This is a genomic window from Nocardia sp. 852002-20019_SCH5090214 (genome assembly GCF_001665865.1).
GTDB lineage: Bacteria > Actinomycetota > Actinomycetes > Mycobacteriales > Mycobacteriaceae > Nocardia > Nocardia nova.
On sequence record NZ_LZMK01000232.1, the window covers coordinates 1 to 45,818 of the forward strand.

The 45,818-nt window shown below is 65.1% G+C and carries 38 protein-coding genes; 24 read left to right on the plus strand and 14 right to left on the minus strand.

What is annotated here, in order from left to right; genetic code table 11:
• The 8 genes from A5780_RS18555 to A5780_RS18590 form a co-directional block, all read right to left on the minus strand.
• The coding region (locus tag A5780_RS18555; protein WP_156769553.1) for an AMP-binding protein at positions 1-974 on the minus strand (974 nt) is incomplete at its 3' end.
• Between the two features lie 10 nt (positions 975-984).
• Positions 985-2,136 carry an acyl-CoA dehydrogenase family protein gene (locus tag A5780_RS18560; protein ID WP_064909091.1) on the minus strand — a complete coding sequence of 384 codons (1,152 nt, stop codon included), beginning with the start codon at positions 2,134-2,136 and terminating at the stop codon, positions 985-987.
• Entirely contained in the window at positions 2,136-3,923 is a 1,788-nt protein-coding gene (locus A5780_RS18565) for an acyclic terpene utilization AtuA family protein (RefSeq protein ID WP_064909092.1), read from the minus strand. Before A5780_RS18565 ends, A5780_RS18560 begins: the two co-directional genes overlap by 1 nt.
• A gap of 14 nt (positions 3,924-3,937) precedes the next feature.
• Positions 3,938-4,738 (minus strand): TIGR03084 family metal-binding protein, encoded by an 801-nt coding sequence (locus tag A5780_RS18570; protein WP_064909093.1) that lies wholly within the window; start codon positions 4,736-4,738, stop codon positions 3,938-3,940.
• Positions 4,738-5,502: an enoyl-CoA hydratase/isomerase family protein gene (locus A5780_RS18575; protein WP_082976551.1), complete on the minus strand. Its 765-nt coding sequence runs from the start codon at positions 5,500-5,502 to the stop codon at positions 4,738-4,740. The genes A5780_RS18570 and A5780_RS18575 overlap by 1 nt, the downstream gene beginning before the upstream one ends.
• Positions 5,502-7,526: a biotin carboxylase N-terminal domain-containing protein gene (locus A5780_RS18580; RefSeq protein ID WP_064909095.1), complete on the minus strand. Its 2,025-nt coding sequence runs from the start codon at positions 7,524-7,526 to the stop codon at positions 5,502-5,504. The genes A5780_RS18575 and A5780_RS18580 overlap by 1 nt, the downstream gene beginning before the upstream one ends.
• Before the next feature lie 8 nt (positions 7,527-7,534).
• The gene (locus A5780_RS18585) at positions 7,535-9,133 is read right to left on the minus strand and encodes an acyl-CoA carboxylase subunit beta (protein WP_063018925.1); all 1,599 of its coding nucleotides are present in this window, start codon (positions 9,131-9,133) and stop codon (positions 7,535-7,537) included.
• Positions 9,134-9,343: 210 nt separating this feature from the next.
• Positions 9,344-10,330, minus strand: a complete 987-nt coding sequence (locus A5780_RS18590; protein WP_082976552.1) for a nitronate monooxygenase family protein — start codon at positions 10,328-10,330, stop codon at positions 9,344-9,346.
• Between the two features lie 286 nt (positions 10,331-10,616).
• Between A5780_RS18590 and A5780_RS18595 the strand changes: the two genes are divergently transcribed.
• Both A5780_RS18595 and A5780_RS18600 read left to right on the plus strand, forming a co-directional pair.
• Positions 10,617-11,795 carry a LuxR C-terminal-related transcriptional regulator gene (locus A5780_RS18595; RefSeq protein ID WP_082976553.1) on the plus strand — a complete coding sequence of 393 codons (1,179 nt, stop codon included), beginning with the start codon at positions 10,617-10,619 and terminating at the stop codon, positions 11,793-11,795.
• A 347-nt stretch (positions 11,796-12,142) separates the two neighbouring features.
• Positions 12,143-12,985 (plus strand): LuxR C-terminal-related transcriptional regulator, encoded by an 843-nt coding sequence (locus tag A5780_RS18600; protein ID WP_231983007.1) that lies wholly within the window; start codon positions 12,143-12,145, stop codon positions 12,983-12,985.
• A gap of 99 nt (positions 12,986-13,084) precedes the next feature.
• On the opposite strand, the gene A5780_RS18605 is transcribed toward A5780_RS18600, so the two are convergent.
• Positions 13,085-14,416: an NlpC/P60 family protein gene (locus A5780_RS18605; RefSeq protein WP_369829531.1), complete on the minus strand. Its 1,332-nt coding sequence runs from the start codon at positions 14,414-14,416 to the stop codon at positions 13,085-13,087.
• A gap of 558 nt (positions 14,417-14,974) precedes the next feature.
• On the opposite strand from A5780_RS18605, the gene A5780_RS18610 reads away from it, so the two are divergent.
• From A5780_RS18610 to A5780_RS18670, 13 genes are read left to right on the plus strand one after another with little or no spacing between them, the layout of a single operon-like run.
• Positions 14,975-15,763, plus strand: coding sequence for an ABC transporter permease (locus A5780_RS18610; protein ID WP_064909099.1), 789 nt, complete (start codon positions 14,975-14,977; stop codon positions 15,761-15,763).
• Between the two features lie 2 nt (positions 15,764-15,765).
• Positions 15,766-16,593, plus strand: coding sequence for an ABC transporter permease (locus tag A5780_RS18615; RefSeq protein WP_063018913.1), 828 nt, complete (start codon positions 15,766-15,768; stop codon positions 16,591-16,593).
• A gap of 7 nt (positions 16,594-16,600) precedes the next feature.
• A complete protein-coding gene (locus A5780_RS18620; protein WP_064909100.1) occupies positions 16,601-17,800 on the plus strand; it encodes an MCE family protein in 1,200 nt (399 codons plus the stop codon).
• Positions 17,797-18,816: an MCE family protein gene (locus tag A5780_RS18625; RefSeq protein WP_064909101.1), complete on the plus strand. Its 1,020-nt coding sequence runs from the start codon at positions 17,797-17,799 to the stop codon at positions 18,814-18,816. Before A5780_RS18620 ends, A5780_RS18625 begins: the two co-directional genes overlap by 4 nt.
• Positions 18,816-19,997 (plus strand): MCE family protein, encoded by a 1,182-nt coding sequence (locus tag A5780_RS18630; RefSeq protein WP_064909114.1) that lies wholly within the window; start codon positions 18,816-18,818, stop codon positions 19,995-19,997. The genes A5780_RS18625 and A5780_RS18630 overlap by 1 nt, the downstream gene beginning before the upstream one ends.
• Before the next feature lie 2 nt (positions 19,998-19,999).
• Complete coding sequence (locus A5780_RS18635) at positions 20,000-21,283, plus strand: MCE family protein (protein WP_231983008.1); 1,284 nt, start codon at positions 20,000-20,002, stop codon at positions 21,281-21,283.
• Positions 21,283-22,422: an MCE family protein gene (locus tag A5780_RS18640; protein ID WP_082976555.1), complete on the plus strand. Its 1,140-nt coding sequence runs from the start codon at positions 21,283-21,285 to the stop codon at positions 22,420-22,422. The genes A5780_RS18635 and A5780_RS18640 overlap by 1 nt, the downstream gene beginning before the upstream one ends.
• Positions 22,419-23,828, plus strand: coding sequence for an MCE family protein (locus A5780_RS18645; protein ID WP_063009834.1), 1,410 nt, complete (start codon positions 22,419-22,421; stop codon positions 23,826-23,828). Before A5780_RS18640 ends, A5780_RS18645 begins: the two co-directional genes overlap by 4 nt.
• Positions 23,828-24,538 (plus strand): hypothetical protein, encoded by a 711-nt coding sequence (locus A5780_RS18650; RefSeq protein ID WP_063009832.1) that lies wholly within the window; start codon positions 23,828-23,830, stop codon positions 24,536-24,538. Before A5780_RS18645 ends, A5780_RS18650 begins: the two co-directional genes overlap by 1 nt.
• A complete protein-coding gene (locus A5780_RS18655) occupies positions 24,535-25,068 on the plus strand; it encodes a hypothetical protein (protein ID WP_064909103.1) in 534 nt (177 codons plus the stop codon). The genes A5780_RS18650 and A5780_RS18655 overlap by 4 nt, the downstream gene beginning before the upstream one ends.
• Positions 25,065-25,727, plus strand: a complete 663-nt coding sequence (locus A5780_RS18660) for a hypothetical protein (RefSeq protein WP_064909104.1) — start codon at positions 25,065-25,067, stop codon at positions 25,725-25,727. Before A5780_RS18655 ends, A5780_RS18660 begins: the two co-directional genes overlap by 4 nt.
• A 32-nt stretch (positions 25,728-25,759) precedes the next feature.
• Complete coding sequence (locus A5780_RS18665; RefSeq protein WP_146098822.1) at positions 25,760-26,413, plus strand: hypothetical protein; 654 nt, start codon at positions 25,760-25,762, stop codon at positions 26,411-26,413.
• Between the two features lie 34 nt (positions 26,414-26,447).
• Positions 26,448-27,443 carry an ABC transporter ATP-binding protein gene (locus A5780_RS18670; RefSeq protein ID WP_063009824.1) on the plus strand — a complete coding sequence of 332 codons (996 nt, stop codon included), beginning with the start codon at positions 26,448-26,450 and terminating at the stop codon, positions 27,441-27,443.
• 177 nt (positions 27,444-27,620) lie between these two features.
• On the opposite strand, the gene A5780_RS18675 is transcribed toward A5780_RS18670, so the two are convergent.
• Positions 27,621-28,859, minus strand: a complete 1,239-nt coding sequence (locus A5780_RS18675; protein WP_063009822.1) for an acyl-CoA dehydrogenase family protein — start codon at positions 28,857-28,859, stop codon at positions 27,621-27,623.
• Positions 28,860-28,905: 46 nt separating this feature from the next.
• A complete protein-coding gene (locus tag A5780_RS18680) occupies positions 28,906-29,319 on the minus strand; it encodes an SCP2 sterol-binding domain-containing protein (RefSeq protein WP_063009820.1) in 414 nt (137 codons plus the stop codon).
• 381 nt (positions 29,320-29,700) lie between these two features.
• On the opposite strand from A5780_RS18680, the gene A5780_RS18685 reads away from it, so the two are divergent.
• The 7 genes from A5780_RS18685 (at position 29,701) to A5780_RS18715 (ending at position 38,815) form a co-directional block, all read left to right on the plus strand.
• Complete coding sequence (locus A5780_RS18685; protein WP_063009818.1) at positions 29,701-30,153, plus strand: ketosteroid isomerase-related protein; 453 nt, start codon at positions 29,701-29,703, stop codon at positions 30,151-30,153.
• A gap of 30 nt (positions 30,154-30,183) precedes the next feature.
• The gene (locus A5780_RS18690) at positions 30,184-30,687 is read left to right on the plus strand and encodes a ketosteroid isomerase-related protein (protein ID WP_064909105.1); all 504 of its coding nucleotides are present in this window, start codon (positions 30,184-30,186) and stop codon (positions 30,685-30,687) included.
• Positions 30,688-30,689: 2 nt separating this feature from the next.
• Positions 30,690-32,255 carry a long-chain fatty acid--CoA ligase gene (locus tag A5780_RS18695; RefSeq protein WP_064909106.1) on the plus strand — a complete coding sequence of 522 codons (1,566 nt, stop codon included), beginning with the start codon at positions 30,690-30,692 and terminating at the stop codon, positions 32,253-32,255.
• A gap of 47 nt (positions 32,256-32,302) precedes the next feature.
• Entirely contained in the window at positions 32,303-33,808 is a 1,506-nt protein-coding gene (locus tag A5780_RS18700; protein WP_064909107.1) for an aldehyde dehydrogenase, read from the plus strand.
• A gap of 140 nt (positions 33,809-33,948) precedes the next feature.
• Positions 33,949-34,566, plus strand: coding sequence for a hypothetical protein (locus tag A5780_RS18705; protein WP_064909116.1), 618 nt, complete (start codon positions 33,949-33,951; stop codon positions 34,564-34,566).
• A gap of 54 nt (positions 34,567-34,620) precedes the next feature.
• Positions 34,621-35,175, plus strand: coding sequence for a flavin reductase family protein (locus A5780_RS18710; protein ID WP_064909108.1), 555 nt, complete (start codon positions 34,621-34,623; stop codon positions 35,173-35,175).
• A 184-nt stretch (positions 35,176-35,359) separates the two neighbouring features.
• Positions 35,360-38,815: a serine/threonine-protein kinase gene (locus A5780_RS18715; RefSeq protein WP_064909109.1), complete on the plus strand. Its 3,456-nt coding sequence runs from the start codon at positions 35,360-35,362 to the stop codon at positions 38,813-38,815.
• Positions 38,816-38,935: 120 nt separating this feature from the next.
• Here A5780_RS18715 and A5780_RS18720 read toward each other — a convergent pair whose 3' ends face one another.
• From A5780_RS18720 to A5780_RS18730, 3 genes are all read right to left on the minus strand, one after another.
• Complete coding sequence (locus A5780_RS18720) at positions 38,936-41,101, minus strand: 3-hydroxyacyl-CoA dehydrogenase NAD-binding domain-containing protein (protein ID WP_064909110.1); 2,166 nt, start codon at positions 41,099-41,101, stop codon at positions 38,936-38,938.
• Between the two features lie 20 nt (positions 41,102-41,121).
• Positions 41,122-42,330: an acetyl-CoA C-acetyltransferase gene (locus A5780_RS18725; protein WP_064909111.1), complete on the minus strand. Its 1,209-nt coding sequence runs from the start codon at positions 42,328-42,330 to the stop codon at positions 41,122-41,124.
• A gap of 158 nt (positions 42,331-42,488) precedes the next feature.
• Complete coding sequence (locus A5780_RS18730; protein WP_082976557.1) at positions 42,489-43,586, minus strand: LLM class F420-dependent oxidoreductase; 1,098 nt, start codon at positions 43,584-43,586, stop codon at positions 42,489-42,491.
• Between the two features lie 72 nt (positions 43,587-43,658).
• Between A5780_RS18730 and A5780_RS18735 the strand changes: the two genes are divergently transcribed.
• Positions 43,659-44,288: a TetR/AcrR family transcriptional regulator gene (locus A5780_RS18735; RefSeq protein WP_063009800.1), complete on the plus strand. Its 630-nt coding sequence runs from the start codon at positions 43,659-43,661 to the stop codon at positions 44,286-44,288.
• A gap of 135 nt (positions 44,289-44,423) precedes the next feature.
• On the plus strand, positions 44,424-45,818 hold a 1,395-nt coding region (locus tag A5780_RS18740), incomplete at its 3' end, for an acyl-CoA synthetase (protein WP_064909112.1).

Sequence of the window (45,818 nt, forward strand, 5' to 3'; positions counted from 1 at the left end):
CGGTTGGCCAGCGGGCCGTAGACGATGTAGGAGTGTCCGGTGACCCAGCCGATGTCGGCGGTGCACCAGTACACGTCGGCGCCGGGTTTGTGGTCGAAGACGTAGTGGTGGGTGTAGGCGACCTGGGTGAGGTAGCCGCCCGAGGTGTGCAGGATGCCCTTGGGTTTTCCGGTGGTGCCGGAGGTGTAGAGGATGTAGAGCGGGTGCTCGGCATCGAACGGCTGGGCCTCGTGCTCGGGACTTGCCTGCGCGACGGTTTCGTGCCACCACAGGTCGCGGCCCTCGGTCCACGGGATCTCGATATTCGTGCGGCGCACCACCAGCACGTGTTCCACGCTGTGCGGCACGTCGCCGTGGGCGTAGAGCGCCTCGTCGACGGCTTCCTTCAGCGGTGCGGACTTGCCGCGGCGCCACTGGCCGTCGGTGGTGATCACCAGGCGGGCCTCGGCGTCGTCGACGCGCTGGCGCAGGGCGCTGGGGGAGAAGCCGGCGAAGACCACCGAATGGGTCAGGCCCAGCCGCGCGCAGGCCAGCATCGACACGATGGCCTCGGGGACCATCGGCATGTAGATCGCGACCCGGTCGCCGGCGACCAGGCCGAGTTCGGTGAAGTAGTTCGCGGCCCGGCTCACCTCGGCCTGCAGTTGGGCGTAGGTGATCGAGCGGGAATCGCCGGGCTCGCCCTCCCAGTGGATGGCGACCTGGTCGCCGTAGCCGTCGGCGACGTGGCGGTCCACGCAGTTGTAGGCGACGTTGAGCTTGCCGCCGGTGAACCAGCGCGCGAACGGGGCGTCGTCCCAGTCCAGCACCCGATCCCACGGTTGATGCCAGTGCAGCCGCTGCGCCTGCTCGGCCCAGAACCCGTCGCGATCCGCCGCCGCCCGCTCGTAGATGGACCCGTCGGCATTGGCTGCCGCGGCGAATTCGGCGGTAGGCGGGTACACGTCTCGGTGCTCAGCGGTGGTGTCGGTCATCTCGCCTCGTTCAGTAGGACTTCGGTAGCCGAAGGCTGTGCTGGGCAACGTAATTGAGGATCATCTCACGGCTTACCGGCGCGATCTGCAGCAACCGCGCCAGTCCCCACTGTGGCAGCAGGCCGTACTCGGCGCTGATGCCATTTCCGCCGTGAAGCTGGATCGTCTGATCGACGGCGGCGACGGCAGCCTCGGCCGCGGCGTATTTCGCGATATTGGCTGCCTCGCCGGCGGGCAACCCCTTCTCGTACAGCCACGCCGCTTTGGCGGTCGTCATCGCCGCGAGATCGACCTCGATCTTGGCTTTCGCCAGGGGATGCGCGATCCCCTGGTAGCGCCCGATGGGCGCGCCCCACACCGACCGGGTACGGGCATAGGCCGCGCCGCGCTCGATGGCGAAACGGCCGATCCCGACACATACCGCGGCTCCGGTGATTCGCTCGGGATTGAGCCCGTCGAAGACGTGCCGGAATCCTTCACCCTCGATGCCGATGAGACTGGCGGCGGGCAGCCGCACATTGTCGAAGTGCAGCGTGAACTGCTTTTCCGGAACGCTGATCCCGACCGGTAGCCGGTGCTTGATCAGACCGGGAGCGTCGGTCGGGACGAGAAACAGCGACATGCGCGCCGCGCCGGTGGATTCGTCACGTCCGGTCCGGGCGACGACGATCAGCGCGGCGGCCTCGTCGACGCCGGAAATGTAGTACTTGGTTCCGGTCAGCAGATAGTCGCCGCCCGACCGCCGGGCGGTGGTGGATATCCGATGACTGTTGGACCCGGCATCGGGTTCGGTAATGGCGAAGACGACCTTCGTGCCGGATGCCATGCGCGGCAGCCACTCTCGTTGCTGTGCGTCGGTGCCGTATTTCGACAGCAACTCACCGGAGATCGCGCTGGACACCAGTAGGAGCAGCTGCGGGCAGCCGTGCGCGGCGGTTTCCTCACACACCATGGCCAGTTCGGTCATTCCGGCGCCACCACCGCCGTATCGCTCGGGCAGATTGATGCCGATGAAGCCGTGCGCGGCGAGGTCCTGCCAGAGCTCGGTAGTCGGCTCGTGCGCCACGGCGCGTTCGGCGTAATAGGCGGGGCCGTATTTGTCGGTGATCGCGCCGATCGCGCGGCGTAGTTCTTGCTGCTCGTTCGATTCGGCGAAGTCCATCAGGAATCTCCCGCGAGTTTGTCGGGAATATCGGTATAGGTCGCCCTCAGGAATTCGCCGAACCCCTTGGCCTGGGGGTCGGTCCGGGTGCAGGACGCGACGCCGTCCCCCAGGAAGCCGACGACGACGAAGTTCAACGCGCGCAGATTGGGAAATTCGTACCGCCTGACCTCGAAGCCCGCTGCATCCGGCACCAATTCGACAAATCTCTCGACGGTCAGGTGCGAGCGCAGCCAATCCCACCGCTCGTCGGTGTCGGTCCACACCCCGACATTCGCCTTGCCGCCTTTGTCACCCGAGCGTGCGGCCACCACCGAACCGAGCGGCCGCCGGCTCGCCGGCCCGAAATCAGCCGTGCGGGAGACGATATCGCCGCTGGGGATCACCCCGGCGTATCGATCGTCGGTCTGCGAGGTGTGCCCGATCGTCTCGCGCGAGCCGTCGGCATGCACCACGATCTGTTCGATCTCGGAGGCCGGAATCACGGTCGGCCAGTAGACGCCGAATTCGGAGGCGGACGTCGGCGGTGTGGTGGTGTGGAATCCGGCGTAGCCGCCGACCGCGAGCTCGAGCACGGCGTTGGAGAAGGCTCGGTCCACCTTTGCCCGCTCGCGGTCCTTGACGGTGACCCGCAAATGCGCCGTCGCCTCGCTCATCCGGGTCGGTTCGGCCCGGTCGTAGCGCAGCAACTGGACATCGACGTCGTCGAATCGCTCGCGCCCGCCGAGAATTTCGAACAGCTGCTCGGTAGCCCATCGGGCCTTCTCCTCGATATCGAGGCCGGTCAGCACCAGAGTCATCGTGTTGCGGTATCCCCCGATGAAATTCATCGCGACCTTGAGGGTCGACGGTGGGGGCGAGCCGGTGGCACCGCTCACCCGGACTCGGTCCGTACCGTCCTGACTCAATCGCAGGGTGTCGAAATGTGCCACGACGTCCGGATTGAGATACACCGGCGAGTCGACCTCGTAGAGCAACTGCGCGGTGACGGTTCCGGGCGATATCAGGCCGCCGGTGTCGTCGTGCTTGGTGATGACGAAGCTGCCGTCGTGCGCGAGTTCCGCGATCGGCGAACCGGGATATCGGCGGTCGGCGATCTCGTCGATCTGTGAGTAGTTGCCGCCCGTGGCCTGCGGCCCGCATTCGATGATGTGGCCCGCGGCCACCGCCCCCGCGAGGGCGTCGAAATCGGTGCGTTTCCAGTTGTGCCACCACGCGCCGACACCCAGGACGAGTGCCGCATCGGTGACCCGCGGCGTGATCACCACGTCGGCACCACCGGCAAGCGCCGCCGCGATACCCCAGCCGCCCAGGTAGACGTTGGCCGAAATCGGTTGTGCGCCGGACTCTTCCAGGGTGATGCCCTTGTCGAGGTGGCGCAGGGGGTGCCCCGCGGCCTGCAGCTGCGGCAGCCGCTCGATGATATCGTCGCCCTCGATATGGGCTACCGAAAGCTCGAGCCCCGCCTCCCGTACGACGGACCGGATCCGCTCCGCCAGGTTCCCAGGGGAGAGTCCGCCGGCATTGACCACGACCTTGATCCCGCGCGCGGCGCAGGTCGTGGCAACCTGTTCGAACTGGGCCAGAAATGTTTTGGCATAACCGGTTTCGGGATCCTTCTGCTTGGCTTTCCAGAGGATCAGCATCGTCAGCTCCGCGAGGTAGTCGCCGGTGACGACGTCGACCGGCCCACCCTCGACCATCGCCCGGAACGCGGCGAAGCGGTCGCCGTAGAAGCCCGACGCATTGCCGATACGCACCGGTCGGCGCGGTGTTGTTCGATTCATCGGTCGAATTCCCTTCAGCGAGCGCCGGTTCGGCTGGGGCGGCCGGTTCCCGGAGCACCGGCATAGGCTTGTGCGATCGTCATCCACCGCGATGCGATGCCGCCCTCGACGACCAGCTTCGTGTCCTCGCGATGGCGGCGCTGGGTGACCACCAGGACGAAGTCCTCGGCGGGGCCGGTCACCCGGTCGGTGGCGTCGGCCGGTCCCCAGGTCCACACCTCGTCGGAGTCGGGTGCGTACAGCTCAACGCGCACGGGCTCGGCCGGCACCTCCAGGTTGTTGAGGCGATGCGCGAACGCGAACGTGCTGACGCCGAGGTGGGCGATGCTGCGCAAACCGGAACTCAGCGGATGATCGACCCCCAGTGCGTCGTAGATGTCCTGACCGTGTGCCCAGGTTTCCATCAGTCGCGCGGTGGCCGAGGAGGCCACGCTCATATCCGGCCCGAACCAGGGCAGGCGGCGACGCGGATCATCAATGGTGAGTGCGGTGAGCAGCCGGCTGCGGGACTCCTCGAACCAGCTGCGCAACTCGCCCGCGGAGAGGTGGCGATGCGCCTCGGCGATCCGGTCGGGAAAATCCGGTCCCAGCGATGTCAGCCGGTCCGCCTCGATACGGAAGCGGTCCGCGTCGGTGAGCGCCAGATGCGCACAGTCGTCGAAGTAGGCAAGATGCGATACCTGATCACGGATCGCCCAGCCCTCCGCCGGAGTGGCCGATTCCCAGGCGAGTTCGGATGTGCTCGACAGGCAATCGATCAGCCGGTCGGTCTCCTGCCCGAGGTCGCGCAGCAGCGCGGAATAGTCGAGAGCCATTATTTCCCCTGCCATCTGGGGGCACGCTTTTCGGTGAACGACAGCATGCCCTCCTGGGCGTCCGCGCTCGAATACACCGGCGCCCAAATTGTCTCGGCACGGTCGAAGGCCTCACGCAAGGGGTATTGCGCGGTCAGTGTCATGGTTTGCTTGCCGGCCAGCACCGACAGCGGTGCGTTCGCCACGATCTGCTGTGCGAACGCCTGCGCGCGCTCGCGCAGTTGATCGGGCTCTGCCAGCTGATTCACGAAGCCGATCTCGTAGGCGCGCCGGGCCGTCATCGGCGCTCCGGTCAGCACGATCTCCATGGCCACTCGCCGTGGGATCATGAGGGGAAGTGGTGCCGCCCAAGGGGATCCGCGGCCCACCTTCACCTCCGATATGGCGAACGTCGCGGTGGTGGATGCTATGCACAGATCGCACGTTTGCGCGAGCAGGAAACCACCGGCGAAGGCCGCCCCGTTGACAGCGGCGATGGTCGGTTTGACGACGTCGATATTCCGACCGAACTGCGGAACATAGTCCACCGGGGGGATCGTCAGTTTCTCCTCGGACATCTCCTTGAGATCACCCCCGGCGCAGAATGCCTTGTCGCCGGCGCCGGTGAGCACGAGAACCTTCGCGCTGTCGTCGTCGTTGAAACGGCGCACACCCTCGAACAATCCGTGGCGTACGGCCTTGCTCAGGCTGTTGCGGGCATGCGGCCGATCGATCGTCAGCCAGGCGACGCCGCGGTCGACCTCGTAACGGACCACCTCGTCCATCAGTTTTCACCGTCCTGCACGACAGCCAGCACCTGGCCGGAATCGACCTGAGCCGCCACCGCGACGGGGATCTTCACGACGATGCCGTCCGAGGGGGTCCGGATGGTGTGCTGCATCTTCATGGCCTCCAGCACCACGACCGCGTCCCCGGCGGAAACCGATTGTCCTTCGGTTACTTCGACTCGCACGACGGTTCCGGGCATGGGGGCCAGCAGCGATCCGGCCTCCTGAATATCGCTCGGGTCGGGGAAGCGCTCGACCTCGTGCAGTTCGGTGGCGCCGAGGGCGCTGTCGACGAAATACGCGGCACCACTGCGGGTGATGCGGTATCGCCGCCTGACGCCGTCGACGGCGATGTCGACGAGTTCGGCGCTCGCGGTGTTGAGTTCGAGGCTTTCCGGCCGCCAGTCACCCACCCGCACGCGCAGCTGGGTCCGGTCGAAAAGGTATTCCACGTCGATCACTTGTTCGCCTGCCCGGAAGGACACCGATTGGGGTGCGCTGGGCAGAGTGCGGAAGCCGGACGGCAGCCCCGGCAGTACGGACGAGTTCGCGCGGCGATCGGCTTGAGCGGCGAGCGCGGCGACCAAGGCGTGTGTCTGCTCCGCCGCATCGTTTCCGTTGCGGCGAATCATCAGATCGGCCGGGTCGTGGCGTTCGAGATAGCCGGTATCGATGGCACCGGAGCGGAACTCGGGCTCGCGCAGGATACCGATCAGCAGATCCCGGTTCGTGGTCACTCCGTGGATCAGGGTCTCCTCGAGTGCCCGCGCTACTCGATCGCAGGCCGCGTCGCGATCGGGACCGTAGCCGATCACCTTGGCCAGCATCGGATCGTAGTAGGTGCTGACCTGGGAGCCAGAGGTGAATCCGGCGTCGACGCGGACACCGGGCAGGTCCGCGAATTCCAGGGTCGTCAGTGTGCCCGATACCGGAATGAACCCTGCCGCAACGTCTTCGGCGTACAGGCGGACTTCCATCGCATGGCCCTGCGGCGTGACGTCGAGCATCTCCTCGGGCAGCGGGGCGCCCGCGGCGACCAGCAGTTGGCCACGGACCAGGTCGATCCCGGTGACGAGTTCGGTCACGGGATGTTCGACCTGCAGGCGGGTATTGACCTCCAGGAAGTAGAACGAGCCGTCCTGCGCCATCACGAATTCCACCGTGCCCGCACCCTCGTACGACAGCGCTTTGCCCGCGGCCACCGCCGCGCGTCCAAGTTCGTCGCGTAGTGTGTCGTCGACGGCCGTGGACGGGGACTCCTCGATGATCTTCTGGTAGCGCCGCTGGATCGAGCATTCGCGTTCGCCGAGATGGACGACCGTGCCGTAGCTGTCGCCGAAGATCTGTACCTCGATATGCCGCGGGGATCGCACGAACTTCTCCAGGAACACCGTGCCGTTCCCGAATGCCGACGCGGCCTCGCGCCGTGCGCTACCGACGGCCTCGATCAACTCACTCTGGTCGGACACGATGCGCATACCGCGGCCGCCGCCGCCGAAAGCGGCCTTCACGAGGATGGGAAAGCCGATCTCCTCGGCGGCCGCGCGCAACCGTTCCGGGTCCTCATCGGACTCGTTCTCGACGGTGGCGCCGGGCAACACCGGCACCCCCGCGGCGGCCATCATGCGCTTTGCTTCGATTTTCGAACCCATCGCGGCGATCGCTTCGGGGCTGGGGCCGACGAAGATCACGCCTGCCGCGGCGCAGTCGCGGGCGAATTGTTCGTTCTCGGAGAGAAATCCGTATCCCGGGTGTACCGCGGTAGCGCCGGTGCGGCGGGCCGCATCGAGAACGAGGTCGGCGCGTAGGTAGGTGTCGGCGGGCGTGGTGCCGGGCAAATGCACCGACTCGTCGGCCTGTAGCACGTAGGGCGCGTCGATGTCGGCGTCGGAATACAACGCGACGGTCGCGATATCCATCTCCCGTGCGGTGCGGATGATTCGAGACGCGATCTCACCGCGATTGGCGATGAGGAGCTTGGTGATCGCGGTGCGTCGCGTTGTGGGGGTTGTCGAAGGCATCGGATTTCTCACATCCTGAAGACGCCGAAGCCGCGCCTACCGGCGACTTCGGCGGAGTGGGCTGCAGACAGGGACATCCCGAGCACGGCACGGGTGTCGCGCGGGTCGATCACACCGTCGTCGTAGAGACGCGCGGAGATGAAGAACGGATGGGATTCGTCTTCGATCTGTTTTTCGATTGCCGCCGTGCGTTTCGCGTCCGCTTCTGTGTCGAACTCCCGACCCGCCGATTCGGCCGCGGCCTTTCCGACGATGGACATCACACCGGCGAGTTGCTGGGCTCCCATGACGGCCAGCCGGGCATTGGCCCAGGTGAACATGAAACGGGGATCGTATGCGCGCCCGGACATTCCGTAATTCCCGGCACCGAACGAGCCACCCATGTTGATACTGATATGCGGCACGTCGCTGTTGGTGACTGCGTTGATCATCTTGGCGCCGTCCTTGATGATCCCGCCCTGCTCGTATTCGGTGCCGACCATGAATCCGGTGACGTTGTGCAGGAAGATGAGCGGGGTATCGGTCTGGTTTGCCAGCAGAATGAACTCCGTGGCCTTCTTGGCCTCGTCGCTGAACAGCACCCCGCGCGTGTTGGCGAGAATGCCGACCGGGAAGCCGTGGATGGAGGCCCAGCCGGTGGCGATGCTGGTGCCCCATCGGGGTTTGTACTCCGAGAAGCGCGATCCGTCCACGATGCGTGCGATGACCTCGCGTGGGTCGAATGGGATGCGAGGGTTGCCGGAGGCGATGCCGAGGAGTTCCTCAGCGTCGTACAGGGGTTCGTCCGGGGGCTGGCTTGGTCCAGGGCCCAGCTTGCGCCAGTTCAGGTGTGCGACGATATCGCGCCCGATGCGGATGGCGTCGGTCTCGTCGACCGCAAAGTAGTCGGCCAGACCCGATACCCGCGAATGCATATCCGCCCCGCCGAGTTCTTCGTCGTCGGCGTCTTCGCCGGTGGCCATCTTCACCAGGGGCGGACCGCCCAGGAAGACCTTCGCGGCGTTGTCGACCAGTACCGCGTAATCGCACATGCCCGGCACGTAGGCGCCGCCGGCGGTGGAATTTCCGAATACCAGCGCCACAGTGGGGATGCCCATCGAAGACATCTCGGTCAGCTCGTGGAAGATCCTGCCCGCGTGAACGAACAGCTCTGCCTGGGTGGGCAGATCGGCGCCGCCGGATTCCACCAGGTACACCACAGGGAGCCGATTGACGCGCGCAATTTCCAACGCGCGCAAGTTCTTTCGCAGCGTGTACGGATTCATCGTGCCGCCGCGCACGGTGGGATCGTGCGCGATGATCATGCACTCGATGCCTGAGACGACGCCGACGCCGGTGACGATCGCGGCGCCGACGTTGAACTCGGTGCCCCACGCGGCCAAGGCGGACAGCTCCATGAACGGGGCGTCGCGGTCGATCAGCAGTTCGATGCGTTCTCGTACGAGGAGCTTGCCGCGGTCGTGATGGCGTTTGGCGTAGCGATCCCCGCCTCCGGCGGCGACCAATGCCAGCTGTTCGTTCAGGGCAGCCACGGCTGCCGCCTGGGTGTCGTAATTCTCGAGATACGTCGACGACGCGGGGTCGACCTCGGATTTGAGTACGGGCATCCGTACGCCTTTCGATTCGAATGTCGCTGCCACAGTCGGGCGGGAGTCACCACAGCCCGGATTAGTGAATGACGATACACTAACTTACAATCAGCGATCAGGGAAGTTCTCTGCAGTTGTGCTATCTACCTGCTGTTTCTTCCGAACCCCCCTTGCACGGCCAGATTGTTAGTGATTGGGAAGTGGCTAGCCAGCGACCGGAACGCCGATTCAGGCGGAGGGCCAGCGGGGATGTGGTCGCGTGTGGGAGTGCGAGCGCGGGGCGGTGAGGGTCGACAGCAGCGTCGTTCGTGCTCGGTCGTATTGCTCGGCGATTGTTCCGATCAGTTCGGCAGCCGAGGTGATGGCATCGACCCCGGCTACGCTGTGCCCCGCACTCCAGGCGGTGCGATTGCGCAGTAGCCGGTCCTGCTCGAAGCCGTTCGAGTCGTGCGATTCCAACTCGGATGCGCCCTCGCGAGCGAGCCAGCTCGCGAGCAGACTGGCTGGTATACCTCCGACGTAGGTGGACAGCGTGACGTCATCGAGCGTCGATTCGACCAACGCGGCTCGGTATCCGTCCTCGGCGAGGCTTTCGGTCGTGGCGATGAATCGCGTCCCCAGATAGACCAGATCGACTCCCAGGGCTTGCGCGGCGAGGATGGAAGTTCCGTCGGTGATGCCGCCGGCGAGCACGATCGGCCCGTCGAAATGTGCGCGAACCGCTCGCGTGAACGCGAACGGATTGGCCCACCCCGTCTGTCCGCCGGCGCCGGCGGTGAGCAGCACAAGACCGTCGGCGCCGGCCTCCAGCGCGCGCTCCACGTGCGCCATGCTCGAGACGTCCGCCAACACCTGGCAGCCGATGTCGTGTAAGGGTGCGATGACCGGCTTCGGTGATCCCACGCTGGTGATTACGAGTTCGACTCCGTGGCGTACCAGGCAATCGAGGTCGGCTTGCAGTCGCGCATTCGTCCGATGCACGACCAGGTTCGGAGCTATGGGGGCGGCCGTTCCGCTGTGGTCGCCAACCGCGGAGGTGATTTGCTCGAGCCAGCCATCGAGTTCCTCGGTGGTTGCGGCATTGTGGGTGGGGAAGGAGCCGACCACGCCGTGACGGCAGGCGGCGATGACCAGATCCGGCCCCGAGACGCTTGTCATGGGCGCGGCGATGGCGGGAATCGTCAGTCGATTCGTGAGAGAGTCGGGCAATGCCATGGCGCTAGTAAATCATGAATCACTTAGGTGGCGGTGCGGAGTGCCTCCGGCTGCTGGTTGCAAGTCCTCGGCGGCAACTGATACGGCCTTTTTCGAGTGGGGGTCAGTAGCCGCCGCTTGACACGGTGACCTGGATCACGGACTATGTAGCCGTAAGTAAATCGCGCAACACATCGTTAACGTGGCGCGAGGTGTGGAACCCGGGAGTTGGGCCAAGGGCGCGACGAGGCACCCGGAACGCTGGCTGCGTGGATTCCGGTCGGCGTCAGTAGAAGCTCGAGGGACGATGAGGGCACCGGCAGCAGTACCGCAGCAGCATACCTTCGCCGGGCTGGTGTCCCGGATTTCGGAACTGAACTCGCGGGTCGGTGAGCTGGCCGAACATGCCGCCGGCGACGGTACGAACCGCGCCTACCTCCAATTGCTGGGCGTGACTCTGGAACGCACGAATCGCCGATTGGGCTCCATACAGGGCGGTTCGGCCGACGTAACAGATCTAGCCGAGTTGCTGACCGATGTCAGCGCGATGCAGTCCACACTGCGCAAGCACACCCTGACGCAGCCCAGTTTCGCGCCCGGGCGGATCTTCGAGGCTTTGGCACGGTTGCGCAGGAAGACCACGGCCGCCGAAGTATTCGAAGCCGCAGCGGCCGAATTGTGTGCGGCGGCGAGCTTCGACAGAGCGATGGTTTCCATGGTGCGCGGCTCTACCTGGGCGCCGTCGCTGCTGTTTCTCTCCGATGGCAACGACAGCGGCTTCAACCGCGAACTGACCGACTATATTGCCGAGCTCGAGATCCAGTTGGCTTCACCGATGGTCGAGGCTGAGGTCGTGCGGCGACGGCTGCCGGCCCTCGTCACCGACGCGCAGGATGAGCCCCGGACATTCCGTCCATTGATGAACGCCTCGAATACTCGCGAATACGTCGTCGCGCCCTTGATTGCGGGTGGTTCGGTGTTCGGACTGCTCCATGCCGACACTTATCTCTCGGGGCGCCCGCTCACCGCCGCCGACCGTGACAGTTTGCGCACGTTTGCCGAGGGGATCGGCGTGATCTACGAGCGCATGGTGCTCGAGTCACGACTGGCTCGGCAGCGTGAACGCCTGTCCGATGTGTTCCGGTCAGCCGAGCGGATCCTCGAAGCCCCCCAGAAGGTGTCGGTGCGACTCCCTGGTCCAGCTGTACGCACGGCAGTCGCGGTCACACCCGAGGTACTCGCCGCTAGAGAGGAGCCCGGACGAATCGAGCCCGGTGGTCTGGCGAGGCTCACCGCACGCGAAAGGGAGGTGTTGAGATTGCTGGCCGGTGGTCTGACCAACGTTCAGGTGGCCGACCGGCTCACGGTGGCCGAGAGCACGGTGAAATCGCACGTCAAGCACATCTTGCACAAGCTTGGTGCACCCAATCGTGCTGGTGCCATCGCGCAGTTCATTCGTGCCGCGAACAACGAACGGCGGGTATGACAATGGCAGTTGCAATGGCGAGTGATCACAGTGCCGTCAGTCCGGCCGGCCGTATACGGCACGGATGGCGTCGGCGCGAAGGGGAAATCGCGGCCCGGATGGCGGTGCTGCGGGACGCAGTATTCGAAGCGGTCGGGTCCGCTACTCCGCTGCCTCGCGTGGGGTGGGACGGTCCATGGCGTTCGGCGGAAGTAGTGTCCAATCTGATTCATTTCTGCATCGCGCGACTGCGCAGCGTTCGCAGTGCCGATACGGCGACCGCTGAGACGCTGTGCGCTCTGATACTGGAGCTGCAGCAACTCGCGTTGGACCTCTACCTTCACGACACGGGTGAACGCAGTCAGCGGATGGCGGACTGCGCGGCCGGGTTGAGCCGCCTGCGTTCCATTCGCGATACCACGGCGCTTCTGGACGTGGCATGTGAGGAGATTGTGCTGCGCTGCGGATTTCAGCGGGTGGTGCTGTCACGGGTCGAAGGACGTTCGTGGCGTCCGGCGATGGCGCATTTTGCCGCCGAACGCGAATCGGAATCGTGGTTCGCGGACTGGGTCGATCAGGCCATTCCGCTCGATTCGCGGGCACCCGAGGCGCAGTTGTTGGCCAAGCGGCGTCCGTCGCTGGTGTACGACACCTCGAACGCGCCCGTGTACCGGCCGATTATCGTCGATGCCGGGCGGTCGCGCTCGTATGTGGTGGCTCCGATCGTCCATGGCGAGGACGTTGTCGGATTCGTTCATGCCGACCACCATCCGCTGACTCGCCGTGCCGACGAAGGTGACCGGGATGTGTTGTGGGCCTTCACCGATGGCTTCAGTCACATCTACGAACGCACTGTCTTGCTGGAACAGCTGCGCGACCAGCGCGACCAGGTACGCGACTTGATCGTTTCCGCGGTGAATCGCATGGACGAGCTGTGCGAAGCCGACCTTTCGATGGCCGGTGCCAACGATGCCGAAGACCATGAGTGCGCCGCGATAGTCCCGGGGCCCGCGTACGGGAGCATGGGTGATCTCACCGAGCGTGAAGCCGACGTCTTCCGACTTATGGTTGCCGGCGCCACGAACCGCGCCATTGCCGAGCGCCTGATCATCACCGAAGGCACCGTGAAATCGCATGTCAAACATATTCTGCGAAAGTTCGGGGCGGCCAACCGGGCACAGGCCATCGCGTGGTCTCTGCAGGCCGAATAGGTGCTTTGAGCTGACCCTCGGCAAATGTGGTCGCTGATCTTGCTTCTCGAATACGGGTGGCGCCCCCGGAACTTCCTGGGGGCGCCACCCAGCTTCTGCTCAGTTGATCCGCCGGGCATGCATGCCGGACATGACGGGGCTTATACGGACGGTCTCGCCGGGCTGGGGGGCATGGATCATTCGGTTGTTGCCGAGGTAGATCGCGACGTGTCCCGGCTGGCCGTCGTCCGGTGCCCAACTTCCGAAGAGCAGGTCGCCGGGGGCGGCTTCCGAGAGTGGGATCTCCACACCCACATGCCATTGGCCCTGTGAGGTCCGGGGCAGAGTGACGGCGCCGCCGGTGGCGGCATGCACCGCGAAGGAAGTGAGCCCAGAGCAGTCGAAACCACCTGAGGTCGGCCCATTACTGTTACCACCGCCCCACACGTATGGCAGCCCGAGGTACTTCGCTGCTTGCGCGACGATTCTGTGGCCGAGGTCCTCGATGCTATGGTTCGCCGCCGGCAGCAGGTAATCGTCGGCCGACAGCCATTCGTACTGTTCGCGAGTGGCCAGAATGCGGGCGACATAGGGCTTGGTTTGATGTTCGTAATCGGGGCTGCCGGAAGGCATTCCACCCGAGCGGAAGACGGCCCCCGCCCCGGCGTTGTAGGCGGCAATGGTCAAAGCGAGAGTGTCGCCGACGACCCGTCCCTCGCCCTTCCACATTTCGATCTGTCGATAGCTGTCGCACAGCAGATGTCCCGACGCCATGACCGAATCACCGATATCGAACACATCGGGAGTCCCGGTGCCGTGTACGTCCTTGCCGTACACCGCCCAGGTCCCGGGCATGAACTGCCCGGGTCCCAACGCGCCGGTGGGTGATACGGGCGCGTCGGGTCCGTAACGGAAGCCGTTCTCGGCCGCGTACAGGGCTGCCAAGGTGGGGGCTTTGATGCCGGAACACAGCGAGCCGGCCTTCCGGAACCACGGCACGAATGCGGCGATTCGGCCGGTGGTCGTGGGCGGTACCGCTGCCGCATCGGGTACTGGGATCGATACCGGCCCTGTCGCAGCGACCGCGTACTCGGTGTTTGTCGGGTCCGGCGAGGCAGTGAGGTCGGCTTGCAGCGGTGCGGCGTCGTATCCGTTCCGGTCCGGAGCGCTCATGTCCGGCTCCGGTGCCTGGTCCGTAGCGGACTGTTCCGCAGGGGCATTCGCTGCGGGCACCATGGCCGCAAGGTGATCGGAGGCGGCATCGATTGCGGCGCGCGAGGCCTGCTGTGCCGGTTCCGGCAGCTGAGAGACTGCACGGTCGAGCTGCACGCTGAACGACTTGGCCGCGTCACCACCGGATTCGACTGCCGCGTGCGCGGATGCCTTTGCGGCATTTGGCAGATTGGCGTTGTCGATCGCACCTGTCGCGGAGATGACGATGGTGGCGATCACGGAAATCGGATCCGACATCGCGGCTCACCTTCCTGGATCGGTTTCTCGGGAGCTCGGCAGATACTGCGCCGCAGATACTGCTACGTTTCGATACCCCCGAGACCATCCTGATGCGTGGCTGGTCGCGCCGAATCCTCCTCTGATAGGGGATGCCCCCTCCGATAGGGAGGGGTGCCGCGATGCGCGAAGCGGACAGCCGGCTCGATCCAGCGATAAGCTCTTGCGAATCGGCGTGATAATCCCGTGGAAAACGCTACGTCGCAGCCCTGCAAGCTAGTTCGTAGCTCACGCCCGTCTCCCCCGATCGGATGGTCGGCTTCCCCCCGGGGGATATCGCGATTGTGGTGATTCCCGTCATATGTTGGGGACGTTCTCGATTTGACGAGCGTTATCCGGCTCAGCCCGGGTCCGGGCAGACAGTCGCACATCGCTCGTGTGAGCGCAGATATCCCATTTCGACAGCGGGCCGGCCGATTCAACGGTAGCCCCGTCCACGAATGATGAGGAGGAAAGCCGATGACCGGTTCGCCGGAAACCGGCTCGACTACATCGGCAGCCATGGTGCGCCGTGCCGCCAGGTTGTCGAAATCGGCAGATACCGCGTTGCGGGGGGTAGGGGCATTTTTCGAAATGTGCGCTGCGACATTCCGCGCCATGGTGAAGCCGCCCTTCCAATGGCGGGAATTCGTGCTGCAGTCATGGTTCATCGTCCGGGTTTCGATGGTGCCGACATTGATGGTCGCAGTTCCGTTCACCGTGCTGGTGGTTTTCACCTTGAACGTTCTCCTGGTGGAATTCGGTGCGGCGGACCTGTCCGGCGCCGGTGCTGCGCTCGGCGCGGTCACCCAGATCGGACCGCTGGTTACCGTACTGGTCGTGGCCGGCGCCGGAGCTACAGCGATCTGTGCCGATCTGGGTGCGCGAACCATTCGGGAGGAAATCGACGCTATGCGAGTGCTGGGTATCGACCCGATTCAACGGCTGGTGGTACCTCGGGTACTGGCCTCCACGGTGATCGCTTTGTTGTTGAACGGCCTGGTGATCACAATCGGCATTGTGGGCGGGTTCATATTCTCCGTCTTCTTTCAGAATGTTACGCCGGGTGCTTACGTCTCCTCGCTGACTTTCGTCACCGGAACTCCCGAGGTTGTCATTTCCGAATGCAAGGGATGCATCTTCGGCCTGATCGCCGGATTGGTCGCCTGCTATCGCGGTCTCACCGTGAAGGGGGGTGCCAAGAGTGTCGGAGACGCAGTGAACGAAACTGTTGTGTACGCATTCATGGCGCTTTTCGCCGTGAATGTCATCGCTACGGCGGTCGGTGTCAAATACGGAACGGGAAAATAGTCATGGCCATAATGTCGACGGTGGTCGCCGCGCCGCGCAGGACGCTCGAGTCGCTGGGCGATCAGGCGCTGTTCTACTGGAAGACCGCACGTTACTCTGCGCATGCGTTGCGCTCCTACAACCGGGAGACGATGCGTCTCATCGCCGAAATCGGTATGGGGACAGGAACTCTGGCGGTGATCGGTGGAACGGTCGTGATCGTCGGTTTCATGACCTTCGCCGGTGGCACGCTCGCGGCGATCCAGGGATTCAACTCGCTGGGCAACATCGGCGTCGACGCGCTCACCGGATTCTTCGCGGCCTTCTGCAATGTGCGAATCATGGCTCCGATCACCGCCGGGATCGCATTGTCGGCGACCATCGGCGCGGGCTCGACCGCGCAGCTGGGCGCCATGCGGATCAGTGAGGAGATCGACGCACTCGAGGTGGCCGGAATCCGGTCCATGTCGTATCTGGTGTCGACGCGCGTTATCGCAGGTGTGGTAGCGATCATTCCGATCTATTCGGTGGCCGTCATCATGTCCTTTCTCGCCGCACGGGTGATCACGGTCGACATCTACGGACAGTCATCGGGCGTCTACGACCACTACTTCTTCACCTTCCTGCGCCCGAGCGATCTGTTCTGGTCCTTTCTGCAGGCGCTGCTCATGGCGAATGTCGTGATGCTGATCCATTGCTACTACGGATACCGCGCGGCGGGTGGACCGGCCGGGGTCGGCGAAGCGGTCGGCCGCGCCGTTCGCACCTCGCTGGCTGTGGTGGTGATGGTGGTCTTGTTCGCCTCACTGGCCATCTACGGCGTCTCCGGCAAATTCGATCTCGCGGGATAGGTGCGATATGAGCACAGGTAGGAAGAACCACTACAAGAAGCCGCCGCTGATCAGAGCCGGAGTGGCGCTGACCGCGGGCCTGACAGCGGCAATTCTGTTCTGCACCCTGTCTTTTCACGGCGATCTGAAGCGGACTGTACCGATCACGGTGGTCGCCGATCGGTCCGGTCTGGTGATGGAGGACGGCGCGAAGGTCAAACTGAACGGGGTTGTGATCGGCCATGTGCGCAACGTGTCCCAGGCCGATGGGCGAGCGCGACTCAACCTCGACATCGATGCGCCGCGGTTCGCACTGCTGTCCGCCGACACCAGCGCCGAGATCAAGGCGACCACCGCGTTCGGGTCCAAATACGTTGCGCTGCAGACTTCGTCGAATACGAAGCATCGATTGCAGGCCGGCGCGCAGGTGCGCTCCACCAATGTGACCACCGAGGTCAACACGGTGTTCGAAAATCTCGAATCGGTGATGCAACACGTGGACCCGGCGAAGCTGAACTCCGCGCTGTCGGCCGTCGCCGACGGAATGCGCGGGCGCGGACAGCAACTCGGTGACACTCTGGCGAAAACGGATGCGACCCTGGCCCGCCTGCATCCGGCAATGCCGCAGTTGCAGAGTGACCTGCACAATGCGGCGACGGTCACCAACATCTACGCCGATGTCGCACCGCAGCTGCTGGACATGCTCGGATATGCCTCCACCACAGCGGATTCCGTGGTCGCGCGACAGGCTCAGCTCACCTCGATCCTGCAGGCCGCGGTGACGTTCGGTAACGAGGGCGCGGGGCTCACCAACGACCTCGAACACGGGCTGGTCGATTCGATGCGACTGCTGGTCCCAACCGCCGGGCTGCTCGCGAAATACAGCCCGGAGCTGACCTGTCTACTGCACCAGAGCGTGGATACCCGCGACGCACAGCTGAAGTCGTTCGGTGGAAATACCGGATACTCGGCCGATCTCGATATCGGTTTCCTCGGCGGTGCGGACCCGTATCGGTACCCCCAGAACCTCCCGAAGGTGGCGGCCGAGGGCGGGCCCGGCGGGCAGCCCGGTTGCTACCCGATGATCACACGCCAGATGTATCCGGCGCCGGTGCTCGTCACCGATACCGGCGCGAATATCACCGATTCGACCGCCCCCCGGATCGGGTCGCCGTACTTCGCCGACTATCTGTTCGGCAATATCCTAGGAGGGCCGGCCCCCCGATGAAGATATCCGGAACCCTTGTCAAATTGTCGATATTCGCTGTGGTCATGGTGTTCTTCACCGCCGCGGTGATCATCGTGTTCTCCCAGATGCGCTTCGGTTCGGAGCGGACCTACCGCGCCGAATTCACCGATGCCTCGGGTTTGAAATCGGCGGAGTTCGTCCGAGTCGCCGGCGTCGAAGTGGGCAAGGTGAAGTCGGTGCATGTCACCGGTCAGGGCACGGCGCTGGTCGAATTCGGTCTCACGCACGCGGTGCCGATCACGCAGTCGACCAAACTCGCGGTGCGATACGAGAATCTGGTCGGCGAACACTATCTGGAGTTGCTCGACGCTCCGGGCTCGACGACTCCGCAGTCGCCGCAAGCCATGATTCCGGTGAGCCGCACCGTGCCGGCCTTGGATCTGGACGCACTGATCAACGGCTTCCGCCCGTTGTTCAAGGCCCTACAGCCCGATCAGGTGAATCGGCTGTCGAACTCCCTGGTGACGGTTCTGCAGGGACAGGGTGGCACGATCTCCGACCTGCTGCACGAGGCCGGTCAATTGACCTCCACGCTGGCCGATCGGGACCAACTGATCGGGTCGGTGATCAAGAACCTCAACGCCGTTCTGGGCACTGTCGACAAGCGCAACGCCGAATTCGACGACGGCATCGACAAGCTGCAGCAACTGATCAGTGGGCTGTCGGCTCAGTCCGATCCGATCGGTGATGCCCTGGTGCACGTGAACAATGCCTCGCGGTCGGTGGCGGATCTGCTGACGAACGCCCGGCCGACGATCAAGAACGACATCGCGGAGGCGGGCCGGCTCGCAGGAGCGATCAACGGCGACAAGGATTACGTCGACTGGGCCCTGGGCAGTTTGCCCGACGCCTACAACCGGTTGTCGCGGCTGGGCCTCTACGGCGACTTCTTCACCTTCTACCTGTGCGATGTGCAGATCAAGGTGAACGGTCCCGACGGCAATCCGGTCTACATCCCGATTATCGGGCAGCGGGCAGGAAGGTGCACACCCTGATGACAAGCCGCAAGAGCAACGAAAAGAAGTCCCACACGGTCCGGACCGGGCTGATCGGAATCCTCGTCGTGGTCGCCCTCGTCGTGGTGGCGGTCGGATTCGACACCATCAGCTCCTGGTTCTCCTCGTCCCGGACGTACTCGGCGTATTTCGGTGACACCGGCGGGATCGTGGAGGGAGACAAGGTGTTTCTCGCGGGCGTCCAGGTGGGGAAGGTGAAGCACATCGAGATCGAGGGCGATAAGGTCCTGATGAAATTCGATGTCGACGGGCCCGCGCTGGGCAGCGACAGCGAGGTCGCGATCAAGACACTGACCGTGCTCGGCCGCAAATCCCTGCAGATCAACTCGCGTGGCGTGAAGAAACTCTCGCCGGATCACCCGATACCGATCGACCACACCACCACCCCCTATCTGCTTACCGATGCACTGGGCGATCTGTCCACGACGGTGAGCGATCTCGACCTCGGGCAGGTGACCGATGCGCTGGGCACTCTGAGTCGAACCCTGGATCAAACCGCGCCCAACCTCGGGGCCGCACTCGACGGCGTCGGGCGCCTGTCGAATTCGGTGGCCTCGCGCGACAAGATGGTGCAGGACCTGTTCCACAACGCGGAATCGCTGACCAAGGTGCTCGGGGGCCGCAGTGAGCAGATCAACAAGCTGCTCCTCGACAGCAACACCCTGTTCGAGGCATTGAACCAACGCCGCCAAGCGATACAGACGTTGCTGACGAACCTGTCGTCGGTCACGTCGAATATCGCGGCGCTCATCGACGAGAACCAGCAGCAACTGCGCCCGGTGCTGCAGCAGCTCAACAGCGTGACCGATCTGCTGAACCGGCGTAAGGACGATCTGGCCAAGGCCATCCTGCCGGCCAGCCAGTACATCACCTCGCTCGGCGAATCGGTCGCCTCCGGCCCGTTCTTCAAGGCATACATCATGAATCTGCTTCCGGGACAGTATCTTCAGCCCTTCATCGACGCCGCGTTCAAGGATGCGGGGCTCGATCCAAGCGCCTTGGGCGGGCCACGGCCGGCTCCGGCACCCGGCGCCGCACCCGGCCCGGCTGCGGCCCCCACCCCGGCGCCGGCGCCCGCCGCCGGGCCGGCTCCGGCGCCGGCACTGCCCGGGCTACCGCCGCTGCCCGGATTGCCGCCGCTGCCCGGATTGGGAGGATGACCATGTCGCGAGCAGTGCTGAAGTTGCGATTCCTCAGGAGCAAAGTCGTCATCCTGGGCGTGATAGTCGTTGTGGTGGCGGGGCTTTCGGGACTCGGCTGGCACTTGTACAACCGGGAGACGACGAAATCGGCGGTGGCCTATTTCGAGAACACCAACGGGCTGTTCGTCGGCGACCGGGTGAAGATTCTCGGCGTGGACGTCGGAACGATCGACGTGATCGATCCGCACGGCGACCGGATGCGGGTGAGATTCCACTACAGCAGCCGCTATCGGCTGCCCGCGCAGGCGAAGGCGGTGATCCTCTCCCAAAGCCTGATCTCGTCCCGCGCGATTCAGCTGACCCCGGCCTACACCGGCGGCCCGCAGCTGGCCGACGGCGCGGAGATTCCGCTCGAACGGACCGCGGTGCCGGTGGAATGGGACGACCTGCGCAAACAGCTGCAGTCGCTCGCAGATTCGATCAACCCGACCGAGCAGAACAAGGCGGGCGCGCTCGGGGACTTCGTCAACTCGGCCGCGAATGCGCTGAGCGGCAAGGGCGATCAGATCAACGACACCCTCACCAAGCTGTCCAATGCGATGACCACGCTCTCCGACGGGCGCGACGACCTGTTCGCCACGGTGCGAAACCTGCAGGCGTTCATGACCGCGTTGTCGGCCAGTGACAGCGAGATCGTGCGGCTCAACCAGAACGTGGCCTCGGTGTCGGGTGCGCTCGACGGAACCGATCAGGAGCTTGCGACCGCGTTGCAGGGTGTCGACGCGATGTCGAGCCGGCTCGAGCAGTTCGTCAAGGACAATCGCGACCCGGCCTCCAAAACGATTGCCGACCTCGCAGCAGTTTCCAAGTCGCTCAACGATATTCGACCCAACATCGAACAGTTGTTGCATGTGGCGCCGACAGCTATCCAGAACTTCTACAACATATACAACCCGGCGCAGGGATCGTTCACCGGCGCTCTGGCTGTCACGCAGCTCGACAATCCGGTGCAATTCATCTGCGGCGCAATTCAATCGGCAAGTCAGTTGGGCGCCGCCGATGCCGCGAAGCTGTGTGTGCAACAGCTGGCGCCGGTGTTGAAACTGCTGCAGATGAACTATCCGCCGGTCGGTGTGAATCCGGTGTCGGGCCTGTCGGTGCGCCCGGACCAGATCGACTACAGCGAGCAGTGGTTGCGGGGAAGTGCACCCGCACCGGCCGAGACCCAGCCGGTGGACGCCGCGCGCGGTCTGGCAGGTCTGCTCGGAATTCCGAATCCCGCGAACTCAGGAGGGGGCCGGTAATGCGGTGCAAGAAGCGCTTCGCGGCCATGGCCTTGATCGGCGGACTCACGCTGGCCGCGTCCGGATGTCAATGGGAGGGGCCGAATTCGCTGCCTCTTCCCGGCACGGTGGGTGGCGGTCCGGGGTCCTACAGCGTGAAGATCGAGATGCCGAATGTGATGTCCATCCAACGCAATTCACGCGTCCGGGTCAACGATGTGACCGTCGGAAACGTGGCCGACGTGCAGCTGGAAGGCTGGCACGCGGTAGTCACGGTGACATTGAATCGAGACGTACATCTGCCGGCCAACACCACCGCCAAGATCGGCCAGACCAGCCTGCTGGGCTCGCTGCATATCGAATTGGCGAACCCGCTGAATGAACCGCCCGCCGGAGAACTGAAGGACGGTAGCGTGATTCCGATCGAGCACGCAAGCACCTACCCGACGACCGAGCAAACTCTGGCCTCGTTGTCGACCGTGCTCAACGGAGGTGGTCTGGCCAGGATCCAGGAGATAAGCAACCAGACCAACGCGGCTCTGTCCGGTCACGAGAAGGAGGTCCGCGATCTGCTCTCGCAGACCAGTACCTTCAGCAGTGACCTCAACGCCCAGAGCGACGACATCATCACCGCCGCTACGGGTCTCGATCGCCTGGCCGATACGGTCGGCAAGCAGAACGATGTGCTGGCCGGCGCCCTCGACCGCATTCCGCCCGCACTGTCGATCCTGGCCCGGCAGCGTCAGCAGCTCACCGATACGGTCACCGCACTCGGTGGATTCGCCGACTCCGCCGACCGGGTCGTCACGGCCAGCTCCGAGGATGTGCAGCAGAACCTGCGCGACCTGCAGCCGGTCATGCGCGAGCTCGCCAACGCGGGCCCGGATCTCACCGGGGCGCTGGGGTTGCTGCCGACCTATCCGTGGCCGCTGGCCAACATTCCCAAGTTCTTCCGCGGTGACGCGGGAAACCTCAGCGGCACAGTGGATCTCACGCTCGGACGATTGGGGCGCGGCCTGCTGCAGGGCACGCCGTTGGAAGGCGTGCTGGAGAATGCCGAGACATCGCTCGGACGCACCGTCGACCGGGTGCCCGCCCTGTCGACGAAGAACCCGCTGACCGCGGGACTGGATTCGGTTGTCGTGCGAGGTGGGAAATGATTCTGTCCAGATTCGTCCGGATCCAATTGCTGATCTTCGCCGTGGTGACCGTGGTCGCCCTGCTCGTCATGGGGCTGGTCTACATGCGACTGCCGTCTCTCGTCGGGGTGGGGCGGTATACGGTGCGGGTGCAGCTGGCGACCAGCGCCGGTCTGTATGACAGCGCCAACGTGACCTACCGCGGCAAAACGGTCGGCATCGTGACCGGTGTGGTGCCGACCAGGACCGGTGCGGAAGCGACGCTCAGCGTGGACAGTTCGGTGCGGATCCCGGTGTCCGCCACCGCCAATGTGCACAGCCGTTCGGCGATCGGTGAGCTGTATCTGGATTTCGTACCGACGTCCCAGGGCGGTCCGTACCTCGAGAACGGTGACGTGGTTCCGGCGACACGGACTACGGTGCCGCAGGACATCGCTCCGCTGATCGACACCCTCGACACCAGCTTGACCTCGATTCCGAAGGACAAGCTCAGCACGGTGATCGACGAGACGCAGAACGCTTTCGGCGGTTCCGGTGACGCATTGCAGCGCCTGCTCAACGGAACCGATCGCGTGCTGGATCAGGCGCACACCGACACGGATGCGGTCACCACGCTGATCAACGATTCGGCGCCCTTCCTCGATTCGCAACAGGTCAGCAGTCCGGCGATCCGCGAATGGGTTGCGCACCTGTCGAATTCGGTGCGGCAGGCGCAGGCGAGCGACCAGCAGATCCGCGACGTGCTGAAGACCGGGCCGGGCGCGGCGCGTGAGGCCAGTGAATTGTTCGGGCAGCTGCACCTGACGGCGCCGCTGCTGGTCGCCAACCTGACCAGCTTGGGCCAGGTGGCAGTGACCTACAACCCGTCGATCGAGCAGTTGCTGGTCCTGCTGCCGGCGAGTGTGAGCGCGTTGAAGACGATCAACGTCCCCGACTCCGGCGGCACCAACCGGGCCTTCCTCGACTTCAAACTGAATCTCAACGCGCCGCCACCGTGCACGACCGGGTTCCTGCCGCCCGAACAGCGTAGGGACGGTTCGTCCACCGACGCCCCGGTTCGTACTCCCGCCCCGATCTACTGTGCGATTCCGCAGGACGCCCCCAACGCGGTTCGCGGTGCGCGCAACCTGCCGTGTATGGACAAGCCGGGCAAGCGCGCCCCGACGGTCGAGGAGTGTGACAGCGACCGGCCCTACGTCGCGCAGGGCACCAATCCATGGCGGGAGAACCCCACGCCGACGGTCGACAACCCGCAGGCTCCGGCCGCGGCCGCCACACCACCGCCGCGGGTCGGTACTGCCGCCTACGACCCCGCCACGGGCGGATACGTGGGCAGCGACGGCACGGTTCACACCCAGCCGGGACTGGTTCCCGGGACGGGACAGGTCGCACCGACATTGCAGACCCTGCTGACAGGAGATCACTGATGACTCACCGAATCGCTATATCCGCGCGCACCGCCCCGGAGCCCGCCGAAGAAGACGTCGGTGCGGCGGAAGCGACAGCCGCGAGGGAGAGCGCCGCGGAGTCGGCGTCCGACGACACCGGCATCGGAGACCTCGACGCCGCGGCAGACTCGGAGACGGCCGGCGACGCGGAGGCTGCGGGCGCGCGCACCCCGCGCCGGTCCGCGCTGCGAATGTTGTTGCGCCCCAGCAGGTCAGTGATCGGTGTTGTGCTGATCGCCGTGGTGCCGGCCGGGTTGGCGGCGGCGGCGATCACGCTGGGCCTCGCACATCGCGACAGCGACCGGGTCGGTGATCGAGACCTCGCAGTGCTCTCCGCGGCCCGCCAGGAGGTGGTGAATCTGATCTCTCCGAGCGCCAAGGACCCTACTGCCAGCGCGAATCGCATCGCCGCGGATGCGACCGGTCAGTGGCTCGCCGAATTCAGGGCGGTCAAGGACAAATTCGTCGGCGCGATCGATGAATCGAAAACCGATTCGACCGGGGAGATCCTGGGCGCCGGAATCGAGCACCACAATCCGGACGGCAGCACCACGGTGCTGGTGACGGCGGTATCCAAGGTATCGAATTCGACTGGTGCCAAGGATGATCCGCGGACCTGGCGGCTGCGCGTCGATGTGGTCGACGAGGCGGCGGGCTACAAACTGTCGAAGGTCGAGGTCGTGCCGTGATCGCGCGCACGTGGTATCGAATGGTCGCATTTCTCGGCCGTGCCGCCCGCCCGCGCCGGGCCCGGGTCGGTGTGCTCGTCGCGTTGGCGGTGGCGGCGACCGAATTCGCCGCGGTCGGATACTTCCACTACACGGTGGCCGACCAGCGCACAGGCGACGTGCGCCGCGATGTCGCCGAACAGGCCGCCAAGCTGACCGCGGGCGTGCTCACCTACAAGGCCGATACCGTCGACGCCGATGTACGACAGGCCAAGAGTCATCTCACCGGGCAGTTCCTGGACTCCTACGCCGAGCTGGCGACCGACACGCTCATTCCACAGGCCAAGCAGTCCCATATCGACGCGCGGTGGGAAGTCAGCGGGACCTCGCTGATCTCCGCCGCACCGGACTCGGCCAGCGTGCTGGTCTTCCTGCGCGGACTGACCACCAACAGCACCAAGCCGGATCCGACCTACCTGGTCAGCACCGTGCGGGTGCAGGTGGTCCGGCCGCACGGCCAATGGCTGATCGACCGGATGGAGCCGCTGTGAGCACCGTGGATATCTCGTCCGGCGAGGCGCCGGAGATCACCGAACCGGACGATGAGCCGACACCGGACGCGCCGCGGGGCCCGAAGGCGTTCGTGCGCGTCGCGACCCGCATCGCCAACGCGCTGCTCGCGGTCGTCGTGGTGGCCGGTTGTGCGGTGGGCGGATGGTCGATGGTCCGCCATCACATCGCGGTCCGCGACGCCGCCCGGGATACGCAACTGTTGAATTTCTCGAAGGACGCGGTGGCGCAACTGGTTTCGACCGACTCCGCCGACCCGCGCGGCTACGTGGACCGGGTGCTGGCGAACTCGACCGGCCAGTGGCACGACGAATTCGACGCGCGCAAGCGCTCGGTCATCGACACCATGCAGACGTCGGGTGGTGTGACCCGCGGCCACGGCGTCGCCGCCGGCATCGAGCGGCGCAACGACGACGGCAGCGTGAGCGTGCTGGTCGTCGTCACCTCGCAGACTTCGGTTCCGCTGCCACAATCGGGTCCGGGACAGGGTGGGCTCGCACCGGCCCAGGGCAGCCCGGCGCCCTCCGCGCCGCCGAGCGGAGCCCGCGTCGACACCGCGCCGAAGCAGTATCAGGTGCGCGTCGACGTGGCCTGGGTCGGCGGGAAGTTCAAGCTCTCGAAGGTGGGATTCGTCCAATGATCATCCAGACCTCTACCCGCTATCTTCGCCGAATGGCCTCGGTCGCGGCCGATCTCGTTCCAGTGGCGATCGTGGCCGCGGCCGGGCTGATGATCACCTCCGTGCTGGGGCGTCCGCTCTGGATGGAGGTGGTGTGCGGCGTGGTCGTCGCGGCCGCCTTGGGCTTCGCGGGCTGGAACGCGGTGCTGCGCCGCCGCGACAACGGCGGACGCCGGCTGCTGCCGGCCGCTGCCCCGCCGATTGTCGCTCTGGCAGTGCTGGTTTCGCTGCAAACGCTGATCCAGCAGCCCGCCGACCGCGATCTGGCGAACTCCCGCGACACCGTCGCCAAGGCCGCCTCCGACAGTGCGGTGGCGGTGCTGTCCTACAAACCGGAAACGGTGGATCAGGATCTTGCGGCCGCCAAGACGCGACTGACCGGCGATTTTCTCGAAACCTACGGAAAGCTGGCGGACACCGTGGTCGCGCCGGCCGCCAAGGAGAAAAAGGTGACGATGCAGGCGGCGCCCGTGGGATCGGCGGTGGAATCGGTGTCGAAGGACCAGGCGACGGTGATCGTCTACATCGATCAGACCACCACTGTCGCAGGCAATCCGGCACCGTCACAGTCGCAGAACGCGTTGCGCGTGGGACTGACCAAGGTGGGCGGCCGCTGGCTGATCAACCGATTCGATCCGCTGTTCTGAGCGCCAGAGCATCGCAGGCAAAGGAGAAGTCATCATGAGTGGTGTCGAAGTCCGTGTCGAGGGTTTGACGAAATCGTTCGGACCGCAGACGATTTGGCGTGATGTGACGCTGACGTTGCCGCCCGGCGAGGTCAGCGTGCTGCTGGGGCCCTCGGGTACCGGCAAATCGGTGTTCCTGAAATCTCTCATCGGGTTGCTGCGGCCGGAGTACGGCTCGATTCTGATCGACGGGACCGACATCCTGGAGTGCAGCGAGAAGGAACTCTACGAGATCCGCAAGCTGTTCGGCGTGCTGTTCCAGGACGGCGCGCTGTTCGGCTCGATGACCCTGTTCGACAACACGGCGTTCCCGCTGCGCGAGCATACGAAGAAGCCCGAATCCGAGATCCGCCGGATCGTCATGGAAAAGCTGGATCTCGTCGGTCTGGCCGGCGCGGAAACCAAACTGCCGGGCGAGATTTCGGGCGGCATGCGCAAGCGCGCCGGATTGGCGCGAGCGCTGGTCCTCGACCCGCAGATCATCCTGGTCGACGAGCCGGACTCCGGACTCGACCCGGTCCGCACCACCTACATCAGCCAGTTGTTCCTCGATATCAACGCCCAGATCGATGCCACCTTCCTGATCGTCACCCACAACATCAACCTGGCTCGCACCGTGCCCGACAACATCGGCATGTTGTTTCGCCGGGAGCTGGTCATGTTCGGGCCGCGCGAGGTACTGCTCACCAGCGACGAGCCGGTGGTCAGGCAGTTCCTCAACGGCCGGATGATCGGCCCGATCGGCATGAGCGAGGAGAAGGACGAGGCCCAGATGGCGCACGAGCAGGCGCTCGTGGACGCCGGTCACCACGCCGGTGGCGTGGAAGATATCGAGGGCATCGTGGCGCAGATGCAACCCACCCCGGGGATGCCCTTCCGGCAGGCCGCGGCCCGCCGCCAGGAACGGGTGCGCGCTATCTTGCACACCCTGCCCGCGCAGGCTCGCCGGGCCATCGAGGACACTTTCGAACCGGCCGGGCTGTCGGCCTGATACGTTGCCCGGCAAGGAGTTTCCATGATCATCGATCTCGTCGACCCCATCCAGCACCTCGTCACCGCGATCGCGTGGCTGCTCATCCGAGGCCACCTTCCCCCGCAGTGACGACGAAGATGAAAAAAACAACCCCCGGCCGCTCGGCCGGGGGTTGTTCCGTTCGGACTACTGCTGTCAGTCGGCGAGTTCCTCCGGCTGCAGCAGGAATTCACCGATGTAGGTGCGGGACTGGTCGCCGTTGAGGGGCTGGAACATCGAGGCCGCGGCGTCACGGTAGAGACGCTCGAAGACGGTGCCCTTGCGGAACGAGGAGCCGCCGACCATGCTCATGGCGTGCCGCGTCATGTGCAGCACGTTGTCGGCGATGAACGTCTTGGCCAAGCCGATGTAGGGGAAGCGCAGTTCCAGCGGCCACTCGTCGTCCTTGCCGTCGAGCAGTTCCTGACAGGTCTGGTACAGCACTCGCCGGCTGATCTCGACGCGCGAGGCCATATCGCCGATGCCGTCGATGATGTGGCCCACATTGGCGACCTTGGTGTCCTGGGCGACGATCGCGCCGAAGGTGGCACCGAGTGTCTTCTTCGACAGCACTGCCCGCGACTCCTCGAGGACGCGGTACTGCATGCCCAGGTAGATGCTGGCGAACATCAGCGAGGCCCACTCCAGCACACCGAAGGCGCCGGTACGCCACTCGCAGATGAAGCCCTCCGCGGGAACGTAGTAGCCCTCGAAGTGGATGGTCTGCGTGCCGGTGGCGTGCATACCCAAAGCGTTCCAGGTCTTTTCGATCCGGATGCCGTCGCCCTGGCCGTTCTCGTCGACCTTGAAATCGCCGATGAAGAAGCTCTCGGCGTTGACCCGCTCCTGGAAATCCTCGGGCAGGTTGCCCTCGGCGTCGGTGATGGTCGCGTTGGTGGTGATGATGTCGGCGGCCTCGCACAGCGTGCCCCAGGTCTTCTTGCCGTACAGCCGCCAGCCGCCCTCGGGCTGGGGGACCGCCTTCATATCGGCCAGGCCACTGAAGCCGGCGCGCTGTTCGGAGAAGGGGCCGAAGATCAGGTCGCCGTCGGCCACCCGGCCCAGCCAGTACTTGTTCTGCTCCTCACTCATCAGGCTGCCGGCGATGCCGACCATGATGTAGTGCATGTTGTAGGCCAGGGTGATCGCCGAATCCCCCTTGGACAGTTCGCTGATCACCTTGGAGGCGTGCAGCAGGCTTCCGCCCAGGCCGCCGAATTCCTTCGGCACCGGCAGCGCACCCAGGCCCGAGTCCTTGAACGCCTTGATCGACGGGTAGGCGAAGGTGTTCTTCTCGTCGTACTCCGGTCCGATCTCCCGGAAGAACTCCGAGACCTGTCGAGCCTTCTCGAAGTGCGGCTGGAATTCTTCGTCGGTCATATCCGGTTTCAGCATGTCTGCTCCTTGATTGGGGTGAGAAATGGTGGGGGAGAGGGGGTTTCTAGCGGATCAGCAGATCCTCGCGGCCGTTGTCGACGAGCAGCTTCTTGTAGACGTCGAACAATCCGGAGGTCAGCGGCAGCAGCTTCAACGCGACCGACCGCTTGCCGTCGAGCTTGACCTTGCGCTGTGCCATGGCCAGCGTGAAGTTGAGCTTGCCCTGCCAGAACCGATTGCTGTTGTCCGACGACATCCGAAGCTGCACGGTGGCGTCCAGATCCCGCGCGGCTTCGCCGGTCGTAACCTTCTGCCCCGGGAAGTCGATGACCAGCACCGCGTCCGGGTCGGTCTGGATCAGTTTGACGACCAGACCGGTGCCCGCGGTCGCCTCGACGAACGCCTGTTCCTTGGTGGCGATATCGAAAATTCCGCCGATATAGGTGTAGACCTCGTCGGCATTTTTGAAGGTGCTCATGGATCAACCCTTTTGTTTTCCGAGTGTGTGCAGCCCAGTCTGGCAACGGCGAGCATGCGGCCACACCTCCCGGAAGAGGGATTTGAGACCAACAAAGGGGGAGAAATTCCGGGGTACGGACGAGATGACCGCGTTCGTGAGTACACGTGTGCGGGTGGTGGCGCCGGCCGGACGCCGGTTGGGGTGCGGCCGGTCGGCCGGCAACGGCGCTAATTGCCGTTCCGGCCAGATTTCGCGCTGCCGGCAGGTGGTTGCCTCGGTGCGCCCGACCCGGCATCCCCCCTTAGGGCGGTGCTTTTCCTCCGAGAGGAAGTCGAATCAGTGATGTGGGTCGCAATACCTTGAAGGTGTTCCTGACGAACCGAGGGAGAGCGAAGTTTCATGAGTCATACGTTTGCGATCAAATGGCTGAAGGCCTTCCGAGAGAGCCCGGAGGCAATCGTGGCGCTCTATGCCGACGAGTTTGTTTTCGAGGACCCGATTCTCGGTCAGAAGATCACTGACAAAGAAGAATTGCTGCGTGTTTTCGCGCCCTACGCGAACAAGGACACCGAGAACGGCATCGGTATCAACAATTTCCGGATCGACGAGGTCGTCGGCGACGAGAAGTCCGCGATCTATCGGTGGACCTGGGAGGCGCCCACCGCGACCGCGTTCGTCGGTGTGCCCACCAACGGCAAGGTCCCAGGGACTCGCGGGATCACCTTCCACGTCTACAACGACGAGGGCCTGATCGTGAAGGAGGCGAGCCTGTGGGATGTCGCCACCGCCGCCGCCGAACTGGGCCAGCCGATCCAGCCACGTTCGGTGACCAAGTCGCTCGCCAACGCCTGAACCGCGAACTCTCCGAAGGGAATCCGAATCATGAGCACCCACGAAGACCACGCCCAGCGCTGGGCCAAGGCGCTGACCACCGATACGGCGGCCGCGGTCGAGCTGTATGCCGACGACCTGGTTTACGACGATCACGCCGATCGTGACCACGTGCTGTCCACGGCGATCACCAAGCAGGAGCTCGAGCCGCGCCTGGCGCCGTTCGCGAATACGGATCCGGCCAACGGCGTCGGTACCCACCGCTTCGATGTCTTCGAGACCTTCGCAGTGGCCGGCGCCGGCGGCAACCCCGCGGTGGTGATCCGCTGGCAGTGGACCGGTGAGGGACTCGAGACCTACCGCGGCGTTCCGACCGGCGGCAAGACGCTGACCACCCAGGGCATCACCTGGCACCAGCTCGACGCCGACGGCAAGATCGCGCGTGAGACGACCTACTGGAACGACACTCCTGTGCTGCAGGAGCTGGGCGTACCGATCATCACTCCCGAGTACTGGGTCGAGGGCTTCGATCCGTCGACGCTCGTCGGTTCCTGACCATGTGGGGTACGTTGCCGGACGTCCTGGATCGGGCGTGCACCTATTACTCCACCTCGGTGGCGATCATCGACGGCGACCGGTCTGTCACATACCGGGAGCTGGGCGAATGGCGTAACCGCGTGGCCAACGGCTTGGTCGCGCTGGGTCTGCAGAAGGGCGAACGAGTCGGACTGTTGCTGCCGAACTGCCTGGAGTTCATCCCGACACAACACGGGATATGGGCGGCCGGCGGCGTGCTCGTCCAACTGCCGACGCGATCGGCCGCCGAGGGACTCCGATCGAATCTCTCGCAGACCGACGCCACCACGCTGATCTACCACGCGCAGTTCGACGACAAGGTCGCCGCGATCCGGGGCCAATTGCCGAAACTGCAGAACCTGATTCGGATCGGCGGCAGCCCGGAATCGAATCCGAATGACGCACAAGACTATTCGGAACTTTTCCGGGCCCAGCCGACGACCCGGCCGGAACTGGCGCTGTTCGAGGACGACGAAGCGTATGTCCTGTTCACCTCGGGCAGCACCGGGGAGCCGAAAGGTGTGGTGAACTCCCACTTCACCTGGGCGCAGTACAGCATCTCGGCGGGACTCGAGATCGGTGACATCCGGTTCGGCGAGGTCTTCGCACACGGTGCGCCGCTGACCCACTTCAGCCAGATCTTCGTGATGCCGACGTTCGTGCGCGGTGGTACGAACGTCATGTTGCCGGGGCTGGAAGTCGACGGTCTGCTGAGCAGTATCGAGCGATTCGGCGTCACCGCGACAGCGGTGGTTCCGACGATCATCTACCTGTTGCTGGATCATCCGGCGCGCGAACAACGAGACTTGTCGTCGTTGCAGACCATGATCTACGCGGGGTCGCCGATCACGCCCGAGCGGCTGCGCGAGGCACTGGAGGTCTTCGGGCCGATTTTCATCCAGACCTACGCCGGAACCGAGCAGGGATACGTCTCGTGCCTGCGTAAGAACGAGCACCGGCTCGACTCGCAGGTCTGGATCGACCGCCTCGCATCGGCGGGGCGACCGATGTTCCAGGTGCGGGCGAGCATTCAGGACGAGGACGATCAGCCGCTGCCGGTCGGCGAGGTGGGAGAGATCTGCTCGAAACAGCTCGGCCAGATGCTCGGCTATCTCGACTCGTCCCGCAATCACGAAGCGGTACGCGACGGGTGGGTGCACACCGGCGATATCGGCCGGCTCGACGAGGACGGCTTCCTCTACATCGTCGACCGCAAGAAGGACATGGTCGTCAGCGGTGGATTCAATGTCTTTCCGCGACAGGTCGAAGATGCGCTGGCTACCCACCCGGCGGTGGCGCAATCGGCGGTGATCGGCGTACCGCACCAGAAATGGGGCGAAGCCGTGCATGCCGTGGTCATCGTGAAACCGGGGGCGCGGCTGACCGAGCGCGAAGTGATCGACCATGTCAAGGCCGCGCTCGGTAGCGTTCCCGCACCGAAGACGGTCGAGTTCGTCGACAGCGTGCCGGTGAATCCGGCGGGCAAGGTCGACAAGAAAGCGATCCGCGCGCCGTATTGGCAAGGGCGAGAACGCCAAATCGGATGACGCGCCCGCGCCATATCCGACGGTTCACATCACATCAGGAGTAACCGATGAGTACCCCCCACTACTCACTGTTCGTCGACGGCAAATGGACCGACACCGGCGACATCTACGAAATCCGTAGTCCCGCAACCGAAGAACTCGTCGCGACGGTCGCCAAGGGCGGCGTCGCCGAGGTCGACCAGGCGGTGGCCGCGGCCAAGGCGGCGCACGAAGAGGGCACCTGGCGGCGCACGCCGCCGGCCGAGCGCGCGGCCCTGCTCAACGAGGTCGCCACCCGGCTGGGCGGTCGCATCGACGAACTCGCGGTGCTGCAGACCCAGGAGAACGGCGCCACCATCCGTATCACCGGCGCGCTGCATGTCGGCTTGTCGGTGGCGCAGATCCAGTATCTGGCCTCGCTGGCGGAGAACTACGAATGGGAGACCAGCGGTCCGGAGATCGGCCCGGTCCCCGCGGTCGGAATCGTGCGCCGCGAGCCGCTGGGCGTGGTTGCGGCCATCGTCCCGTGGAACATTCCGCTGCTCACTACGGTGTGGAAGATCGCGCCGGCGCTCGCGGCCGGAAATACGGTGGTGCTCAAGCCGGATGAGCACGCACCGCTGCTCGCCCTCGAGCTGGCCAAGGAATTCGAAGCAGCCGGCCTGCCCCCTGGCGTGCTCAATGTGATCACCGGTGACGGTGATCCGGTGGGCGCCTACCTCGCGGGACACCCGGATGTCCGCAAGGTGGCATTCACGGGGTCGACCGTCGTCGGCAAGAGCATTCTGCGTCAGTCCGCCCAGACCATTCGGCGGGTCACCCTCGAACTCGGTGGTAAGGGCGCCAACGTCCTGCTCGACGATGCCGATCTGGATATCGCCGTGGACGGCGCACTCTTCGCCTGCATGGCCAACAACGGTCAGGCATGCGAGGCGGGGACCCGGCTGCTGGTGCCTGCGAGCCGTTACGACGAGGTGGTCAGCCGCCTGGTCGAGCGCGCCTCGACCCTGAAGGTCGGTGACCCCCTCGATCCGGCCACCCATATCGGCCCGATCGCATCCCGGGTACAGCGCGATCGCATCGTGGACTACTTCAAGATCGCGGCTGAGGAAGGTGCCACCGTCGCGTTGGGCGGACGTGTCCCGTCCGGGCCCGGATTCGACAAGGGTTACTGGGTGGAACCGACCATTTTCGTCGACGTCACCAACGACATGCGGATCGCGCGGGAGGAGGTCTTCGGGCCGGTTCTCACCGTCTTGGCCTACGACTCGGTCGACGAGGCGATCAAGATCGCCAACGACACCAACTACGGATTGTCGGCCGGCGTCTGGGGCAGCGAGGAGCGCGCGCTCGAGGTGGCCCGGCAGCTGGATGCCGGCATGGTCTGGGTCAACGATTGGCACGTGATCCATCCGGCGTATCCGTTCGGTGGCTACAAGGAAAGTGGTCTCGGTCGCGAGGGCGGGCCGGATGCGCTCGACGAGTACACCGAGCAGAAGTTCATCTCGCTCGACCGGTCGGGCGGTATCGAGAACAAGGCGTTCGCCATCGTGATCGATCCGGTCGCGAGCTGACGCCTCGGCTGGCCCCGTAGTGGATGGTGGCTCGCGCCGTCGTGGCGAGCCACCATCCGCCCCGGGCTCGTCAGGCCTGCGCCGGGCGACGCTCGGCACCGACGGACGAAGACGGGATCCGAAGACAGGAGTGGATGAATATGTCGCGCTGGATAATCGGGGCCAGGCCCCCCTTGCATGTGGCACTGGAGCTGGCGAACGCCGGCCACCACGCCGCTGTGGCGGGCGACGGTCACACCACCGAGCCGGACGAATGGCTGAATCTGACCTCCACCGACCCGCATCGGCGCCGACCACCGTCCATAGTCCGAATTCAGGCGCCGGACCTTGCCGCCGCTCAACAGCAGACAGCCCGGATCAGAGCGGCCGCGACCGGTGAGGGATACGACTCGTCCGACGTGATCGTCTTGGTCGATGTCGAAGTGATGGTCGCGTACGACGCGCCGACCGCGCGTAGGGAACTCGCACGGCTGGACGGTCACCTCACGGCCCCCTCGGTCCCGGCCTCGCTGCGGTACGTCGGAACACCGAACGGATTGGCCGGCCTGGTGGCCGACATCCACGCCGTGCATGTCGCCGACGGCGTGACGCTGCGGCCACTGATCAACTCGGAGGTGTTGGCGCACATCGCGTTCCGCACTCTGCCGTGGCTCGAGTCGATCGGTGTGCCGTTGTCGCCGCAGCAGGTCGCGGCGGTAAGGAGGCGCGCTCTTCGATCCGGCGCCGGTCGGTGCGCGGACAATCGGCAGCCGGCCTGAAGAGCGGCGAGCTCAGTTACCACTACCGTCTCGAACGAAAACCAGGAGGAAGCTATGTCGAACTCGGTCGAAAAGGACGAGGACGTGCTTACTCGGTCGGACCGGTTCCGCAGTGTCAGTGCCGTCGAGTACCGCGCCGCACTGCGCCGTCACCCGGCCGGCGTCACAATCGTCACCCTGAACTCGCGCAGTGGCCCCGTTGGGTTTACCGCAACCTCCTTCGCCTCGTTGTCGCTGGACCCGCCACTGGTGTCGTTCAACATCACCTGCACGTCATCGAGCATCGGTGCCCTGCAGGCAGCGGAGTCCGTGGTCGTCCATCTGCTCGGCGCCCATCAACTCCATCTCGCGCAGCGATTCTCCAAGAGCGCCGATCAGAGGTTCTCCGATGAGTCGCTCTGGGCGCCCCTGGATACGGGCGAACCCGTGCTGCACGGGACGCCGACGTGGATGCATGCCCGGGTGCACCAGTTGATTCCCGCCGGTGATTCGGTATTGGTCATCTGCCGGGTCGTCCGCGTGTACTGGGACGACGACGGCGAGCAGAGGCACGAGCCCCTGCTGTATCACAAGGGCGCCTACTCGGCCGCGGTTCCGCTCGCCGAGTAGCTGACCAGGCCCTGCCATGTTCAGGCCGCGGGTAGTTTCCGGAGCTGTCTCGATCTCCCGAGTCGGCCGCACCCAGCGCGGTATGCTGGCGATACGCGAGCAGGCGGACCGGACGTCTGTCGGGGTGATAAACCTTCTCCGGTCCCATGTGGCGCGGGTGGACATCGGGAGATGGGACCGATCGATGGTCAGCGGCGACCCTCAGGACGCGCACCGAGATCTCACCGAAGGCATTGCGGCGGAGTTGCGGTCGGCCGGGTTCGAGGCCGTCGTTCCGATCGGGAAGGGCGGCTTCGGAGTTGTGTACCGCTGTGAGCAGTCCGCACTGCGGCGAACCGTGGCGGTCAAGGTGCTCACCGCCGAGCTCGACTCGGAGAATCGATCGCGCTTCCTGCGTGAGCAGCGAGCCATGGGCCAGCTCTCCGTGCATCCGAATATCGTCAGCATCCTGTTCAGCGGTGCGCTCTCGCAGGGCCGGCCGTACATCGTCATGCCGTATCACCCACAAAAGTCGCTGCAGGAAACGATCGAGTGCGACGGCCCCCTCCCGTGGAGCGATGCTGTGCGGATTGTGATCAAGATGGCCGGCGCGCTCGAAACGGCCCACCGATCGGGCATTTTGCACCGCGATGTCAAACCCGGCAATATCCTGCTGAACGAGTTCGGCGAACCCGAGCTCACCGACTTCGGAATCGCACACATTTCCGGCGGATTCGTCACGACGTCCCGGGTCGTCACCGGATCTCCGGCCTTCACCGCACCGGAGATCCTGCAGGGGCATCCGCCGACCGCTGCCTCCGACGTCTACAGTCTCGGGTCGACGCTGTTCTGCCTGATCACCGGCCACGCCGCCTTCGAACGCCGTAGCGGCGAGAAGCTCGTCGCACAGTTCCTGCGAATCACCTCCGAGCCGCTGCCGGACCTGCGGGCACGCGACATTCCCGATGATGTCTGCCGCGTGATCGAGCGTGCGATGTCGCACAGGCCGCAAGATCGACAGGCCTCGGCTGCGGCGCTGGGTGAGCAGCTGTGCGCGGCGCAGCGCCGTCACGGTGTCCCCGTCGATCGGATGGTGCTGCCGGCGAGTGCGAAAACCGAAGGAGCGGAGAAGGATTCGACAATCCGCGTGACCGATTTGCCGCAGTTCACGACCGGCGCCTACGGCCAGGTCCGGAGAGCGGCTGCCGTCGATACACCGCCGGCCGCATCGACCAAATTCCGGCCGCCGACCCCGACGCGCCCGCTGGTCGTACGGCAGCGGCTGCTCGAACTGCTCCGGGCCGGACAACGTCGTCGATTGATCGTGATTCACGCGCCCGCCGGATTCGGCAAGAGCACTCTGGCCTCGCAGTGGCGCGAGGTGCTCACTCGGGAGAACGTGCGGGTGGCGTGGCTCAGCGTCGACCAGGACGACAACAATGTCGTGTGGTTCATGGCGCATCTGGTCGAGGCGCTCCGGCCGGTGTCGGCCGAGCTGGCCGAGGCGCTCGGGCAATTACTCGAACTGCACGGCGACACCGCGCAGCCCTATGTGCTCTCGGCGCTGGTCGACAGGGTCCATGCCGCCGCACAACCGGTCGCCCTGGTCATCGACGACTGGCATAGGGTGACCGACGCCACCACCATATCGGCGCTCGGCTACTTGCTCGAGCGCGGATGTCACCACCTGCAGGTGATCGTCACCAGCCGGAGCCGGACCGGGCTGCCGCTGAGCCGCATGCTAGTTCAGGACGAGCTGGTCGAAATAGACTCGAATACATTGCGTTTCAACGTATCCGAGGCGGGCTCCTTCTTCGCCGGCGCTGGTGGGCTGGCGCTCGAACCCGCCGACATCGATCATTTGACCGAGTCGACCGAAGGCTGGGTTGCCGCGTTGCAACTGGCGGCGTTGTCACTACGCGGCGCCGACGACCCAGACGATCTGATCGGCCACCTGTCGGGTCGCCACCACGCGATCGGTGACTTCCTGGCGGAAAATGTGCTCGACGGTCTGGAACCGCGGTTACTCGAATTCATGCTCCGTACATCGGTCACCGAGCGGTTGTCGGGCAGTCTGGCATCGGCGTTGTCCGAGATGCCGGACGCAACGGCTTTGCTGGAAGAGGTCGAGGCCCGCGACCTGTTTCTGATCAGGTCCGATGCGGATCGGAACTGGTTTCGGTACCACCACCTCTTCGCAGAGTTTCTGCGGCGGCGGCTCGAGCGCGATCACCCTGACTGGGTCACCGACCTTCATCGCGTGGCATATCGATGGTTCGCCGACCACCAGTTCCTGCGTGAGGCGGTCGATCACGCACTGGCTGCCGGTGACGAAGACTGGGCTGTCGAGAAGGTTGAGCGCGATGGTACCCACCTTCTCGAGCAGTCACAGATGTCGACGTTACTGGCGGTGATCGAGAAGCTACCGCCGTCTGCGGTGCGGACCAACCCGCGCTTGCAGCTCGCCAAGGCGTGGGCCAACCTCCTCCTGCAGCGCCGCGAGCCGGCGAATTCCGCGCTGGCGCAGGTTCGTTCACTGCTCCGAGACGGCCTCGGCGTGCGGGATGAGACGGTGGAGATCGAAGCCGACGTGGTCGAGGCGGCGGTGCGAGTCTCGGCCGACCGTCTCGGCGGCGTGGCAGAACTCGTAGCCGACGCGCTGCACCGGCCGCAGGAGCTGCACCCATGGGTCGTCAGTACGGCGGCCGATATGGACGCCTTCGTGGCGATTTACCGTTTCGACTTCGCCGCGGTGCACCGCCGTCAGCAATGGGCGATCGACTATCACAGGCGTATGCGCGGGCCGTTCAGCGTCATGTACGGCTACAGTTTCGACGGCATCGCGGCGAACGAGGAGCTCGATATCGTGACGGCCGAGGACGATTTCCGTACCGCGGTGCGAGTCGCGGGGCGAAGCGGTGGCGGCCGGTTGCACGCGGCGCGGATCGCCGGCGCGTTGCTCGGAGATCTCCTGTTCGACAAGGGGGACCTCGACGCCGCCGAACGTCTACTCGACGAGGGTTACGAACTCGGCCTGGAGGGCGGAATCGTCGATTCGATGCTCGCCACCTTCGGTACGGGAGCGCGGATCAAGGCGTTGCGTGGTGATCTCGACGCCGCCCGGCAGCGCTTGTACGACGGGTGGCGTCTGGCTACCACGTTGTCGATGCCGCGTCTGGCGGCCCGCATCGCGAACGAGTGCATCCGGGCCGGGATACCCGTTCCCGCCGGATATCCTTCGTCCGGTCTCGTCGCGTCGTCCGGCTGGGACGAGGCAGCGAACGGGATAGACCTGGTCACCGCGGAACTGCAGGAGGAATCGGTGATCCGGGAGTTGCTTGCCCGGCAATCGGTTACGGCGGCCGCCGAGGCGTGTGTGCTGGCGCGCTCCCGAGTGGACCGCCTTGCCGGGCACCATCGGCCCAGAGCCCTGTTACACGCAAATCTGCTGCTGGCCGGCTGCCTCGCCGCCGCCGGTGAGACGGAGCAGGCCGAGCGGACCCTGCTACCGGGGGCACGCCTGTGCGCCGAACGTTCGTTGATCGGTCTGCTCCGCTACGGCGATCCAGGAGTGCGCGCGATAGTGAAGCGGCTTGCGGGTAACAGTCGCGAGGGCGGGCCGACGCTGCCTGCGGCCTTCGTCGACGCGGTGCTGTCCTGACACGGATTCGGGGTGATCATGTGTCCGCGCCGGACTCGGCGCACATCTTCGGAACGCGACTCATCGTGCGAACGCGGAGGGGCACCGCGCGCAGCGAGTGCCCCTCCGCGATGTGGTGGACTAGCGGTAGATTTCGCCGCGAGAGGCCTTGGCCTGCAATGATTCCGGCGGGTTGAAGCGGTCGCCGTAGCGCGCTGCCAGCTCGCGAGCGCGTGCTACGAAGCCGGGCACTCCGCCGTCGTAACCATTGATGTACTGCAGCACACCGCCGGTCCAGCTCGGGAAGCCGATCCCGTACAACGATCCGATATTGGCATCGGCAACGGAGGTCAGGACGCCCTCGTCGAAGCAACGCACGGTTTCCAGTGCCTCGGCGAACAGCATGCGCTCCTGCAGATCGCGTATCGGGATGTCGTGCGTGCCCGATCCGAAGGCGTTGCGCAGCCCGGGCCACAGGCCGATCCGCTTACCCGATTCGTCGTAGTCGTAGAAGCCGCTCCCGGTGGAGCGACCCTTGCGATCGAATTCATCGATCATGCTGTCGATGACCGCTTCCGAGCCGTGCGCGGACCAGCGCCCGCCGGCCGCCTCGATCGCGGCCCGCTTCTCCTGCCGGATCTTGCGAGGCAGCGTCAGAGTCAGCTCGTCCATGAGTTGGAGTGGCGGGGCGGGGTATCCGGCTTGTGCACCGGCCTGCTCGATCAGTGCCGCGGTGACGCCTTCGCCGACGGCGGCGACCGCCTCGTCGAGGAAGGTCATGATCACGCGGCTGGTGAAGAAGCCGCGACTGTCGCCTACGACAATCGGAACCTTGCCGATCTGCTGGGTGAAGTCGAAGACCTTCGCCAATGTCTGCTGCGAGGTGTTCTTCCCGGTGATGATTTCGACCAGCGGCATCTTGTCGACGGGCGAGAAGAAGTGTATTCCGATGAAGTCCTGTTGCCGTTTCACGCCTTCGGCGAGCGTGCTGATCGGCAGTGTGGAGGTGTTGGACCCGAGTACCGCATCGGGCTCGACGATATCCTGAACCTCTTGGAACACACGCTGTTTGAGCGCGACGTCCTCGAACACCGCCTCCACGACGAAGTCCACGCCCGCGAGATCGCCGGCCTCGGCGGTCGGACGAATTCGGCCGAGAAGCTCTTTCGACTTCGCTTCGGTCGTCGCGCCCCGGGCCACTGCCTTGGCCTCCAACTTCTCGGCATAGGTTTTACCGCGCTGCGCCGATTCCAGCGTGAGGTCCTTGAGTACGACCGGCAATCCGGCTCGTGCGCACACATACGCCAGGGCGGAACCCATCATCCCGGCGCCGAGGATGCCGACCTTCGTCGCCGCGAAGGCGGGTTCGCCCGCTGGACGGCTGGCGCCGCCCTGCACGGTTTGGATATCGAAGAACGCCGACTGGATCATGTTCTTCGCGATCTGGCCGGTGACCAGCGGGATGAAGTAGCGGGTCTCGATCGATGTGGCGGAGTCGAAGTCGACCTGCGCCCCCTCCACGGCCGCGGCCAGGATGGCACGCGGTGCCGGCAGCGGGGCGCCTTTCGACCGGCTGCGCAGGGTCGCGGTGAGGATCGGGAGGCGCGACGCCAGCCCGGGATCGGCGGGGGTGCCGCCGGGGATGGTGTAGCCCTTGGTATCCCACGGCTGGGCGGCATCCGGGTTCGCCTCGATCCAGGCCTTGGCCGCCGGGACCAACTCCTCGGCCGTGGCGACGACTCGATGAATCAGCCCGAGTTCCAGCGCCTTCTGCGGCTTGAACCGTGTTCCGGTCAGCAGCACCTCGCTCAGCGCGCGTTCCACACCGAGGATGCGCACGGTGCGGGTGACGCCGCCCACCGCCGGCAGCAGTCCCAGACCGACCTCGGGCAGGCCGATGACCACGCCCTTGGCGGCCGCGATGCGGTGATGGGCGGCCAGTGCGAGTTCCAGTCCGCCACCCAGGGCCGCGCCGTTGATGGCGGCGACAACCGGACGGCCCAAGGTCTCGAGCCGGCGCAGCTGATGTTTGATGCCATTGCAGAAGTCGGTGAAGTATTGCGCGTCGTCGGGCGTCGCGGCGACGAGATCGTCGAGGTTGCCACCCGCGAAAAACGTCTTCTTCGCCGAGGTGATCACCACGCCGCGCAACGTGTCGCGCTCGGCGGCGAGGCGATCGACCACCGCGGTCAGCGATACGAAGAACGCGCCGTTCATCGTATTCGCCGAGGCGGCGGGATCGTCGAGGGTGAGGACCACGATATCGTCGGAGCCGCGCTCCCAGCGGATCGTCTGTGCCTGTGTCATTTGCCGAATTCCGTTCCTGCTCAGAGGCGTTCGATGATGGTCGCGATGCCGATGCCGCCGCCGACGCACAGCGTCACCAGCGCTCGGCGTTCACCGCGGCGCTCGAGTTCGTCGATCACGGTGCCGACGAGCATCGCGCCGGTGGCGCCGAGCGGATGGCCCATGGCGATCGCGCCGCCGTTGACGTTGAGCTTCTCGTCGGGGATATGGAGGTCCTTCTGGAACTTGAGAACCACCGACGCGAAGGCCTCGTTCAATTCGAACAGGTCGATGTCGTCGAGACTCAGCCCCGCCTTGGCGAGCACCTTCTCGGTGGCCGGCCGCGGCCCGGTCAGCATGATGGTGGGGTCGGCGCCGGATACCGCGGTGGCCACGATGCGTGCCCTGGGCGTGAGCCCGAATTGTTTGCCCGCCTCTTCGTTTCCGATCAGGACCAATGCCGCACCGTCGACGATGCCGGAGCTGTTGCCGCCGTGGTGGACGTGGTCGATGCGTTCCACCGACGAATACTTTTGCAGCGCAACGGCGTCGAAGCCGGCCGCGCCGAGGGCGGCGAACGACGGCTTCAGCGCCGCCAGCGACTCGACCGTCGTGCCGGGGCGCCGGTGCTCGTCATGGTCGAGCACGGTGACTCCGTTGAAATCCTTCACCGGCACCACGGACTTCGTGAAATATCCACCGGCCCAGGCATTTTCCGCACGTTGCTGCGAGCGTACGGCGTAGGCGTCGACGTCGACGCGACTGAACCCCTCGATCGTCGCGATCAGATCGGCGCCGATGCCTTGAGGTACGAAATGCAGGTCGTAGGCGGTTGCCGGGTCGTTGAACAGCGGGCCGCCGTCGGTGCCGATCGGTACCCGCGACATCGACTCCACGCCACCGGCCAGTACCAGGCTCTCGAATCCGGAGCCGACCTTCTGGGCGGCGAGGTTGGTCGCTTCCAGGCCCGACGCACAGAATCGGTTGATCTGAAGGCCCGCAACGGTTTCCGGCAGTCCCGCGGTCAATGCCGCGGCCTTGGCGATATTGCCGCCCTGATCGCCCACCGGGGTGACGACGCCGAGGACGAGGTCGTCGATGTGGGCTGGATCGAGATCGGGAAAGCGCGCGCGCAGTTCGTCGATCAGACCGACAACGAGGTCGATCGGCTTGATGCTGTGCAGCGATCCGTTCTTTCCCTTACCTCGGGGTGTGCGAATCGCTTCGTACACGATGGCCTGATTCGGCATCGGCTTCTCCTCATTCTCCGCATATGGCCCGATCGAGGGCACGGCCCGGCCGTAGCGATAGCGCGGCGGGGCGAACGACGAATCACGTGCTGGGCAGGTGACGGGTTTTCCGCGTTGGCGCGGTGCCAGCTGACGGTAACCCAGTAGGAGACCTGCAGTCAATACTGACTGTAGCTGTCGGCTGTGGGTTGCGTGCCGGCCTCGCTCCGGGGGCATGCCGTCACCGATTCGTGCAGGTCGTCGATGATGGTGTAGCGCACGGCGTCGGCCATCGGGTATGGCGTGTACAGGGTGAATCTGTCGATGATCCCGGCGAATCGGCGGTGGATCTGCGCGCCTATCGTGTCGGGTTCGCCGACCACGGCGAAGGTTTCGAGCACTGTGTCGTCCACCAGATGTGTCATCGTCTGCCAGTCCCCGGACTTGGACAGGCGATGGAGTTCGGTGCCCAGCTCGCCCCAGCCGTGCAGTTCCAGCACCGGACGATAGGAAGGGGTGGCTCCGTAAAAGGCTATCTGCCGGCGCACCGCATCGAGTGCCCGGTCGAAGTCGCGATCGTCCGCGCCGGTCACGATCAGTCCCGGATAGCTGGTCGTGAACCGGGCGTAGTCGCGCCCCGAGGCGCGCAGTCCCGCTTCGAGGAGTGGGATCGTGACCTCGCGCAAGTATCGCTCGGTGGTGAAGCCGTGTAGCACAATGCCGTCGGCGACCTCCGCGGCGACCCGGGTCATCTTCGGTCCCACCGCCGCGAGCAGGATCGGCGGTGTCCCCCAGGGGTTGCGCTCGGGCCGGAACATCGGAGTCATCAGCGTGTGCCGGTAGAACTCGCCACGGAAGTCGAGGCGCTCGTCGGCTTCCCAGCTGTGCCAGATCGCGCGCACCGCCGAGATGAATTCCCGCATCCGATCGGCCGGCGCCGACCAGGGCATGCTGAAACGACGCTCGATATGGGCCTGGATCTGCGAGCCCAGTCCGAGCATGAACCGCCCCGAACTGAAGGCGTGCAGATCGTTGGCCACCATGGCCGTCGTCATCGGATTCCGGGCGAACGCCACGGCGACCGCGGTGCCCAGTTGCAGCCGAGGGGAGCGCTGCGCGGCGGCCAGCAGGGGCAGAAACGGGTCGCGGGCGACTTCGGTCGACCAGACGCCGTCATATCCGAGGCGGTCGGCGAAGTCGACCTGTTCGCCGACAGCGTTCAGGTCACCGCCGCCGGTGCCGTCGATCGAGCCGCCGATATTTCCGTCAACCAGCATGGCGTTTCCTTCTCTGCGAATCCTGCAGTCAGTGCTGACTGTACTCTGCCGCGGCGTCGTAGTATCGAGGCCATGGCAGCCACACGCGCAGAGAGCTACCTGCAACAGCAGGAGAGACGTAGTCGAGCCAGCCGTCAGCAGATTCTCGACGCGGCCGTGCAGTGCCTGGTCGAATACGGATACGCGGGTGCGTCGACGCTGAGGATTCAGGAATTGGCGGGCATCTCGCGCGGGCGGCTGCTACATCATTTCTCCTCGCGAGACGAGCTGCTGGTCGGGGCCGTCCAGCATCTGGCGTCCGCGCGAGTCGCCGAGCTGCGCACGGAGGTCGGTTCGATGATCGCCGTGCCTGACGACGACCCGGCTCGTATCGATGAGGCGATCGGACAGATGTGGACGAATTTCCATCAGCCCTTCTTCTGGGCATCTATAGAGCTCTGGGTGGCGGCTCGGCACAACGACTCGCTGCGAGAGGCGTTGCGGCCGGCGGAACGGCAGTTGCAGAAGGCGATTCACGAAACTCTCGCGGTGATGTTCGGGCCGGTCTGGTCCGCGCGCCCGCGGTATCAGCAGGTGGTCGACACATTGCTGTCCAGCATGCGAGGGGCTTCGGTGGCGTACGGGTTCGATCCGCGAACTCCGGCTCGGGATCCGCATCTCGCGCAGTGGCGGGATGTGGCGAGAGTTCTGCTGGCCGCGTAGGCGCGCCTGGAATGCCGCCGGCAGTCAGCGTTGACTTCGATCGGCAGTCAGTATTGACTTCAGGTGCGATTCGGTGCAGGCTCGGTGCACGGCGCGGCGATGAGTCCGGTGTCTGGCAGCTGGTAGGGAGGCCCGATGTATCCGGGTGCATACGCTCAGCGGACACCGGATCGGCCCGCGGTGATCATGGCCGACACCGGCGAGACGCTGACCTTCGCTCAGTTGGAGGACCGTTCGGCGCGACTGGCGCGATTGCTCTATGAGCGCGGGCTGCGGCGCGGGGACAACTTCGCGCTACTCTCCGACAACAGTCCCCGCTATTACGAAGCGTACTGGGCGGCGCAGCGAAGCGGGCTGTATGTGACCGCGATCAATCACAGCCTGAGCCCGGGCGAGATCTCTTATATCGTGAACGACTGCGGTGCGAGGATTGTGATTGCATCTGCTGGTAAAGCCGCGGCGGCAGAGGCGATTATCGATTCGACGCCCGCGGTGGAGGGTCGGCTGGCCTTCGGCGGTCCGATTCCGGGGCACACCGATTTCGAAACGGAATTGGCTGAGACCGGGGCCGTTCCGGTACCCGACGACAGAGTCGGTGGCGACATGCTGTACTCGTCCGGAACGACCGGACAGCCGAAGGCGATCAAACAGCCGCTGCCGCAGCGACGCCTGGGGGAGCCGGGCGACCCGTACGTATCGATATTCGGCAGCGCCTACGGATTCGACGAAGAGACCGTATATCTATGTCCTGCACCGCTTTACCACGCGGCCCCGTTCCGTTTCGGTGGATGGGTGCACGCCTTGGGCGGGACGGTTGTCGTGCTGCCGCGCTTCGAGCCGGTGGCGGCCCTCGAGGCCATCGAGCGCTACCGGGTGACGCACAGTCAATGGGTGCCGACGATGTTCGTTCGCATGCTGAAGCTGCCCCAGCCCGACCGCGAGCGATTCGACCTGGCCAGTCACCGGGTGGCCGTACATGCGGCCGCTCCGTGCTCGGTCGAGGTCAAGCAGGCCATGATCGACTGGTGGGGACCGATCCTGCACGAGTACTACGCCAGTACCGAGGGGATGGGGATCACCATGATCGACTCCGATCAGTGGTCGCGAAAACCCGGTTCGGTGGGGAGGGCCGGCATGGGGGTGTTGCACATCTGCGACGACGAGGGCAACGAACTGCCGGTCGGGGAGGTGGGCACGATCTACTTCGAACGCGAGACGCTGCCGTTCACCTACCACAACGATCCGGAGAAGATGAAAGCCGCGCAGCATCCGGCACATCCGAACTGGACGACGAGCGGCGACGTCGGCCGAGTCGACGACGAAGGATATCTCTACCTCACCGACCGCAAGGCATTTATGATCATCTCCGGTGGTGTGAACATCTACCCGCAGGAGATCGAGAACGTTCTCACCCTGCACCCCAAGGTTTTCGACATCGCAGTGATCGGGCTACCGGACCCGGAGTTCGGCGAGCAGGTCAAAGCAGTGGTAGAGCCCGCCCCCGGTGTACAGCCCTGTCTCTTATACACA

Bases quoted from the DNA above. Each gene is read 5' to 3' on its own strand.
- A5780_RS18560 (WP_064909091.1), bottom strand. From the start codon at position 2,136: ATGGACTTCGCCGAATCGAACGAGCAGCAAGAACTACGCCGCGCGATC.
- A5780_RS18565 (WP_064909092.1), bottom strand. From the start codon at position 3,923: ATGAATCGAACAACACCGCGCCGACCGGTGCGTATCGGCAATGCGTCG.
- A5780_RS18570 (WP_064909093.1), bottom strand. From the start codon at position 4,738: ATGGCTCTCGACTATTCCGCGCTGCTGCGCGACCTCGGGCAGGAGACC.
- A5780_RS18575 (WP_082976551.1), bottom strand. From the start codon at position 5,502: ATGGACGAGGTGGTCCGTTACGAGGTCGACCGCGGCGTCGCCTGGCTG.
- A5780_RS18580 (WP_064909095.1), bottom strand. From the start codon at position 7,526: ATGCCTTCGACAACCCCCACAACGCGACGCACCGCGATCACCAAGCTC.
- A5780_RS18585 (WP_063018925.1), bottom strand. From the start codon at position 9,133: ATGCCCGTACTCAAATCCGAGGTCGACCCCGCGTCGTCGACGTATCTC.
- A5780_RS18590 (WP_082976552.1), bottom strand. From the start codon at position 10,330: ATGGCATTGCCCGACTCTCTCACGAATCGACTGACGATTCCCGCCATC.
- A5780_RS18595 (WP_082976553.1), top strand. From the start codon at position 10,617: ATGAGGGCACCGGCAGCAGTACCGCAGCAGCATACCTTCGCCGGGCTG.
- A5780_RS18600 (WP_231983007.1), top strand. From the start codon at position 12,143: ATGGCGGACTGCGCGGCCGGGTTGAGCCGCCTGCGTTCCATTCGCGAT.
- A5780_RS18610 (WP_064909099.1), top strand. From the start codon at position 14,975: ATGGTGCGCCGTGCCGCCAGGTTGTCGAAATCGGCAGATACCGCGTTG.
- A5780_RS18615 (WP_063018913.1), top strand. From the start codon at position 15,766: ATGGCCATAATGTCGACGGTGGTCGCCGCGCCGCGCAGGACGCTCGAG.
- A5780_RS18620 (WP_064909100.1), top strand. From the start codon at position 16,601: ATGAGCACAGGTAGGAAGAACCACTACAAGAAGCCGCCGCTGATCAGA.
- A5780_RS18625 (WP_064909101.1), top strand. From the start codon at position 17,797: ATGAAGATATCCGGAACCCTTGTCAAATTGTCGATATTCGCTGTGGTC.
- A5780_RS18630 (WP_064909114.1), top strand. From the start codon at position 18,816: ATGACAAGCCGCAAGAGCAACGAAAAGAAGTCCCACACGGTCCGGACC.
- A5780_RS18635 (WP_231983008.1), top strand. From the start codon at position 20,000: ATGTCGCGAGCAGTGCTGAAGTTGCGATTCCTCAGGAGCAAAGTCGTC.
- A5780_RS18640 (WP_082976555.1), top strand. From the start codon at position 21,283: ATGCGGTGCAAGAAGCGCTTCGCGGCCATGGCCTTGATCGGCGGACTC.
- A5780_RS18645 (WP_063009834.1), top strand. From the start codon at position 22,419: ATGATTCTGTCCAGATTCGTCCGGATCCAATTGCTGATCTTCGCCGTG.
- A5780_RS18650 (WP_063009832.1), top strand. From the start codon at position 23,828: ATGACTCACCGAATCGCTATATCCGCGCGCACCGCCCCGGAGCCCGCC.
- A5780_RS18665 (WP_146098822.1), top strand. From the start codon at position 25,760: ATGGCCTCGGTCGCGGCCGATCTCGTTCCAGTGGCGATCGTGGCCGCG.
- A5780_RS18670 (WP_063009824.1), top strand. From the start codon at position 26,448: ATGAGTGGTGTCGAAGTCCGTGTCGAGGGTTTGACGAAATCGTTCGGA.
- A5780_RS18675 (WP_063009822.1), bottom strand. From the start codon at position 28,859: ATGCTGAAACCGGATATGACCGACGAAGAATTCCAGCCGCACTTCGAG.
- A5780_RS18680 (WP_063009820.1), bottom strand. From the start codon at position 29,319: ATGAGCACCTTCAAAAATGCCGACGAGGTCTACACCTATATCGGCGGA.
- A5780_RS18685 (WP_063009818.1), top strand. From the start codon at position 29,701: ATGAGTCATACGTTTGCGATCAAATGGCTGAAGGCCTTCCGAGAGAGC.
- A5780_RS18690 (WP_064909105.1), top strand. From the start codon at position 30,184: ATGAGCACCCACGAAGACCACGCCCAGCGCTGGGCCAAGGCGCTGACC.
- A5780_RS18695 (WP_064909106.1), top strand. From the start codon at position 30,690: ATGTGGGGTACGTTGCCGGACGTCCTGGATCGGGCGTGCACCTATTAC.
- A5780_RS18700 (WP_064909107.1), top strand. From the start codon at position 32,303: ATGAGTACCCCCCACTACTCACTGTTCGTCGACGGCAAATGGACCGAC.
- A5780_RS18705 (WP_064909116.1), top strand. From the start codon at position 33,949: ATGTCGCGCTGGATAATCGGGGCCAGGCCCCCCTTGCATGTGGCACTG.
- A5780_RS18710 (WP_064909108.1), top strand. From the start codon at position 34,621: ATGTCGAACTCGGTCGAAAAGGACGAGGACGTGCTTACTCGGTCGGAC.
- A5780_RS18715 (WP_064909109.1), top strand. From the start codon at position 35,360: ATGGTCAGCGGCGACCCTCAGGACGCGCACCGAGATCTCACCGAAGGC.
- A5780_RS18720 (WP_064909110.1), bottom strand. From the start codon at position 41,101: ATGACACAGGCACAGACGATCCGCTGGGAGCGCGGCTCCGACGATATC.
- A5780_RS18725 (WP_064909111.1), bottom strand. From the start codon at position 42,330: ATGCCGAATCAGGCCATCGTGTACGAAGCGATTCGCACACCCCGAGGT.
- A5780_RS18730 (WP_082976557.1), bottom strand. From the start codon at position 43,586: ATGCTGGTTGACGGAAATATCGGCGGCTCGATCGACGGCACCGGCGGC.
- A5780_RS18735 (WP_063009800.1), top strand. From the start codon at position 43,659: ATGGCAGCCACACGCGCAGAGAGCTACCTGCAACAGCAGGAGAGACGT.